Origin of the sequence: Klebsiella planticola ATCC 33531 (assembly GCF_000735435.1) — a bacterium.
GTDB lineage: Bacteria > Pseudomonadota > Gammaproteobacteria > Enterobacterales > Enterobacteriaceae > Klebsiella > Klebsiella planticola.
The window spans coordinates 57,277-113,587 of record NZ_JMPP01000047.1; the positions used below are offsets into that span (position 1 = coordinate 57,277).

At 55.2% G+C, this 56,311-nt stretch carries 59 protein-coding genes (2 of these 59 running past the window's edge); 30 read left to right on the forward strand and 29 right to left on the reverse strand.

The window, feature by feature from the left end:
- Positions 1 to 513: the 5' portion of an alkene reductase gene (locus GRPL_RS07025; protein ID WP_032700141.1), read on the reverse strand. The gene continues 573 nt to the left of window position 1, outside the view; 513 of the gene's 1,086 nt are visible here — the first part of the coding sequence; the start codon lies at positions 511 to 513; its stop codon lies off the left edge, out of view.
- Between the two features lie 133 nt (positions 514 to 646).
- Between GRPL_RS07025 and GRPL_RS07020 the strand changes: the two genes are divergently transcribed.
- Positions 647 to 1,195 carry a TetR/AcrR family transcriptional regulator gene (locus GRPL_RS07020; RefSeq protein WP_032700143.1) on the forward strand — a complete coding sequence of 183 codons (549 nt, stop codon included), beginning with the start codon at positions 647 to 649 and terminating at the stop codon, positions 1,193 to 1,195.
- 299 nt (positions 1,196 to 1,494) lie between these two features.
- Here GRPL_RS07020 and GRPL_RS07015 read toward each other — a convergent pair whose 3' ends face one another.
- Positions 1,495 to 2,244: an SDR family NAD(P)-dependent oxidoreductase gene (locus GRPL_RS07015; protein WP_032700145.1), complete on the reverse strand. Its 750-nt coding sequence runs from the start codon at positions 2,242 to 2,244 to the stop codon at positions 1,495 to 1,497.
- A gap of 147 nt (positions 2,245 to 2,391) precedes the next feature.
- Here GRPL_RS07015 and GRPL_RS07010 point away from each other — a divergent pair, with 147 nt between their 5' ends.
- The gene (locus tag GRPL_RS07010; RefSeq protein WP_032700173.1) at positions 2,392 to 3,303 is read left to right on the forward strand and encodes a LysR family transcriptional regulator; all 912 of its coding nucleotides are present in this window, start codon (positions 2,392 to 2,394) and stop codon (positions 3,301 to 3,303) included.
- 50 nt (positions 3,304 to 3,353) lie between these two features.
- On the opposite strand, the gene GRPL_RS07005 is transcribed toward GRPL_RS07010, so the two are convergent.
- Positions 3,354 to 3,875 (reverse strand): glutathione S-transferase family protein, encoded by a 522-nt coding sequence (locus GRPL_RS07005; protein WP_228134583.1) that lies wholly within the window; start codon positions 3,873 to 3,875, stop codon positions 3,354 to 3,356.
- A 161-nt stretch (positions 3,876 to 4,036) separates the two neighbouring features.
- Positions 4,037 to 4,783: an SDR family oxidoreductase gene (locus GRPL_RS07000; RefSeq protein WP_032700146.1), complete on the reverse strand. Its 747-nt coding sequence runs from the start codon at positions 4,781 to 4,783 to the stop codon at positions 4,037 to 4,039.
- Between the two features lie 137 nt (positions 4,784 to 4,920).
- Here GRPL_RS07000 and GRPL_RS06995 point away from each other — a divergent pair, with 137 nt between their 5' ends.
- On the forward strand, positions 4,921 to 5,823 hold the full coding sequence (locus GRPL_RS06995; RefSeq protein WP_032700147.1) for a LysR family transcriptional regulator: 903 nt from the start codon (positions 4,921 to 4,923) through the stop codon (positions 5,821 to 5,823).
- A 254-nt stretch (positions 5,824 to 6,077) separates the two neighbouring features.
- On the opposite strand, the gene GRPL_RS06990 is transcribed toward GRPL_RS06995, so the two are convergent.
- A complete protein-coding gene (locus GRPL_RS06990; protein ID WP_032700148.1) occupies positions 6,078 to 6,971 on the reverse strand; it encodes a dihydrodipicolinate synthase family protein in 894 nt (297 codons plus the stop codon).
- Positions 6,972 to 6,991: 20 nt separating this feature from the next.
- On the reverse strand, positions 6,992 to 7,687 hold the full coding sequence (locus GRPL_RS06985) for a B3/B4 domain-containing protein (protein WP_032688044.1): 696 nt from the start codon (positions 7,685 to 7,687) through the stop codon (positions 6,992 to 6,994).
- A gap of 43 nt (positions 7,688 to 7,730) precedes the next feature.
- Here GRPL_RS06985 and GRPL_RS06980 point away from each other — a divergent pair, with 43 nt between their 5' ends.
- From GRPL_RS06980 to GRPL_RS06965, 4 genes are all read left to right on the forward strand, one after another.
- Positions 7,731 to 8,333 (forward strand): helix-turn-helix domain-containing protein, encoded by a 603-nt coding sequence (locus tag GRPL_RS06980; protein ID WP_032688045.1) that lies wholly within the window; start codon positions 7,731 to 7,733, stop codon positions 8,331 to 8,333.
- Positions 8,334 to 8,409: 76 nt separating this feature from the next.
- Entirely contained in the window at positions 8,410 to 8,871 is a 462-nt protein-coding gene (locus tag GRPL_RS06975; RefSeq protein ID WP_032700149.1) for a GNAT family N-acetyltransferase, read from the forward strand.
- Between the two features lie 371 nt (positions 8,872 to 9,242).
- On the forward strand, positions 9,243 to 10,094 hold the full coding sequence (locus GRPL_RS06970; RefSeq protein ID WP_032695902.1) for an aldo/keto reductase: 852 nt from the start codon (positions 9,243 to 9,245) through the stop codon (positions 10,092 to 10,094).
- A 27-nt stretch (positions 10,095 to 10,121) separates the two neighbouring features.
- The gene (locus tag GRPL_RS06965) at positions 10,122 to 11,111 is read left to right on the forward strand and encodes an aldo/keto reductase (protein ID WP_032695901.1); all 990 of its coding nucleotides are present in this window, start codon (positions 10,122 to 10,124) and stop codon (positions 11,109 to 11,111) included.
- Positions 11,112 to 11,135: 24 nt separating this feature from the next.
- Here GRPL_RS06965 and GRPL_RS06960 read toward each other — a convergent pair whose 3' ends face one another.
- The gene (locus GRPL_RS06960) at positions 11,136 to 12,029 is read right to left on the reverse strand and encodes a LysR family transcriptional regulator (protein ID WP_032688049.1); all 894 of its coding nucleotides are present in this window, start codon (positions 12,027 to 12,029) and stop codon (positions 11,136 to 11,138) included.
- A gap of 148 nt (positions 12,030 to 12,177) precedes the next feature.
- Between GRPL_RS06960 and GRPL_RS06955 the strand changes: the two genes are divergently transcribed.
- The 3 genes from GRPL_RS06955 (at position 12,178) to GRPL_RS06945 (ending at position 13,739) form a co-directional block, all read left to right on the forward strand.
- Complete coding sequence (locus GRPL_RS06955) at positions 12,178 to 12,957, forward strand: SDR family oxidoreductase (protein ID WP_032700150.1); 780 nt, start codon at positions 12,178 to 12,180, stop codon at positions 12,955 to 12,957.
- 138 nt (positions 12,958 to 13,095) lie between these two features.
- Positions 13,096 to 13,347, forward strand: a complete 252-nt coding sequence (locus GRPL_RS06950) for a YdgH/BhsA/McbA family protein (protein WP_032688052.1) — start codon at positions 13,096 to 13,098, stop codon at positions 13,345 to 13,347.
- A gap of 56 nt (positions 13,348 to 13,403) precedes the next feature.
- Positions 13,404 to 13,739, forward strand: a complete 336-nt coding sequence (locus GRPL_RS06945; RefSeq protein WP_032688054.1) for a helix-turn-helix domain-containing protein — start codon at positions 13,404 to 13,406, stop codon at positions 13,737 to 13,739.
- 342 nt (positions 13,740 to 14,081) lie between these two features.
- On the opposite strand, the gene GRPL_RS06940 is transcribed toward GRPL_RS06945, so the two are convergent.
- Entirely contained in the window at positions 14,082 to 14,990 is a 909-nt protein-coding gene (locus GRPL_RS06940; protein ID WP_032688056.1) for a LysR family transcriptional regulator, read from the reverse strand.
- Positions 14,991 to 15,084: 94 nt separating this feature from the next.
- Between GRPL_RS06940 and GRPL_RS06935 the strand changes: the two genes are divergently transcribed.
- Entirely contained in the window at positions 15,085 to 16,068 is a 984-nt protein-coding gene (locus GRPL_RS06935) for an NAD-dependent epimerase/dehydratase family protein (RefSeq protein WP_032700152.1), read from the forward strand.
- A gap of 217 nt (positions 16,069 to 16,285) precedes the next feature.
- Complete coding sequence (locus GRPL_RS0125860) at positions 16,286 to 16,597, forward strand: hypothetical protein (RefSeq protein WP_032700153.1); 312 nt, start codon at positions 16,286 to 16,288, stop codon at positions 16,595 to 16,597.
- Positions 16,598 to 16,709: 112 nt separating this feature from the next.
- Here GRPL_RS0125860 and GRPL_RS06930 read toward each other — a convergent pair whose 3' ends face one another.
- Both GRPL_RS06930 and GRPL_RS06925 read right to left on the reverse strand, forming a co-directional pair.
- Positions 16,710 to 17,975 carry a Y-family DNA polymerase gene (locus GRPL_RS06930; protein ID WP_032688059.1) on the reverse strand — a complete coding sequence of 422 codons (1,266 nt, stop codon included), beginning with the start codon at positions 17,973 to 17,975 and terminating at the stop codon, positions 16,710 to 16,712.
- 2 nt (positions 17,976 to 17,977) lie between these two features.
- Entirely contained in the window at positions 17,978 to 18,397 is a 420-nt protein-coding gene (locus tag GRPL_RS06925; protein ID WP_032700174.1) for a translesion error-prone DNA polymerase V autoproteolytic subunit, read from the reverse strand.
- 423 nt (positions 18,398 to 18,820) lie between these two features.
- Here GRPL_RS06925 and GRPL_RS06920 point away from each other — a divergent pair, with 423 nt between their 5' ends.
- The 3 genes from GRPL_RS06920 to GRPL_RS06915 all read left to right on the forward strand — a co-directional run bounded on the left by GRPL_RS06920 (position 18,821) and on the right by GRPL_RS06915 (position 21,312).
- Positions 18,821 to 19,015, forward strand: a complete 195-nt coding sequence (locus GRPL_RS06920; protein WP_032700154.1) for a hypothetical protein — start codon at positions 18,821 to 18,823, stop codon at positions 19,013 to 19,015.
- A 522-nt stretch (positions 19,016 to 19,537) separates the two neighbouring features.
- Complete coding sequence (locus tag GRPL_RS27855; protein WP_137056547.1) at positions 19,538 to 19,657, forward strand: small membrane protein; 120 nt, start codon at positions 19,538 to 19,540, stop codon at positions 19,655 to 19,657.
- 1,106 nt (positions 19,658 to 20,763) lie between these two features.
- The gene (locus tag GRPL_RS06915; RefSeq protein WP_128320393.1) at positions 20,764 to 21,312 is read left to right on the forward strand and encodes a helix-turn-helix transcriptional regulator; all 549 of its coding nucleotides are present in this window, start codon (positions 20,764 to 20,766) and stop codon (positions 21,310 to 21,312) included.
- 319 nt (positions 21,313 to 21,631) lie between these two features.
- On the opposite strand, the gene GRPL_RS06910 is transcribed toward GRPL_RS06915, so the two are convergent.
- Positions 21,632 to 23,251 carry a peptide ABC transporter substrate-binding protein gene (locus GRPL_RS06910; RefSeq protein ID WP_032695894.1) on the reverse strand — a complete coding sequence of 540 codons (1,620 nt, stop codon included), beginning with the start codon at positions 23,249 to 23,251 and terminating at the stop codon, positions 21,632 to 21,634.
- 188 nt (positions 23,252 to 23,439) lie between these two features.
- On the opposite strand from GRPL_RS06910, the gene mpaA reads away from it, so the two are divergent.
- On the forward strand, positions 23,440 to 24,153 hold the full coding sequence (gene mpaA / locus GRPL_RS06905; RefSeq protein ID WP_032688064.1) for a murein tripeptide amidase MpaA: 714 nt from the start codon (positions 23,440 to 23,442) through the stop codon (positions 24,151 to 24,153).
- Here mpaA and ycjG read toward each other — a convergent pair.
- Complete coding sequence (gene ycjG, locus GRPL_RS06900; protein ID WP_032700156.1) at positions 24,144 to 25,109, reverse strand: L-Ala-D/L-Glu epimerase; 966 nt, start codon at positions 25,107 to 25,109, stop codon at positions 24,144 to 24,146. The genes mpaA and ycjG overlap by 10 nt on opposite strands.
- Before the next feature lie 103 nt (positions 25,110 to 25,212).
- Between ycjG and tpx the strand changes: the two genes are divergently transcribed.
- The gene (tpx, locus tag GRPL_RS06895) at positions 25,213 to 25,719 is read left to right on the forward strand and encodes a thiol peroxidase (protein WP_032688069.1); all 507 of its coding nucleotides are present in this window, start codon (positions 25,213 to 25,215) and stop codon (positions 25,717 to 25,719) included.
- A gap of 77 nt (positions 25,720 to 25,796) precedes the next feature.
- Here tpx and GRPL_RS06890 read toward each other — a convergent pair whose 3' ends face one another.
- The 8 genes from GRPL_RS06890 to pspA form a co-directional block, all read right to left on the reverse strand.
- Positions 25,797 to 26,852: an AbrB family transcriptional regulator gene (locus tag GRPL_RS06890; RefSeq protein WP_032688070.1), complete on the reverse strand. Its 1,056-nt coding sequence runs from the start codon at positions 26,850 to 26,852 to the stop codon at positions 25,797 to 25,799.
- A gap of 113 nt (positions 26,853 to 26,965) precedes the next feature.
- Entirely contained in the window at positions 26,966 to 28,507 is a 1,542-nt protein-coding gene (tyrR, locus tag GRPL_RS06885; RefSeq protein WP_032688071.1) for a transcriptional regulator TyrR, read from the reverse strand.
- Positions 28,508 to 28,704: 197 nt separating this feature from the next.
- Complete coding sequence (locus GRPL_RS06880; protein ID WP_032688072.1) at positions 28,705 to 29,766, reverse strand: YcjF family protein; 1,062 nt, start codon at positions 29,764 to 29,766, stop codon at positions 28,705 to 28,707.
- Positions 29,763 to 31,160 carry a YcjX family GTP-binding protein gene (locus GRPL_RS06875; protein ID WP_015584552.1) on the reverse strand — a complete coding sequence of 466 codons (1,398 nt, stop codon included), beginning with the start codon at positions 31,158 to 31,160 and terminating at the stop codon, positions 29,763 to 29,765. Before GRPL_RS06875 ends, GRPL_RS06880 begins: the two co-directional genes overlap by 4 nt.
- Before the next feature lie 214 nt (positions 31,161 to 31,374).
- Positions 31,375 to 31,593 carry a phage shock protein PspD gene (gene pspD, locus GRPL_RS06870; RefSeq protein ID WP_004861166.1) on the reverse strand — a complete coding sequence of 73 codons (219 nt, stop codon included), beginning with the start codon at positions 31,591 to 31,593 and terminating at the stop codon, positions 31,375 to 31,377.
- Positions 31,594 to 31,612: 19 nt separating this feature from the next.
- On the reverse strand, positions 31,613 to 31,972 hold the full coding sequence (gene pspC / locus GRPL_RS06865; protein WP_004861164.1) for an envelope stress response membrane protein PspC: 360 nt from the start codon (positions 31,970 to 31,972) through the stop codon (positions 31,613 to 31,615).
- Positions 31,972 to 32,196 (reverse strand): envelope stress response membrane protein PspB, encoded by a 225-nt coding sequence (pspB, locus tag GRPL_RS06860; RefSeq protein WP_004861160.1) that lies wholly within the window; start codon positions 32,194 to 32,196, stop codon positions 31,972 to 31,974. Before pspB ends, pspC begins: the two co-directional genes overlap by 1 nt.
- Before the next feature lie 146 nt (positions 32,197 to 32,342).
- Positions 32,343 to 33,008 carry a phage shock protein PspA gene (gene pspA, locus GRPL_RS06855; protein WP_004861156.1) on the reverse strand — a complete coding sequence of 222 codons (666 nt, stop codon included), beginning with the start codon at positions 33,006 to 33,008 and terminating at the stop codon, positions 32,343 to 32,345.
- A 162-nt stretch (positions 33,009 to 33,170) separates the two neighbouring features.
- On the opposite strand from pspA, the gene pspF reads away from it, so the two are divergent.
- A complete protein-coding gene (gene pspF, locus GRPL_RS06850) occupies positions 33,171 to 34,169 on the forward strand; it encodes a phage shock protein operon transcriptional activator (protein WP_162180101.1) in 999 nt (332 codons plus the stop codon).
- On the opposite strand, the gene GRPL_RS06845 is transcribed toward pspF, so the two are convergent.
- A complete protein-coding gene (locus GRPL_RS06845; protein WP_032695892.1) occupies positions 34,160 to 35,551 on the reverse strand; it encodes an MFS transporter in 1,392 nt (463 codons plus the stop codon). The two genes, pspF and GRPL_RS06845, sit on opposite strands and share 10 nt — an antisense overlap.
- A 26-nt stretch (positions 35,552 to 35,577) precedes the next feature.
- Positions 35,578 to 36,747: a M20 aminoacylase family protein gene (locus tag GRPL_RS06840; RefSeq protein WP_032700157.1), complete on the reverse strand. Its 1,170-nt coding sequence runs from the start codon at positions 36,745 to 36,747 to the stop codon at positions 35,578 to 35,580.
- 172 nt (positions 36,748 to 36,919) lie between these two features.
- Between GRPL_RS06840 and GRPL_RS06835 the strand changes: the two genes are divergently transcribed.
- Positions 36,920 to 39,226 carry a helix-turn-helix domain-containing protein gene (locus GRPL_RS06835; RefSeq protein WP_032700158.1) on the forward strand — a complete coding sequence of 769 codons (2,307 nt, stop codon included), beginning with the start codon at positions 36,920 to 36,922 and terminating at the stop codon, positions 39,224 to 39,226.
- Here GRPL_RS06835 and GRPL_RS06830 read toward each other — a convergent pair.
- Complete coding sequence (locus GRPL_RS06830) at positions 39,207 to 40,070, reverse strand: helix-turn-helix transcriptional regulator (protein WP_032688077.1); 864 nt, start codon at positions 40,068 to 40,070, stop codon at positions 39,207 to 39,209. The two genes, GRPL_RS06835 and GRPL_RS06830, sit on opposite strands and share 20 nt — an antisense overlap.
- A gap of 97 nt (positions 40,071 to 40,167) precedes the next feature.
- Here GRPL_RS06830 and GRPL_RS06825 point away from each other — a divergent pair, with 97 nt between their 5' ends.
- The 8 genes from GRPL_RS06825 (at position 40,168) to sapF (ending at position 47,669) form a co-directional block, all read left to right on the forward strand.
- Complete coding sequence (locus tag GRPL_RS06825; RefSeq protein WP_032695888.1) at positions 40,168 to 41,058, forward strand: SDR family oxidoreductase; 891 nt, start codon at positions 40,168 to 40,170, stop codon at positions 41,056 to 41,058.
- Positions 41,059 to 41,217: 159 nt separating this feature from the next.
- Positions 41,218 to 41,532 (forward strand): PTS sugar transporter subunit IIB, encoded by a 315-nt coding sequence (locus tag GRPL_RS06820; protein ID WP_032695995.1) that lies wholly within the window; start codon positions 41,218 to 41,220, stop codon positions 41,530 to 41,532.
- Positions 41,533 to 41,703: 171 nt separating this feature from the next.
- Entirely contained in the window at positions 41,704 to 41,988 is a 285-nt protein-coding gene (locus tag GRPL_RS06815; protein WP_032688090.1) for a hypothetical protein, read from the forward strand.
- A gap of 398 nt (positions 41,989 to 42,386) precedes the next feature.
- Positions 42,387 to 44,030 carry an ABC transporter substrate-binding protein SapA gene (gene sapA, locus GRPL_RS06810; protein ID WP_032700159.1) on the forward strand — a complete coding sequence of 548 codons (1,644 nt, stop codon included), beginning with the start codon at positions 42,387 to 42,389 and terminating at the stop codon, positions 44,028 to 44,030.
- The gene (sapB, locus tag GRPL_RS06805; protein ID WP_032700160.1) at positions 44,027 to 44,989 is read left to right on the forward strand and encodes a putrescine export ABC transporter permease SapB; all 963 of its coding nucleotides are present in this window, start codon (positions 44,027 to 44,029) and stop codon (positions 44,987 to 44,989) included. Before sapA ends, sapB begins: the two co-directional genes overlap by 4 nt.
- The gene (gene sapC / locus GRPL_RS06800) at positions 44,976 to 45,866 is read left to right on the forward strand and encodes a putrescine export ABC transporter permease SapC (RefSeq protein ID WP_004861118.1); all 891 of its coding nucleotides are present in this window, start codon (positions 44,976 to 44,978) and stop codon (positions 45,864 to 45,866) included. The genes sapB and sapC overlap by 14 nt, the downstream gene beginning before the upstream one ends.
- On the forward strand, positions 45,866 to 46,858 hold the full coding sequence (gene sapD / locus GRPL_RS06795) for a putrescine export ABC transporter ATP-binding protein SapD (protein ID WP_004861115.1): 993 nt from the start codon (positions 45,866 to 45,868) through the stop codon (positions 46,856 to 46,858). Before sapC ends, sapD begins: the two co-directional genes overlap by 1 nt.
- Before the next feature lies 1 nt (position 46,859).
- Entirely contained in the window at positions 46,860 to 47,669 is an 810-nt protein-coding gene (sapF, locus tag GRPL_RS06790; protein ID WP_032688092.1) for a peptide ABC transporter ATP-binding protein SapF, read from the forward strand.
- A 30-nt stretch (positions 47,670 to 47,699) separates the two neighbouring features.
- Here sapF and GRPL_RS06785 read toward each other — a convergent pair whose 3' ends face one another.
- From GRPL_RS06785 to GRPL_RS06760, 6 genes are all read right to left on the reverse strand, one after another.
- A complete protein-coding gene (locus tag GRPL_RS06785; protein WP_032700176.1) occupies positions 47,700 to 49,076 on the reverse strand; it encodes a purine-cytosine permease family protein in 1,377 nt (458 codons plus the stop codon).
- A gap of 124 nt (positions 49,077 to 49,200) precedes the next feature.
- A complete protein-coding gene (locus GRPL_RS06780; protein WP_032700161.1) occupies positions 49,201 to 50,703 on the reverse strand; it encodes an HAL/PAL/TAL family ammonia-lyase in 1,503 nt (500 codons plus the stop codon).
- Positions 50,700 to 51,494, reverse strand: coding sequence for an ABC transporter ATP-binding protein (locus tag GRPL_RS06775; protein ID WP_032688094.1), 795 nt, complete (start codon positions 51,492 to 51,494; stop codon positions 50,700 to 50,702). The genes GRPL_RS06780 and GRPL_RS06775 overlap by 4 nt, the downstream gene beginning before the upstream one ends.
- A gap of 1 nt (position 51,495) precedes the next feature.
- Positions 51,496 to 52,227, reverse strand: coding sequence for an ABC transporter permease (locus GRPL_RS06770; RefSeq protein ID WP_032688096.1), 732 nt, complete (start codon positions 52,225 to 52,227; stop codon positions 51,496 to 51,498).
- A 9-nt stretch (positions 52,228 to 52,236) separates the two neighbouring features.
- The gene (locus GRPL_RS06765) at positions 52,237 to 52,956 is read right to left on the reverse strand and encodes an ABC transporter permease (protein WP_032695885.1); all 720 of its coding nucleotides are present in this window, start codon (positions 52,954 to 52,956) and stop codon (positions 52,237 to 52,239) included.
- Positions 52,957 to 52,968: 12 nt separating this feature from the next.
- Complete coding sequence (locus GRPL_RS06760; RefSeq protein ID WP_032700162.1) at positions 52,969 to 53,826, reverse strand: transporter substrate-binding domain-containing protein; 858 nt, start codon at positions 53,824 to 53,826, stop codon at positions 52,969 to 52,971.
- Positions 53,827 to 54,042: 216 nt separating this feature from the next.
- Here GRPL_RS06760 and GRPL_RS06755 point away from each other — a divergent pair, with 216 nt between their 5' ends.
- From GRPL_RS06755 to GRPL_RS06745, 3 genes are all read left to right on the forward strand, one after another.
- Complete coding sequence (locus GRPL_RS06755) at positions 54,043 to 54,591, forward strand: HutD/Ves family protein (protein WP_032700163.1); 549 nt, start codon at positions 54,043 to 54,045, stop codon at positions 54,589 to 54,591.
- 220 nt (positions 54,592 to 54,811) lie between these two features.
- On the forward strand, positions 54,812 to 55,600 hold the full coding sequence (gene fabI, locus GRPL_RS06750) for an enoyl-ACP reductase FabI (RefSeq protein ID WP_004861084.1): 789 nt from the start codon (positions 54,812 to 54,814) through the stop codon (positions 55,598 to 55,600).
- 231 nt (positions 55,601 to 55,831) lie between these two features.
- A protein-coding gene (locus GRPL_RS06745; RefSeq protein ID WP_032700164.1) for a carboxymuconolactone decarboxylase family protein crosses the window boundary here: on the forward strand, positions 55,832 to 56,311 show its beginning. It continues 678 nt past the right edge of the window; only the first 480 of its 1,158 coding nucleotides appear in the window; its start codon is at positions 55,832 to 55,834; the stop codon falls past the right edge of the window.

Consider the following 56,311-nt stretch of genomic DNA (forward strand, 5'->3'; position numbering starts at 1 on the left):
AACGCCGTCAAACCCGGCGGCAATGGCATTGGCGGCAGCTTTTCTGAAATCGTCGATAATCCCCGGTATTTCCTGCAGCTCGAGCGCACGTGGTTCAGAGACGTCCGTAAAACCGTTGTTCACAAAGGTCTTGCTCCCGGCACGGATGGCGGACGGGGCGACCGGCGCCGCGCCACCCGGCTGTAAATCGACATGCGAAATTCGTCCTACATGCCATAACTGTACAAATATGCGTCCACCTTTGGCATGCACCGCATCAGTCACTTTGCGCCAGCCATCGATTTGAGCCTGTGTATAGATACCCGGCGTATCCTGATAGCCCTGCGCCTGTGCGGAGATCTGCGTGGCTTCAGTAATCAACAAGCCTGCTGTTGCGCGCTGGGCATAGTAGGTCGCCGCCAGTTCGTTGGGAACCAAACCGGCTCCGGCCCGGTTACGCGTCAACGGTGCCATCACGATATGATTGGCAAGTGTTATTGGCCCGAGATCATAAGGTTGAAATAATGTCGTCATGTTTATTCTCTTGCTAAGTGGTGAGTCAAAGGTCAATTTAATGATGATGATCATAATCTATAAAGTCAACTGGTTTGATTATGATCATCATCAATGTATACTTAGACCCTATTTTTGAGTGAGGTAGCAAAGCATGAAAGTGTCAAAAGAGCAGGTTCGGGAAAACCGGACACGCATTGTTGAAACGGCTTCAAAACTTTTTCGTGAACGCGGTTTTGACGGCGTGGGCGTTGCGGAACTGATGTCAGCGGCAGGGTTAACCCACGGCGGTTTCTATAAGCACTTTGGCTCTAAGGCTGATCTGATGGCGGAGGCAATGCACTGCGGTTTTACGCGTTCTGCAGAAAGCACGGCAGGTGTGGACCGGGAAAAATTTATTGAATACTACCTCTCCCGACCCCATCGCGATGATATGGGAAAGGGCTGCGTGATGTCGGCACTTGGTGCTGATACAGCCCGGCAGTCTGAATCAATCAGGGAGACGTTTGCGGCCGGAATTGAACGTCAGTTGGCGGTTTTAGAAAATGAACATGAAACGCGCGCAGACCTGATAGATACCATCGCGCATCTTGTCGGCGCTCTGGTACTGTCTCGTGCATGCCCGGATAATTCCGCTCTGGCTGATGAAATTCTGGATGTGTGCCGCACACGTCTTATCAGCCATGACGCCCGTAAGGATTGAACTTGCTGTTACGGAAAATTATCCTGTGGTGTGAATTTAAATAAATCGCCAACGTCTACTCCTGGCACAGAGCAGCCGTTCTGACCGAACGTGGTCATAAGAACGAAGTTATGCGCAAATTTTGTTGGCGATGGTGAAGTGATTTGCGAACGGTCGCTATGCTTTGCGAAATAATAAAACCCATCAAGAATGGCTGGTGCCGTATTGTGCGCTGTCACACTGTGACGTTAAAACTGCGTGACGCCAGCCGTCCATTGAAAATCCGCCGCCTCGGGGGATTTGACGGTGTGATATCAGCTTTAAATCTGCGCCATACCGCCGTCAACAAACAGTTCTATAGCATTGATAAAACTGGCGGCATCAGACGCCAGAAACGCAACGACTTTGCCGACTTCCGCTGGCTCACCAATCCGGCCTAACGGAACCTGCGCCGCCAGTGCATCAAACAGGCCCTGACGCTGTTCCTCGGCAACCAGCCCCCCTAATCCAGGCGTTTTGACCGGACCCGGACTCACGACATTCACCCGAATACCACGCCCCTGCAAGTCCAGCGCCCATGAGCGAGCAAAGTTTCGCACTGCGGCTTTGCTGGCGCTATACACGCTAAAGTTAGCCGTCCCTTTTACCGAAACGGTGGAAGCGGTGAGGATAATGGATGAACCGGCACCAAGCAGTGGCAGTGCTTTCTGGACGGTGAATAATACTCCGCGAACATTCGTCCCGAAAATCCGGTCAAAATGTTCTTCGGTTATGGCGCCCAGTGCCAGCATATCTCCGCCACCGGCGTTAGCAAACAAAATGTCCAGACGCCCCGACTCTTCTGCAATCTGTGCGTAAACCTTATCCAGGTCCTCAAGACGGGAGACATCGGCCCGAATCCCCTTAGCCGACGTGCCGATCAACGCGATGGCCGCATCAAGTTCCTGCTGACGACGTCCGGTGATGTAGACTTTTGCCCCCTGCGCCGCCAGTTCCTGAGCACTGGCAAGACCGATTCCTGTGCTGCCGCCCGTGACCAGGGCAATTTTGTCTGAAAGTGGTTTACTCATTATTCATATCCTCGGCGTTGTTTCGAATTGGCCGTCATTCAGCCTGTGAACACACTCTAGCCGCAGAGAAATTATTGATAAATTAGCAAAGATGGAAAACACTCTTTCTACAGGTGAATAATCACATACCTCATGGAGAAACAGAATGTGGATCAGTTAATGGCTATGCGTGCGTTTACTCGGGTGGTGGAAACCGGCAACTTTACGCGGGCAGCGGATTCACTGAACCTGCCGAATGCCACATTAAGTAAGCTGGTTAAATCACTGGAGGCCCACCTCGGCGTGCGTCTTTTACATCGTACGACCCGGCGCGTCGTCGCAACGCCAGAGGGTCAGGACTATTATGAAAAAGCCTCGCGGGTACTCATTGATATTGAGGAGATAGACACTTCGTTTAGCACCTCGCAGATCAAACCTAAAGGGTATCTGCGTATTGATGTCGGCGGTTCTACCGCACGTGAAGTCCTGATCCCGGCGTTACCGGATTTTTTGCAGCGCTATCCGGAAATCAAAATCGATTTAGGCGTGTCCGACAGGCCGGTGGATCTTATTAGCGGAAATGTGGACTGTGTAATCCGTGGTGGCTCTCTCGATGACTCATCGTTGATCGCCCGTCATATTGGTGATGCCGCGATGGTGACCTGCGCTACGTCGGGATACCTGAAAGCCGCTGGCGTACCTGCGCATCCGGATGAATTAAGAAATGGACATAAGCTGGTAAGCTATTTGTCTCCGCTGACGGGCAGAGCCTTTCCTTTTCGCTTTATTGTAGAAGGTGAAATGCGGGAGATGAAGACGCAGCATTACATCGGGGTTAACGAAAGTAATGCGCATTTGGCTGCGGCCGTGGCCGGGATGGGAATTATCCAGACCTTTTGCTATGCGGCGAAAGATGAACTGAACAACGGCACACTTGTTGAGATCCTACAGGCATGGCGTCCCGCGAGTTATCCTTTTTATGTCGTCTATCCGCAGAACAGGTACATGACGCACCGGTTACGAGTGTTTATTGACTGGCTAACCGAGGTATTCCCAGCGGCACTGCGCGGTTACCGATAAACATACCTCTGACGATCCAGAGGGGCGCAAAAAATACACCAATTGCTCTTCTATTGATACAGCGGCTTGTACACTTTCCCTTTTCGCAAGTGCAGCTTTCCACGCTGAAGCCCCTCAAAAATCGCCTCAGAGACTGATGCATTGATGATGGAGAAGTAACGGAAAACAGGAGCCTGGACCGCATCAACCATACTGAATTCGGCACCAGAGAAATAAGGTCCGAGGCTCAATTCAGATTCAATACGTTCAAGCTGCTCACGTAACACCGCGCGTTTGCTGTCTGCAATGGCCTGATCCGTCGCATTTAAAAATTGCCACGCATTTCCAGGCATTGATGTAGAGAACTCGATCCATGCGCGCTGTCTGGCTCTTACTAATGCATCGTCAGCATACATCGAATCACCGTCCTGTGTTTCATTAAGGTACTCGCAGATCACCATGCTCTCGAAAATAAGAGCACCGTCACCATTTTCCTGACGCACTTTAAGTAGCGGCACCTTGCCAGTGGGTAACAGAGCAAGAAACCAGTCAGGTTTTGCCGATAAGCCTATTGACGCGTTCAAATAGCACATTTTTCTCGAGAAGAACGATCGCTGAACGCTGCACAAAGGGACACAGTGGGTGGCTAATAAGTGTCAGGTCACAGGTAGACATCTCAGACTCCAGATAAAAAGATAGCCCGCCGCTGTAAAAGGTGACGGGCTTGATGAATTGGAAATTTCATTCTGGTGGCTTAGATTGAAACGCCGCCGTCGATGATGATTTCTGAACCCACAGTCCAGGCAGACGCATCAGATGCAAAATAAAGAACCGCTTGTGCGACTTCCTGAGGCTTTCCAAAACGGCCGGCAGGGATGGTTGCAACGATATTTTTCATCACTTGATCATGATATTCCTCTGGGATCCCCGCCTTATCGTAAAGCGGAGTATTAACAGGGCCAGGGCTCACTGCGTTGATACGGATCCCACGAGAAAGTAACTCGTTGGAAAGCGTTTTCGACATGTTCAGTAATGCTGCTTTGGTGGAGCCATAAACTGATGAGTTCACTGGTCCCGTGTGAGCATTAATAGAGGTATTAAATACCACTGATGCAGAGCTCGTGAACACTGGCAGCAGCGCCTGCATCAGGAAGTAAGGACCTTTAACATTGATAGCATAAATGAGGTCGAACTGCTCTTCTGTCCATACCTCAATTGGCATATACAGTGATATACCCGCATTCAGGAAAGCAATATCCAGTTGTCCAAAGTGTTCCTGAACTGTCTGAGCCAGAGCTTTCTGTGCGTTAACATCAGCGGAATCAGCGCTCACGACTAACACATCATTACCCAGTTCTACTTTAGCCTTTGCGATAGAATCAGGGTTAACACCAGTAACAATTACGCGTGCACCTTCTGCAACAAACAGCTTCGCTGTTTCAAGACCAATACCACTTGTTCCACCCGTAATCAGTGCGCGTTTACCTTGTAATCTGGACATCTGAAAATCTCCTGTTGGCTTTAACAACCGATCGGCGAATGACCGATTTGATAGCCACTATATGCTCATGCTTTTAGAGTGATAAGATTGTATTTTTAAATATGTTTCATGCATTAAATGCATAAGTGGGCCATAGAATGGATAGATTACTTTTGATGACATGCTTTGTCCGTACAGCTGAAACAGGCAGCTTTTCCGCAGCCGGCAGGGATTTAGGCTTAGGGCAACCGAACGTAAGTCGTCATGTTGCAACCCTCGAAGAGCATTTGCAGACCAGATTACTTCACAGATCAACCCGCAAGCTTTCCCTGACTCCTGAAGGAGAACGTTATTATCTGGAAGCAAGGCGTATTCTGGAAGCCGTCGAAGAGTCAGAGTCTTCTTTCAGAGGAAATGTTACACCCACAGGGCTATTACGTGTTGCCTGCCCCACAGCACTGGCTCATACATTCTTAGTCCCGCACATCTCAGATTTTTTAGAACGCTACCCTGAGCTAACACTCGATCTACAGATTAATGACCGCTATATCAATCTTGTTGATGAAGGAGCTGAGCTGGCAATCCGCATTGGACACCTGGAGGACAGTGCTATGCGTGTCCGCAGACTTGGCATGTTTGAGCGAGTCTGTGTTGCCAGTAACAAGTACTTAGCAAAACATGGAACTCCTCATACCCCCGAAGATTTAAAAAAACATGATTGTTTGATCTATACCTTGCTAACAACAGGAGCTACCTGGAGATTTCAGGATATCAATGTTCCTGTTTCTGGTCGGCTCAGGGTCAATTCACCGCAAGCAGTACAGAAATTTGTCAATGCAGGGATTGGGATCGCACAGGGCCCGGAATGGCTGTTCAAGGAGGGACTGGAAAATGGCAACTTACAATTATTACTGACTGATTACACTGCATCGCCCGTTCCCATTCAGGCCGTTTATGTTGCTAGTCGACTTTTACCAAAACGGGCGATTGTGTTCATGGATTTTGTTGCTGAGATTTTTGAAAAAAATCCCGACTTCAAAGTTCAGAATTCAATGAAATGAACCTGAGATAACGAACTGACATGTTCCCCAATAATTAATGCAGTGTAGCGCTAGCAATGTCTGCTTTTGGCACACAGCGGACGAGCTAACTGAGATAAAGGTCCGCTTCGAGCAAGAAACGGACCTTTGTCATCCTGGCGTAAAATTCGCCACGTGGTCAGATGATAGCAATACCTCTTTCTGAGGGTTGTCATGAAAAGTTTTGCACGTTCGGTTTTCTACAGGCCCGGCAGACTGCCGGTCCAATAGAGGGATTATTTCAGTTCCAGTGCTCTTATCACCCCGGCAATATCCGCAATATCCCCCGCCGACAGTGGCTGAAGAGGTCGAGGCAAACAATCCGTGTCAGTCAGCCCAAGCACGCCTGCGGCGGCGGCAATAACCCGGATACTTCCTCTATGTTTACGGAAAAGCGCCCACAAAGGCTCAAGGCGGGTTGTCAGGGCCGTGACGCGCTCATGCTCGTTCGCCGCCGCGGCTTCAGTGATTTGTTTCGCCGTCTCCGGGAACAAACCGCCGCTCACGGAGTACCAGACTTCGCAGCCGGCGTTTAATCCCAGCCCGGCATAAGCATCTCCACTGATACCGATGGTTACGCCAGGGCGCAAATGTTGACGCAACGCCCCTACCCGCTCAGCCGCTGCTGCCGGGCTATCAGGGACGCCCGGGATCTTAAGCGAACGCACACCCTCCAGTGATGAGAGAAGGCCATGCAGTTCATCCGTAAAGGTAAAATGCGTGGTGCCCGGATTATCATAGATGCATACCGGTACAGACACATGCCGGGTAACGGTCTCAAAGAGTGCGAAGACTTCTTCGTCACGGAGCGACTGGTAGCTAACCGCCGGGAGCAGCAAGGCATCTGCGCCTGCCGCTTGCGCATCGTCTGACAGATGCAGGATGGCATCCGTGCTGACAGCCCCCACACAGACCATGACAGGGATGTCCCCGGCATGCTGTTTTGCCAGAGTCGCTACGCGCTGGCGTTGCTCTCGGGTCAGATACGCATAGCTACCGGTTGACCCCAGGATCCCCATAGAATCAACCCGAGCTTCTGTAAGGCGGGAAAGAATATGACTGAAGCCCTTTTCGTCCACGCCGCTGGCGGTGATTGGGGTTAACGGGAACGCAGACAAGCCGGTAAACATAGTGTTTCTCCTGAATGATATTACTGGCGTTGCTCTTCGATGAGAGCAACAGCAAACCACAGACCTGGCATCATTTTTTCAAGACCGTCAGTCAGCATTTTCCCGGCGTCGTAAAGCTTCTCCAGCGGCATCTGCGGCAGATTTTCCAGAATAAACCACATGTGTTGAGCCTCCACGCTTAAGCGGGTTCTTACCCCCTGTCGCCAGTTCCAGCGGCGGCAGGTTACGCCTGAATCATCGCGCCAGATAACTTCATGTTGTGAAGGATATTCAACGGCGGTGTCCCCCTCTTTTACCGTATCAAAAGGCTCAGTGCCTTCTGCCACAACCAGACGTGGCGACCCCTGATAGGCAGCAATGTTTTCGCCACCAACCGGAATGGCGTAGCGGAGACTAACGGCGTTATAAAGATCAACGATGGGATCGAGCGCTGGCATCGTACCGTCACGTAATACGCGCTTACGTAACGCGTCAGCTGAACAAGGGGTGCGTTTGGGTTTAGCACCAAACTTCTGGAAAACCTCGGCCCATGCGGCCAGATGAGATTCCGCCCATTCAGGCTCACCGGCCAGAACCGCTTCACATGCCTCCCGCAGCGCCGTTTCTCCAATATCAGGGTTCAGCACCGGCGCCGCTTTTACGTAGATACTGAGTGCCCGAAAGCCGGGAGCAATACGATAAATTTCAGGGGCAATTGACGGAGAGACTGTTAACACGTGATAATCCTGTAATGACCAATTTAATCCATAATAATGACCGATGACCAAAAAAGTCAATTTAATGACCGACGCAAATGCTATCGTCAGCACCGTGAATGAAGCCGTATCTCAACGGATTAAGCTGTATCGTAAACAAAAGAAAATATCACTCGATGAACTGTCCCGTCGGGCGGGCGTCAGTAAGGGGGCGCTGGTTGAGATTGAGGGATGCCGGGCGAATCCCAGCATTGCCCTGTTATGCCGGCTGGCTGCCGCGATGGGAGTTTCGGTGGCTGACTTTGTGGATGTCAGTGCAAAACCGACTGTTCATCTCATTGCTGAAGATGAGATCCCAGAATTGTGGGAAGGTGAAAAAGGCGGCAGAGCAAGGTTGCTGGCAGGATCTGGTGGCCCTGAGATGACAGAGCTCTGGATGTGGGAAATGCAGGCGGGAGAAAAGTTTGCCTCACCCGGCCACCCGGCAGGGACGCTTGAATTGTTTTATGTCCAGACGGGCACGCTCACCCTTGGCGTACAGGACCACCTGTATCTGGTGAAGACCGGTTGTTCGGCAACGGCCAGAACGGACGTTCCTCATTTCTATGAAAACCGGGGAGAGAGCCCATTGGTTTTCATCATGACAGTACATGAAAAAGCATCCTGAGTGTTGCCCGGTACAGAAGCCAACCCTCGCCAGTAAGGCTTGTCTCATCACAAATAAGTGCAGAAGGATACGTTCAGTGAATAATCAGCATCTGAGTTTTACCAAAGATAAATTTACTGTCACAACCGATCCCGCTTTTTTTCAGCTGGACGCCATTCACGATTACCTCTCACAATCGTCCTGGGCTCCTGGTATTGATGTCGAAACGGTCAGGTTATCCGTCCAGAACAGCCTTTGTTTTGCGCTTCTGGATGGAACAAGACAAATCGGCTTCGCCCGTCTGGTCACCGACTATGCCACTTTTGGTTATTTGTGCGACGTCTACGTGCTGAACGATTATCAGAAAAGTGGTCTTGGTCGTTGGCTGATTGAATGCTGTCACGCCCATCCGGTGATGTCACGTCTGCGGCGGATAATGCTGGTAACCGACAGTGCGCCCTGGCTATACCAGAAGTTGGGGTATAGCCCGTTGAACCGGCAAGATTTTGTCTGGCAGATCAATCGACCAGACATTTATCGTAAACCCGGGCAAAAATAAGCGGCGGTACCCACTCTATTTACCCGATACAGCGGCAGCCATGCATATTATCGTCACATGTTAGCCCTGTTAAAAAATGCTTTTCCGAGAGTAATGACCACTGTTAATCCGTAGGGCAAGTCCCTCTGCCGCAGAAGAACTTGCCATAATCCCTCCCCTGGTAAAGGAGTTGCACAACAACTTATGCGGAAGTGCTTTGCTGAATTTGCGTTAGCTGAACACACATTGCGCCGTCCACTTTTGATAAAAAACCGATTGCTCCCCCTCTAAATTAATGAACAAATCTAATAAACCCTAGCTAATTACCCCATCTAATCGAATAAATCGCATTGCGTTATGCTTTTCCTACACAACAGCTGAAGGATAACGTCATGCAAACTGTAAAACTGAACAACGGGATTGAAATGCCCCTGCTGGGCTTTGGTGTGTTTCAGATGTCTGATGCCGCTGAGTGCGAAAGAGCCGTTATTGACGCCATTGATACGGGATACCGTCTGATCGATACCGCCGCGTCTTACCAGAATGAAACCCAGGTCGGGAACGCACTGAAACAGACCGGTATTGCACGTAACGAACTCTTTGTCACAACCAAACTGTGGTTGCAGGACACCCATTACGAAGGCGCTAAAGCACAGTTCGAACGCTCGCTGAATCGACTGCAACTTGATTACGTTGACCTGTACCTGATTCACCAGCCTTACGGTGATGTTCATGGGGCCTGGCGTGCCATGGAAGAACTGCAGCAGGCAGGCAAAATCCGCGCCATTGGCGTCAGCAATTTCCACCCTGACAGACTGGCCGACCTTATCGCCTTCAACAACGTTGTCCCAGCGGTAAACCAGATTGAAGTTAACCCCTTCAACCAGCAGCTGCATGCGGTTCCATGGAATCAAAGCCGTGGTATCCAGCCGGAAGCCTGGGCACCGTTTGCAGAAGGTAAAAATGGTCTGTTCCAGCATCCGGTGTTAACAGCGATGGGTCAGAAGTACGGCAAGAGCGTAGGCCAGGTTGTGCTGCGGTGGATCTTCCAGCGAGGCGTCGTTTCGCTGGCGAAATCAGTACGCAAAGAGCGCATGGAAGAGAACATCAACATTCTCGATTTTGAACTCAGTTCTGAAGATATGCTGCAAATTGCCGCCCTTGATACCGCAACCAGCGCCTTCTTCTCTCACCGCGATCCGGCGATGGTGGAATGGCTGACCGGTCGCAAGCTGGATGTTTAAGCCGCAATAAAAAGAGGTATTTATTCAATGCAAAAACGTTATCTGGGTAAATCCGGACTCGAAGTCTCCGCCCTTGGACTCGGTTGCATGGGCTTAAGCCACGGCTACGGCCCGGCGACAGATACGCGTCAGGCGATCGAGCTTATTCGCGCAGCGGTTGAACGTGGCGTCACGTTCTTTGATACCGCCGAAGTGTATGGCCCATATCTTAATGAAGAGGTTGTCGGTGAAGCCTTAAAACCGTTTCGTGATCGTCTGGTCATCGCCACCAAATTTGGTTTTACCTTCGGTGCGGACAACAAGCAGCAGATTTTAAACAGCCGCCCGGAGCATATCCGTGAAGCTGTTGAAGGATCATTACGCCGTCTTAAGACTGATGTCATTGATCTGCTGTATCAACACCGTGTCGACCCGGATGTCCCCATTGAAGATGTTGCGGGAACGGTGAAAGACCTGATAGCTGAAGGTAAAGTCAAACATTTCGGTCTCTCCGAAGCGGGGGCGCAGACCATTCGTCGTGCGCATGCTGTACAACCTGTCACTGCCCTGCAAAGTGAGTACTCCATGTGGTGGCGCGAGCCTGAGCAGGAGATCCTGCCGTTGCTGGAGGAGCTGGGCATTGGTTTCGTGCCCTTCAGTCCATTAGGCAAAGGCTTCCTGACGGGATCGATTAAGCCAGGAACCACTTTCGGGAAGGATGATTACCGCAGTACCGTGCCGCGTTTCGCCGAACAAGCGATGGCAGCCAATGAAAAGCTGGTTTCGTTGTTGGGTGAACTGGCAGCCGGGAAAGGCGTAACGTCTGCGCAAATTGCACTGGCATGGTTGCTGGCACAAAAGCCGTGGATTGTCCCCATCCCGGGCACCACTAAACTGCACCGGCTGGAGGAAAACCTCGGCGCTGCCAACATCGTTCTTTCGCAGGATGACTCACGGCAGATAACCCAGGCGCTGGAAACGATTAAAATCGTCGGCGCACGTTACTCCCCTGAGCATCAGGCTCGCGTGGGCCGTTAATACCCGGACGGGTCTACGGACCCGTTATTCCTGGTAGCGAAGGGCATCGATCATCAGCGCAAAAGCGGGCGGATGCTGCTTACGACTGGGGTAGTAAAGATAATATCCGGGGAAAGACGGACACCAGTCCTGCAGAACCTGAATAAGCTCTCCTGACTTTATATAATCCTGCACCCTGTCTTCAGGTATACAGGCGATGCCAAAACCGGATAAAGCCGCATCAATCCTTTCCGCCTGCAGATTAAAGGTTACCTGCCCTTCTACTCTGACCCGCAACGGTTTCCCTTCCTTCTCAAACTCCCAATGATAAAGTCCACCGGCGGTCGGCAGGCGCATATTGATACAGCGATGATTTTGTAGCTCGTGAGGCGTGTCAGGCACGGGATTAGCGGCAAAATATGACGGCGCGCCCACCACAGCCATGCGCATATCCGGCCCAATCCTCACGGCGATCATGTCTTTATCCACGCTTTCGCCCAGACGGATCCCGGCATCAAAACGCCCTTCAACAATATCGACAAAGCCGTTATCAACCACCAGTTCGAGATTAATTTCCGGATATTCCCTGAGGAAGGGTTTTAACTTAGGCCATACCAGACTTCGCGCGGCATGCTCCCCGGCGGATAAACGGATATTACCGGAGGCGGTGCCATTAAGTTGCACAAGCGATTCCAGCTCCTGCTCAAGATCGGCAATACGGGGTTCAAGGCAGGCAATAATTCTCTCACCGGCTTCTGTAGGGGCAACGCTTCGGGTCGTACGGGTCAGAAGACGGATATTTAGCCTTTCCTCCAGCGCTTTCATCGCATGGCTGAGTGCCGACTGAGAAACACCCAGTTTGCCCGCTGCTTTGGTAAAACTCCGCTCTCTTGCGACGACAAGAAAGATTTGCAGTTCATTGAAGTTTTCTTTGAGCATTGGCGATTTCCTTATGGATGCATTCCCTTCGCAGCGCACTCATGAAGGGTGTTCATAGACGCAATTATTTTAGCCCCATTACTGACAATAATGATAATTGATATTCTGGCCGTATCGAAAATAAATCTGAATTATCAGAAGGTTTATCATGAAAATACTCGTTGCCGGAGCGACAGGAAGTATAGGTCTGCATGTCGTAAATACCGCTATTGATATGGGCCATCACCCCGTGGCTCTGGTCAGAAATCGACGCAAAGTAAAACGGCTTCCTCGTGGCACGGATATTTTCTATGGCGACGTTTCCATGCCCGAAACCCTCAGCGATTTGCCGAAAGATATTGATGCCGTCATCTTCACTCTCGGTTCCGATGGCCAGGGGCGTATTGGGGCCAGAGCGATAGATTACGGCGGTGTACGTAACCTTTTGCGAATGTTCAGGGATACCCCTGTTCGCATCAGCTTAATGACCACGATTGGCGTGACTGAACGACTCAGCACCTGGAATCAACGGACTGAGGTTCATGACTGGAAAAGACGCGCCGAACGTCTGGTCAGGGCGAGTGGCCATCCCTACACCATCGTCTGGCCCGGCTGGTTTGACTACAACAATGATGATGAGCACAAAATCGTTATGCTGCAGGGCGATCGACGCCATGCGGGAACGCCGGAAGATGGCGTGATATCCCGAGAGCAAATCGCCCGGGTTCTGGTCAGCGCCCTGAGTAACGATGCGGCAAAAAATAAAACGTTCGAACTGGTGGCTGAACGAGGGGAAGCACAGCAGGATCTCACCCCTCTGTTTGCCAAGCTGCAGACGGATAATCGCCAAAAAAATGATGGGATTTTAGATATGGACAATATGCCTCTTAGTGAAGAACCTGGGTGCATTATTAACGAGCTGAATCAGTATGCACACAAGCTTAACTAAGCTAAAACCCTGACAATTTTGTCATATAGCGGTCAGCCTGATGACAGCTTAGATCTGTATATTTAAATATCAAGACGGAGGACGTTCCTTCTGCCAGAAGTCCAGTTTTAACCATATCGTTTAAAAGAGGTGTTAAATATGAAAGCACGACTGATTACGACATTGTTCATGGTATTTATTTCAGTGAATGCCGCCTCTGCAGCTCAGGAAATTAGTCATGCAGATGGGAAAGAAAAAATAGGTGTAGTCTCGGCCAGCAATGCCTATACGCTTGATGAGTTATCGAGTGCGCTTTCTCGTAAGGCTGACGAGCAAGGTGCAACATCATTCAAAATCCTGTCCGCGACGGGAAATAACAGGCTACACGGAGTTGCCGAAATCTATAAATGAATCATTAGCATCCTGTAAAGGATGTGTCATAAACCTTTTATTATGAGCATCGATTTATGTTCAGAACAGAAGACATCATCGATGAGATAACCCAATGGATTGATTCAAACTTACACAAACCGCTGAGGATTGAGGATGTTGCTGCCCGGGCAGGATATTCCAAATGGCATCTTCAGCGGATTTTTGTACAGGTAAAAGAAGTGAGTCTGGGGAAATATATCAGAGATAAGAAACTTAGACTGGCGGCAAAAGATCTTATCGAGACTAATGAGCCCGTGATCAGCATCGCCTGTAAATATGGATTTGACTCACAGCAGACCTTTACGCGAATTTTTTCTAAAAATTATAAGCTGCCACCATTAAGGTATCGACACGCTAACAGGACAAAATAATAGCACGACGTGAACCATTCCAATTTTCTTCATATCACGCGAATAGAAATTTATTCCAGCTTCTGCGCCTTCAGCCATTGCACATCAGCAGAAAACAGACCAGAAGCCGATCGCTACCGATCCGCACATAACGCCCCGGGGCTGCCAACGTCGCCAGATAATCCCCCTTTTCAGCAGTCGCCTTCAGGCTGCGGATATTGAAATGCAGAATCTGAGTGGGCTCCCCGGCATGTGAGCCCCCTCCTCCCCGGTCTTGTGCTGCTGATTGCAGAATGCGGTTCTGTCGGTAACTCTGCGAAAATAAAAGAGTGCGCTTCTGTGGCCCGGGAGGTATGGGGGATATCACGCTTTCGCCTTTGCGATATAAGCCCGCAACCCCTCGGCAAGAATATCGAATACCGTTTTACAGGCCTTGCTGTGGCGAAGATCCTCATGCATTACCAGCCAGGTATCGAGATGAAAGGCAAAGAAATCAGGCAGCAATCTCTGTAACTGCACAGGAAAATCGGCCAGTTGAACCTGACATATACCGATGCCAGCACCTGCGCGAATCAGGTTCAACTGCGCCACATCGCTGTCAGTGCGCACGGTAAATAGTTCACGATGCAGCTGAGGATAGTGTTTCAGGGCCTGTAAAATAAATGGCGTTGTTTTATCAAAACCCACCAGCGTATGCGTGAACAACGCCTCCATACTTTCCGGTGCGGCATGCCGTGCCAGATAGGAAGGTGCGGCATGCAGACCAATTTCGATACTGCCCATCCGCCGTGCAATCAGTTGCTCCTGCACCGGCGTGGTCATGCGTACTGCAATATCCGCTTCCCGGTTCAATAAATCCTGAATCCGGTTAGATAAAACCAGTTCAATTGTAACCTGCGGGTAAGCCTCTTTAATTTGCGCAATGAGGGGAGGCAGAACTTCTGTGCCGATAATTTCGCTCGCCGAAACACGCACCACGCCACGCAATCCGGCGGTGCGGGTGCTGAAGCTGGCGGCCGATCGCTCAATCATACTGGCCGTGTTTTCCATTGCTTGCGCATGGCCTTGCAGCGCGACGGCTGCATCCGTGGGCTGCAGGCCCGTCTGAGAGCGTGTAAACAATACCAGACCCAGTGCTGATTCCAGCGCCGCCACGTGGCGTCCCGCGGTGGGCTGGGTAATGGCAAGCATACGGGCGGCCCCCGACAGGGAGCCTTCTTTCATCACCGCCAGGAAGGTTCGATACCATTCCCATGGAATGTTTAGCTTCATACAAAAATGCATACCTGCTCTCTGATGTCATGCAATTACATTTAGCTCGCGCAAGCACTACGCTGTCAAGCAGGCATCCGGCAGAGGTAACACGATGAAAAGCAAAAACAAGGTACTCATACTCGGCGCCACAGGCGGGATCGGTGGAGAAATCGCCCGTCAGCTCGTCCGCGATCAATGGGATGTTCATGCATTGCGCCGCCACGCCCCGCAGAATGAAGAGCACGGAAGTATAACGTGGATAAGCGGTGATGCGCTGAATGCAGAGCAGGTCGCGTCTGCCGCGTCAGCGTGTAGTGTGATTGTCCACGCCGTTAATCCGCCGGGTTATCGAAACTGGGAACAACTGGTTTTGCCAATGTTACATAACACCATCCATGCAGCGGAGCGAAATGGTGCATTAATCGTTCTCCCGGGCACCGTTTACAACTACGGTCCGGACGCCTTTCCTCTCTTGCGGGAAGACGCTCCCCAAAATCCCGTCACCCGAAAAGGGGCTATACGGGTGCAAATGGAGAAGGCGCTGTTAGCCTACGCGCAGCGTGGCGGGAAGGTGCTGATTTTGCGGGCAGGTGACTTCTTTGGCCCTGACGCAGGCAATAACTGGTTTTCACAGGGATGGATCAAACCGGGACAACGCCCGCAGATAATTAAAAACCCGGGCAAAGCCGGGACAGGCCATCAGTGGGCCTGGCTGCCGGACGTTGCCAGGACCCTGGCAGCGCTGTTAGCGCGTCGGGATCAACTCGAACCGTTTGCCTGTTTTCATATGCGTGGACACTGGGATCCCGATGGCACGGCGATGGCCGCAGCCATACAGCATGTCGCGCAACTTACCGGGGTTAAAGCGAAGGTAACCTCGTTTCCCTGGTGGCTCATCTTTGCGATGTCCCCTTTCAATACCACGCTGCATGAAATGCTGGAGATGCGATATTTGTGGCAACAGCCAATACGGCTGGACAATACAAAACTGATCGATTTTCTGGGCCACGAACCGCATACCCCACTTATTGAGGCCGTACACCAGACCTTAATTGGTCTGGGCTGCCTTAATCATACGCCAGAAACGCCTTCGTGAACGGGTCAGCGCAGTATTTTGAGTTCTCTCCTGGCCCGAGACAGGCAGCGCCAGAGAACATACCGTTTTCCTGGATCGAGGCGCGGCCCGGCAGGAGAGACGCACGGCTTAATCCGGATAAATATTGTACGGATTGCGCGAACATGCGCCGCAAATTGCCCATCCAGCTCTCTTTAGGTGGTATGGTGATATTCTGTGGTTAAATGAGGGAAAGCTTATGATTGTAAGGACCTGGCACGGTTGTGTTCCGCTTAAACACGCAGAAGGTTTTGCGAATCATCTTCAGAGGACGGGCGTGGAGCACTCAAGGAGTATCGAGGGGAACAGAGGTACATTTGTGCGCAGGGAAACCCAGGGCGATCGGGAGCACTTCTTTCTGGCAACTTACTGGCAGGATTTACCGTCGGTGAAAGCCTTTGCTGGAGAAAACTATCAAGTCGCGGTTACTTATCCAGATGATGAAGAATTTGAGCTACTTTCCGACCCCTACGTCTTTCAGCATGTTGTAGAAGCCATTTCACCGCTTTAGCTCCATTTCCGGGGCAACCTTATCGGTAACCCGGAATGGTCATCATCTTGCAAAAATTCGACTTCTCAGCGTTCACTTTTGGCACAAGCGACAGGTACTGCCCTGAGGATTATCACTTAACCGTGAGCAGATCGGCATATCGCGTGGTGTATCTCGGCGAAAGCATTTCCCGTTTCATCCGCCACTGCGGCTGAATACCCTGCCCGGCGAAATAAAGCGTTTCGCGCCCCTCTTTCGCATTAAGACGATCCAACACCGCCATCAGCTTCTGGCTGTTGTGTCGCGGCGCATTTTCATCGAACAGGTTAAGCTGCGCCACCCCCTGACTATAAAAGTCACCCAGCATAACCCCCCCTTTCTGATAGCGCAGGCCATCTTTCCAGATGGCATCCAGACAGCGTATCGCCGCACCGATAATATCCCGGCTGTCCTGGGTCGGCGTCAGCAGTTTAAAGGATGCGCTGTTGCTGTAATACGGCTCGTTGCGCGCAAATGGCGAGGTTTTAACAAACGCGGAGATAAAGCGGCAATATTGATGCTCGCTACGCAGTTTCTCCGCAGCCCGAGCGGCATAGCTGCAAATCGCCTGCCGCATCTCCTCATATTCCATGATGTAGTGGCTGAAGGAACGGGAGCAGATAATCTCCTGTTTGATCGGAGCGAACTCTTCCAGTTCAAGACATGGCTCGCCGCGTAATTCACGCACGGTTCTCTCCAGCACAACGTTGAAATGCTTTCTGATAAAGCGAATATCGGTGTCTGCCAGCTGCAGGACGGTCTTGATGCCCAGCCCTTCCAGTTTTTTCGCAATCCGCCGGCCTACGCCCCAGACGTCACCGACACATAATGCCGCCATGAGCCTCCTCTGACGCTCAATATTTGACAGATCGACCACCCCTCCGGTCTGCCGTTGCCATTTTTTTGCCGCATGGTTCGCCAGTTTGGCCAGGGTTTTGGTCTGGGCGATACCCACCCCAACCGTCAGATGCGTGCGTTGCAGAACCGTGGCTCTGATTTCGCGGCCAAACTCTGTCAGATCGCGACAGTGGCGCACGCCGGTAAGGTCACAAAAAATCTCATCAATAGAGTATATTTCGCAGCGGGGAGACATCTCCTCGATCGTGGTCATCACCCGATTGGACATGTCCGCGTAGAGTTCATAGTTGCTACTAAAGCAAACCACCCGGTGACGCCTGAAAAGATCCTTCAGTTTGAAGTACGGTTCGCCGGTTTTCACCAGCGATTGCGCTTCGGCAGAACGCGCAATAACGCATCCGTCGTTATTGGATAACACCACCACGGGCCGCCCCTTCAGGTCCGGGCGAAAAACGGTTTCACAAGAGGCATAAAACGAATTCACATCGCACAGCGCAAACATGATCAGCCCACCGACTTCACGATGTAGGTCACTACCCCGAAAATGTCCAGCCGATCTTCGCGGCCAATCACGATCGGGGAATAGGCGCTGTTTTCAGGCTTAAGCATCGCCACGGGATGCAGCTGCAGGCGCTTAACGGTAAATTCGCCATCGACCGCGGCAATAACGATATGGCCATGCTCAGCCTTACGGGAGCTATCCACCACCAGCAAATCCCCTTCGCCAATTCCGGCGTCGATCATTGAATCGCCGGTGGATTTCACAAAATAGGTCGCGCTAGGGTGCTGAATCATCAGTTCATTCAGGTCAATGCGCCGCTCGACATAATCCTGTGCCGGGCTCGGAAAGCCGCATGGCACAAGATCGCTGAACAAAGGCAACGCCACTATCTGGCGTAGGTCGGCAGGTGTGAAAAACGGCATGATAACCACCATTGATAATACTGTATATATATACAGTATTATCAATCGATGAGAGAAATCAAGGGCTGCTGGCGTGATAACGGAGTACTGGCCGCGTATCCCTCTGATTTAATAACGACTCTTTCTGCTTAAGGGAAAGCTCTGGTTTACAGGGCAACCGTGAGAAAAACCGGACGATAAAGCAAAGCGACGGTCACCGGCCAGCGCGCGAAGATATATCACTCGTCAGATGGCCTCTGCCTGCCCACCACAAACAAGAGCACCGGCAGACGAAGTGACCAGAAAATTGGCAAAGAGTAAGTCGCATCTCTGGAAATTTCCGCCGATTGGGAGGAGGATAGTCTTTGTGCAACCGACCGTTATGGGCCATCGCTATCCCCATCATACCGGCGATGTACCCGAGATACTGAACTGGAGATTCTTATGTATTACACGTTAGGAGATACCACCCTCCACTTTTATCGCTATGAGTGCCGCTTCTACGTCGCCCATTGGGACGGCGGCAATGTCATGAGCGATAAGTTCAAGCAGTTCATTGAGTTGATTACCGAAAAAACCGGTATTGATTCTAAGCGCGTCGAAGCCGTTGCGCGGGACTACTTCAATAACGTGGATTGACGCCGGTCGGAATCCGCATACGTCATACGTCTTTATTTCTCATTCGGGCACAGCCCCCCGGTGAGCGTTTACCAATCAACAGCCCGCCATTACCCGCTCGCGGAGGGCTGTCGCGCGCGATCCACGCGCGTATTGTGCTAAACAGTCCACTTCAGCAGGTCTCCCACGAGGCCTGCAGCCGCATTTTTGACTAAAGCTTCCGCCACGCCGCACGATTGCCATTTCCAGTGAGTTATTAATCAGATATCACCTGCTAGCGGCCTCTTTTTCTGCTTATCTGCCTCACAGACCAACCACGGTGTATCCGATGTTTTTGAGCGAAAAATCCATTATCAATGACCATATAATGCTACGCCATCGGGGCGCAATTGGCATAAAATCTCGCACCAACAGAGCAAACAGAATTAAAAAAACTTTTTTCACATTCCATTAAAATATTTAGTTAGGATTTTTCTTAATCCTGGAGTAGATTCGCTTTCATAAAAGCAAGAATATCCATGAACTTCTCGGGGACTAAACCACATGGCAAACTTATTCTTTTTAGTATTAGCTATAGTACTGCTTCTGGTTGCTGTTTTTTCTCTCGTTTCCTATATCAAAGACAGAAAAAAGCAGCAGTTTACGTTCAAAAAAAGGCGTTAATAACAAAGCCACAACAGGAGAGGCACGCATCTGTGAACTTTCTAAAGTGAATTTAACTTAATGATCGAGAGTCTGACATGGCTAGTTTAACGCGATATCGCGTCAAAGATTGACGTCGCTTTAAACGCACAGGTCATGAGTTTTAGCAAAATTACGCATAAGCAAATCCAATTAATAATATTGCATTAATAAGATTTTAATTTCTCTTGGGTTAATCAAGATAGTTATTTAGCGACCTTATCAACACTGACGGTATGATTGGTGCTGACAGGCCGTGCCGCGAAATTAAAATGCTGTTTGTCCTCACGGTGGTCTGCTGCTGGCCACCTGAGTTCACCCGCCGGTGTCATCCCTCCGCCCCCTTCCCGAGACATTAGCAAGACAGAGCCGGCCAAATCCAGTCAGGTCGGTCTGACTTTACCGCAGAGTGGTCAACGCCGTGTCGCCGTTCTTATATGATGTCATTAACGTGCCCATTTCTATCTCCTTTCGTCATGAGAAAGAGCATGGTACTTGCGACACCATTCGCGATGTCATAAGAGAATCCCGGTGTATTCCAGGCACAGGCGCAATCAATTCTCCCCTGTCGCATCGACCAGAGTGAGTTCAGGCATATTTATCACCCATGCTATTTCACACTCCGACACAATTGTTACCCACAGCAATGCCCTTGCACATTATCTTTACCGGTATTGACTAAGCCTGACCGTCGATTCATAAAACAAATCATAAAATCAAGATAACGCTCACTCCCCATTTTTTTATCAACCCCAGAAATATTGTTTTCCTCAACACTGCTCTCTGACTAGCGGCAGACATTTTGTTTAAAATAAACCAAAACAAACTATTACAACGTATTAATTCATTGTTTAATAGGATTTTTCTTATCAAAGCAAGCCTGTATCTCATTTTTGCCACACCTCTTGCAAAGATAATCTTAGTGAAATATCTTAGCTGCAATGCATTAACAAAAGAAAAGTTATAAAAAACACAACATTATCATATCCTGCCCTGACTATTGACTGTGAATACTAATGACTAAAATTTTACTTAATATAAAAAACATTTATTTCAGACTTGCTATGATAAAATTAATTGAAGATATCATGGCCGAGAATGAAAACATCACTTATGACTTCACCTACAATATAAAAAATATCAGCGCCGCCGATATCATCATTACAGAAATGGTCGCGGGAGAGTTTTCCTTATGTCATGACACGCTAAATAACAGAGGCGATGCCGCGAGAATTTTCATCATTCATCCACAAAAGGGACCCATTATAAAAAATCCGCTCCCCAACTGTATTAAAGGTTCTGTTTTTATTTACGAAAAAGATTTGCTTATCAATATCAAAAAGATCATTGCAAAAGCACTGGATGTTAACAGCATAAAAACCACAGATGAATCAGCATCATGTAGCCTCAGAAGGTGTCTTGACTGCCAGTGTAAATCGGTCACCGCGATACAACTAAAAATTCTCTATGCCACCAGTATCGGATTAAATACTTCCGATATTGCCAAAAAATTAAGCATGAACTATAAAACAGTATTTTCACACAAAAGAAATGTAATGAATAAATTTAACCTCGCCAACAAGCAGGAACTGCAAAAATTTGCCAATCTGTTTGCCAGAAAAAGAAGTGAGTCATAATATGGCCTGCGTCCGTGCTAATAAACGATGAATCAGAGACGCATCTGGCTTTTACATCATATTAATAAATATATCGGTTACACTCTAAAAAAGTCATAGTCTTCCGCTCCTGTCCCCTGCGCGACGCTAACATAGCGGTAATGAGCCCCCTATACGTTGATATTTATACTGTTGCTGCGACAAGATCAGCATGGGCCTGCGCAAAAGGGAGATGTCTCCCCCCTCTGACACAACGTCAGCACGTGCCGTCAGTCCATCAATATTGCCAAAAAACAGGGCGCGGATAACCGCGCCCTGTTAAACGGTGCTGAGGTAACAATTACGGGTGCTTTTCGATATACATCGTACGGCTATAGGCAACATCTTCCGGGTTATTAATCGGATACCCTTTCAGCCACGGCTTAATCAACCGCCCGTTGGTATACTGGTAAATCGGGGCGATAGGCGCTTTACTCATGATGATTTTTTCCGCCGCATTGTAATCATCATTGCGCGCTTTCTCCGAGGTTTCCAGCGCCGCCTGGCTCAGAATCTTGTCATAAGCCGGGTCGTTAAAACGGGAGATATTCCCGCTGTGGGTCGAGGTCAGCAGCGACAGGAAAGTGGAAGGCTCATTATAATCCCCTACCCATGAAGCGCGAATCACATCAAAATTGCCGGTATTGCGGCTATCGATATAAGTTTTCCACTCTTGATTCTGCAGCTTCACATCCACGCCGAGATTCTTCTTCCACATCGAAGCAACCGCAATCGCGATTTTCTGGTGGTTTTCCGAAGTGTTATACAGCAGCGTCAGCTGCAGCGGACGACCGGGACCGTAGCCTGCCGCCTGCAATAACGCTTTGGCCTGAGCATTCAGCTCGGCCTGGCTCATGCTTTCCATCTGCGACGGCTGCGGTGTAAACCCGGCGGTCACGTCCGGCGTAAAGTGCCAGGCCGGTTTTTCGCCGGTTCCCAGTACCTTCTCCGCCATCAGACGACGGTCGATAGTCATGCTCAGCGCCAGACGCACGCGCTCATCGGCGGTAGGACCTTTCTGGGTATTAAAGGCGTAGTAATAGGTTCCCAGCTGCGGCGGCGTATACACCTGACCCGGAATATCCTTCAGCAATTTCTGATACAGATTCTTCGGGAAAGACTCGGTGATATCAATATCGCCGGCCAGATAGCGTTTCGTTGCCGAGGATTCCTGATTGATCGGGACAAACGTCACCTGCTGAATGACCGTTTTCGCATTATCCCAATAGTGACTGTTTGGGACGACCACCAGTTTTTCGTTAACCACGCGATCTTTTAAAACGTAAGCACCGTTGCCGATAAGATTGCCCGGACGCGTCCAGTTGGCACCGCTCTCCACGTTGGCTTTCTGTACCGGATAAAACGCGAAGCTGGCCGTCAGGTTACTGAACCACGGCAGCGGTTTATCCAGCTGCACGCGCAGGGTACGCGCATCAACGGCGGTGACGCCCAGCGTCTGCGGCGCAGCTTTACCGTCGATAATATTTTGCGCGTTGCTGATCCCCGCCAGCGCGGCGAACCAGGCGAAAGGCGAGGTGGTTTTCGGGTCGACCAGACGCTGCCAGCTATAAACAAAATCCTCTGCCGTCACCGGTGAGCCATCGGACCAGCGCGCGTTATCGCGCAGCGTAAACGTCCAGACGCGGTTATCATTACTCTGCCAGCGGGTCGCCACGCCTGGGATAATATTGCCTTTCGCATCCTGGTTGACTAAACCTTCAAAAAGATCGCGAATCACCTGAATTTCCGGCAGACCAACGGCTTTGGCGGGATCTAAGGATGCGGGTTCATCTTTAATATGCCGTACCAGCATCTGCTTTTCGGCTAATACGGTTCCCTGGGGGACATCCGCCGCCCAGGCAAGAGAAGAAACGCTGGCTAACCACAGCGCGCCGCATGTCAATGTGACAGGATACTTCATGAGATCCCCTTTAAAATAAAAGAACCAGAGCTGGCAGAGCGATAATTATTTGTTTCATCACCTGAAATTGCAAACGGCTTGTGATAGAAAATTGACCTGTCTACTGATTTAGCCGCCTCAGGAAACTATTTGATTCCGGGAGGCTTTTACACAACACTGCAGAAAATAACCTGCTAACAGGATGCCCTATGCCCGTTTCCCGTCCTCGCCCCCTACGCGGCGCCTTTCCGCCCGGTACGCAGCGCTATGGTCAGTCACATCTTGGCGCGCCGCTGCTCTGGTTCCCCGCCCCGCTGGCGGACAGCCGCAGCGGCCTGATTCTTGCCGGTACCCACGGCGATGAAAACTCATCGATCGTGACGCTCTCCTGCGCGCTGCGTACCCTGAAGCCGGAATTACGCCGCCATCACGTCGTGCTGGCGGTGAATCCCGATGGCTGTCAACTGGGGCTACGGGCCAACGCCCGCGGCGTCGATCTGAACCGCAACTTCCCCGCAGCAAACTGGAAAGAAGGGGAAACGGTGTATCGCTGGAATAGCGCGGCAGAACAGCGCGACGTGGTACTGCTGACCGGCGAAAAGCCCGGTTCAGAACCGGAAACGCAGGCACTGTGCCAGCTGATCCATCAGATCCACCCGGCGTGGGTTGTCTCCTTCCACGATCCGCTGGCCTGCATTGAAGATCCCGGCCACAGCGAGCTGGGACAGTGGCTGGCCGAGGCTTTTGCCCTGCCGCTGGTCGGCAGCGTCGGTTACGAAACCCCCGGCTCTTTTGGCAGCTGGTGCGCCGATATCGGCCTGCCCTGCATCACCGCCGAGTTTCCGCCCGTCTCGGCCGACGAAGCGACGGAAAAGCATCTGTCGGCGATGATGGATCTGCTGCGCTGGCACGCTCAGAGATGAAGCACTCCGGTGCTGAAATGCAGCGCCGGCTCAACATCCATCGCCAGCCAGGTCGGGCCATCCAGATCGGCGAAACGCGCCAGCGGCGCCAGCGGGAGCGCCGCGGAAATGGCCCGCGACGTGCAAAGCATGCAGCCCAGCATACGTTCAAACCCCAGCTCCCCGGCCTCCTGCGCCAGAAACAGCGCTTCGGTCAAGCCGCCGGTTTTATCCAGCTTAATATTCACCATCTCATAGCGCCCGCGCAGCTGCGGCAGGCTATCACGGGTGTGGCAGCTCTCGTCGGCACAGACAGGCAGCGGGTGAATAAAGTTTTCCAGCGCGTCATCGGCGTCCGCCGGAAGCGGCTGTTCGAGCATGGCCACGCCGATATCCGCCAGCAGCTGACAGCGCGCCGCCAGGCCATCGCCGGACCAGGATTCATTGGCATCCACTATCAGCGTCGCCTCTGGCACCACGTTGCGAATGGCAATCAGCCGTTCGCTGATCAGATGATTATCCAGTTTCACCTTCAGTAGCCTGGCCCCCTTCTCCCACAGCGCGGCGGCGCTGGCCGCCATCTGTTCAGGGGTACCGATCACCACCGTCTGCGCCGTCACCACCCGATTGGGGAGCCCGATCCCCAGCAGTTGCGGAATCGTCTTCCCGACGCGACGGGCCTGCAGATCCCACAGTGCGCAATCTACGGCGTTGCGCGCTGCCCCTGCCGGCAGCAGATGCTGGAGCTGTTCGCGGGTTATGCCGCTTTCCAGCTGCTCGCCAATGGTGAGGATCTGCGCCATGACTGACGCAATGCTCTCCCCATAGCGCGGGTACGGCGTGCACTCTCCAACGCCTTTTACGCCGTCCTCTTCAATTTCCACCACCACCACCTTCGCCTCGCTGCGACTGCCGCGGGCAATCACAAAAGGCGTATGTAACGGCCAGGCTTCTTCGTACACTCGCAGGTTTCGCATTCCCAGGTTCCTCCAGGGGAAACATTAAATAGGATTTGCCGTGCCGATAACGGATGTCATACACTATCCGTGACGTTAACTATATGTAAACAGGAAGATAAACATGTCACAAACCGTGCATTTCCAGGGCAACCCCGTTTCTGTTCAGGGCACCATTCCGCAGGCTGGCGCTACCGCGCAGCCGTTTACGCTGGTCGCCAAAGATCTCTCTGACGTCGCGCTGAGCCAGTTCGCCGGCAAACGTAAAGTACTGAATATTTTCCCGAGCATCGATACCGGCGTTTGCGCGGCATCGGTTCGTAAATTTAACCAACTGGCCTCCGAGCTGGATAACACCGTTGTACTGTGCATCTCTGCCGACCTGCCGTTCGCTCAGTCTCGCTTCTGCGGCGCGGAAGGTCTGAACAATGTCGTCACGCTGTCCACGCTGCGCGCACCGCAGTTCCTGGCCGATTACGGTGTCGCCATTGCAGCCGGCCCGCTGGCCGGTCTGGCCGCGCGTGCGGTGGTCGTTGTTGATGAAAATGACCAGGTTGTTTACAGCCAGCTGGTGAACGAAATCACCGAAGAGCCGGACTACGATGCGGCCCTGGCTTCGCTGAAAGGCTAAGACCATAAGCTATCCCGGAAAATGGCGTCACCGCCAGCCTTCCGGCTACGTTAAGCCTCCGCTATGCGGAGGCTTATTTATTTCTGCGGCGCATAACGTGAAATAAAACGCGCCATCATCGGGCCGGTCAGCAAAATGGTAAACAGACGCAGCGTCTGCATCGCCATGATAAACGACATATCCGCCCGCGTACCTGCGGCAATGATCGCCACCGTATCCAGCCCGCCGGGGCTTGTCGCCAGATAAGCGGTCATAAAATCGAGCGGCAGCACCTGGGTCACGCCCAGCGCCAACAGCGCACAAACCACAATCAGGCCGATAATGGAGGCGATAATCTGCGGCAGCGTCTTCAGGGCCAGCAGGAAGATCTCTTTATTAAACTTTAGCCCAACGCTCCAGCCAATGGCAGCATACGCCAGCGCCAGCAGCCATTCAGGCAGTTCCAGCATCCACCAGCCCTCCCCCTGCACCACCGCGCCCGCCAGCATCGGGAATAACATCGCGCCGGACGGGAAACGCATCCTCAGCCCCAGCCATCCCGCAACCATCGTCAGCAGCAGCGTCCACGGCAGCTGCCACGTCAATGGCGGAAACCAGACGATCTGCTGGGTCAGCGCCTGCGCATCGCCGCCCAGGGCAAAACGTACCACCAGCGCCGCCGCACCCGCGACAAACAGTACCCGCAGATACTGCATCAGAGCCACCAGCCGCACGTCGGCGCCGTACTCCTGCGCCATCACCACCATGGCCGACGCTCCGCCAGGCGAACTGCCCCACGCGCCGGTCGCGCCCGGTAGCGCGCTATAACGCACCAGCAGCCATCCCGTCAGCGCGCTGACGGCAAGCGTGGAGAAGAGGATAAGCAGCACCAGCGGCCAGTGCCCGATCAGGACACTAAAAATAGAGGGGGTCAGCGTGCGGGCGATCATGCAGCCGATAATGGCCTGAGCGGCAATAAAAAACGGGCGCGGAACGCGAATGTTCGCCCCGCGCAGACTCAACGTTATCCCGGCGATCATCGGCCCCAGCAGCAATGCCGCAGGCAGGTGCAGACCAAACAGGACCCCAGAGAGTCCGGCAGAGAGTCCCAGCAGTTTCATCCACTGAAGCAGATGACCCGGTGAAGTTGACATCCGTATTCCTGGAAAAAGATGAAGAAAACTGAGTATATACAGAAGCCGGCGACAGGCAGAAGCCTCTATGGCACCCGGTTGTCACCGGCCACCTGAGCCGCCGGTGATTGCGCCTACTCTTCGCCTTTCTTCTGGCTCAGACCGTATTCACGCAGCTTGTTGGCGATCGCGGTATGCGATACGCCGAGGCGCTTCGCCAGCTTACGCGTGCTCGGGAAGCTGCGATAAAGCTGGGTAAGTACCGAGCGTTCAAAGCGACGCGTTATATCATCCAGCGACCCTTCCATCGCCTCTTCGCCAACCGGTAGTGAAGCCACATCGTGATCCGGCAACAAAATATCCTGCGGGCGCATCTCATAGCCTTCGAGCTGGGTCAGCGCGCGATAAACCGCATTCTTCAGCTGGCGAACGTTGCCGGGCCAGCTATAGCGGGTCAACACCGTGCTGAGGTCGGCGGAAAGCTTCGGTCGCGGGATCCCCTGCTCGTCGGCAAACCGTGAAACAAACAGCTCCGTCAGCGGAATGATATCCTGCGGACAGTCGCGCAGCGGCGGCAGGTAGAGGGTGAGCACGTTGAGGCGGTAGTAGAGATCCTCGCGGAATAATCCCTTCTGCACCAGCTCCAGCAGATTTTTCTGCGTCGCGCAGATGACCCGCACGTCGACGTGAACTTCATGATCCTCCCCGACGCGCCGGAAGGTGCCGTCATTGAGAAAACGCAGTAGCTTGGTCTGCATCCGCGGCGACATTTCGCCGATTTCATCCAGCAGGACCGAACCGCCGTTCGCCTGCTCAAAGAAGCCTTTTTTACCCTGAATGGCGTCGCCAAACAGCTCGCTTTCCACCGCATCTTCCGGGATGGAGCCACAGTTCAGCGCCAGATAGGGTTTGTTCGCCCGCGGACTGGCCAGATGGCAGGCGTGGGCGAATAAATCTTTGCCGGTTCCGGTATCGCCGACGATCAGCAGCGGCGCGCTGAGCATCGCCAGCTTACGGGCCTGCTCGACGACATGGCGCATTTTCGGGCCGACGGCGAGGATTTGACTGAAGGCACTGGTGTCCTGCGTCGTCATGGTTTGCAGCTGACGCCCCATACGGACGGTGGAACGCAACATCGCCACCGCGCCGGTCAGGACCCGTTCGCCGTGTTCGCCTTCAAGGTAGACCGGGGTGATTTCCAGCACAAAATTCTGGCCGTTAACCACCACATGCTCGCTATGCGACTCCTGCGGGCTGCTCTCCAGCCAGCGCTGGACGTTAAAATCGGTAATTAACTGAGCGACCGGATGATTGCGCAGCCGCTCCTGGCTCTGCGCAAACAGCTGGCAGCTGGCGGGGTTCGCCAGTTCAACCTTGCCTTTGGTGTCCAGCGACAGCACCGGTTCCGGCATCGCCACCAGCAGCGCGCTAAGCGCCAGGTGTTCACGTTCCGACGGCATCCACGGCACGGTACGCACGTCGGTCACGCCGGCGATCCGACGGATTTCCGCCATCAGGCTGCTGAAGCTGGCGAACTCCAGCTCGGCAAAATTAAGATAAATTCGGCCAATGGGATCAATGTCGATGCCGCGCAGATCGATACCGCGGAGCACCAGCAAATCAAGCAATTCACGAGTCAGACCAAGACGGTCTTCACAAAAGACTTCAAGACGCATGGGAGTATTCACCCTAAAAAGGCCAATGACGGATGAATAATAGGACAGTTATTTGCTGGCGTGAAGATAGCTGTCAACAATTATTGACAGCATGGCGGAAAAACGGCCGTTATGGCGTAAAGATATCCGTTCAAAGCCCCGGCAGTCGGGGGAGCGACGTTAAAACCGCCGGTCGCCCGGCGGTTATCAGAAGGCGATCAGGGCTGCGGGCCGCTTTTACTTTTTTGCAGCGTCTCTTTCAGCTGACCAATCAGTTCACGACGGAAATCGCCCAGCCGCGGTTTGTCGTCAGCGATCCACGGTAGCGGGCGGCACAGCTCCATTGCCTTAATCCCCAGACGCGCCGTGAGCAGTCCGGCGCCAATCCCCTGCGCCGCACGTGCCGAAAGTCTGGCCGCCAGGTCCTGCGACATCCAGTCCATGCCCACTTCCCGCACCAGTTCGCTGGCGCCGGCAAAGGCAATATTCAGCAGCACCAGGCGGAACAGACGCAGGCGGCTGTAATAACCCAGCTCAATGCCATACAGCGTGGCGATGCGGTTGATCAGGCGTAAATTACGCCAGGCGATAAAGGCCATATCCACCAGCGCCAGCGGGCTGACGGCAATCATCAGCGTGGACTCCGCCGCCGAACGACTGATTTCCCGCCGCGCCTGGGCATCCAGCACCGGCTGCACCAGCTGCGCATACAGGCTGACCACTTCCCGGTCGTTTTGCGTTTCATGAATCGCCGCATACCAGCGCTGCAGCGCGGGATGCGCCTGATCCAGCCCGGCCTGCTGCGCCAGTTTCTCGCAAAACGCGCGCCCTTTTCCGACCGCGTGACTGTGCATCAAATCCCGCGCCTCATCGCGCTCGTGGGCCCGCTGGCGCAGACGCCACAGCCGCCGCCATTCGGTGGCGACCGACCCGACACCGGCGCCGACAATCAGCGCTCCCGCCGCACAGCCGCCCAGCGCAATCCAGTCCTGGGTTTGCCAGGCGGTCATTGTCCACTGTACGCCCTGCGCCACGACGCTGACGCCAAAAATAGCCAGACCGGCGCTGACCATGCGTCGCCATAAACTCCGTTTCGGCCGCAGAACCGATTCGACTACCGCTTCTGCCGCCCCCTCGTCTTCCTCCAGCGCGTCGACTCGCGCCGGGGCAAATTTCGCCGCCTCTGCGCCGTCAAAGGCGCGGGCCGATTTCAGCGCTTCCATTTTCTCCGCTTCCAGCGGACCGTCGAAATCGATACGCGGTTTTAAGGGTTCGCTCATCGCAATTTATCTCCGATCAAAAATTCAAGCGCGGCATCCAGGCGAATATGCGGCAGCGGCTTATCGACGTCCATCACCTGCGGACGGAAATTCTCAAACTGAAACCCCTGCTGTTGCCAGAACGCCTGACCCGGCAGGCGCGCCGGAACCTCTCCGGGGTAGACGGTCAGCGGCTGACCGTCGCTCAGGCGATTTCCGCGCAGCGCGGGAATCTTCTCGCCGTTAACCTCAATCAACCCGCTCTGCGTCGCCTGGATCGATGCCAGCCCCAGACAATCCATACTGATGCCTTCGAACGCGGCGTTCTGCCAGGCGTCCTGAATCAGCTGCTGCAGCAGAGAAACCATATTGCCGTGCTGATCGACGGTGACGTGATCGGCTTTGGTGGCGGCAAACAGCAGCTTGTCGATCACCGGGGAAAACAGACGGCGGAACAGGGTTCGCTGGCCGTAATGGAAGCTCTGCATCAGCTGAGTCAGCGCCAGGCGCATATCGTTGAAAGCCTGCGGGCCGCTGTTCAGCGGCTGCAGGCAGTCCACCAGCACGATCTGGCGGTCAAAGCGCAGGAAGTGGTCTTTGTAAAAGCCCTTCACCACTTTTTCGCAGTAATATTTAAAGCGTTCACGCAGCATTCCGGCGTTGCTGTGTTTATCCGCCTGGGCCAGCTTCGCTTCGCCGATGGCGTCGACATCCGGCCAGGGGAAAAACTGCAGGGCCGGCGCCCCGGCCATATCTCCCGGCAGCACAAAGCGCCCCGGCTGAATAAAGTGCAGTCCTTCTCGTTTGCAGGCATGCAGATACTCCGTCCACGCGGCGGCAATCTCCGCCAGACGGTTTTCATCCGCCGGCGCCAGCGGATCCAGCCCGTCGCAGAGCTGACGCCAGCGAGCGGACCACGCCTCACGCTGCCCTTGCAGCAGGCCGGTCATCTGCCGCGACCAGCTGAGGTAATCCTGCGCCAGCATCGGTAAATCAAGCAGCCACTCGCCCGGATAATCGACGATCTCCAGGTACAGCGTGGAGGTCTCTTTAAAATGGCGGAGCAGCGATTCGCTGGAGCGGTAGCGCAGCGCCAGGCGAATTTCGCTTACCCCGCGGGTCGGCGTCGGCCAGACCGGCGGCGAACCGTACAGCTGCGCCAGCCCTTCGTCATAGGTAAAACGCGGAATGCCGAAATCACGCTGCGGAACCCGTTTGACGCCAAGCAGGCGCTCTTCTCTCACCGCGCTAAGCAGCGGCAGGCGTGCCCCGGAGTGAATATTCAGCAGTTGATTGACCAGCGCGGTGATAAAGGCGGTTTTACCGCTGCGGCTCAGGCCGGTGACCGCCAGACGCAAATGGCGGTCAACGCCACGGTTCACCAGCGCATTGAATTCAGTTTTGAATCGCTTCATTGCCATCCTGTTATGCTCTGAAGGAAAGTGCTTTGATTATAAGCTATTAGGTGAGGATAAGTAGAAAGATTCCCGCCAGCGCTGCGGGAGATTGACGGCTGATGGCATTCACCTCAGTCGCTGCGCGCCAGGCGCGCGCAGGAGTGCCTGCGCGACCTCACCCGTCCACCCCGTGGACGTCGCAACGATACGCCTGGCGCATCGCCTCGATAAATCATTTCATCCCGCGGGCAAAACGGTTGGCCAGACGGCTGAGCAACGGTTCCAGCGCCACCGCCAGCAACATTTTTAACGGCCGACGCGCCACCGATTTCACCGCCCAGCCGGCAACCCCCGCCGGGCCATAACGTAACGCGGTCAGCAGAACCAGCTTACCCGCGATTTTCAGGCCGGGTTTCACTTTTTGCCCTGCCTGCTGCCATTTTATATTCATGCGTGACCTCAGATTTCAGTTAGAGCTGGCGAAAACGGCTGCGTAACGTAAAGGTATCCGACGTGACATAGCGTTCCATTTCGCGCAGGCGGCGTTCGCTGGCCGCCAGTTCTTGATCCGCCGCGGCCAGCAGCTCACCGCTGGTCGGCATTTTCTCGCCGTACAATTCACTTTCCGGCATCGGGTCAAGAGCGAACGTCAGGATGATGTACGCCACCACCACAAAGAAAAACAGGCCAAAGATCATCGCCAGTACGGTAATCAGTCGTACCAGCTTGACCGGCACATCCAGATACTGCGCGATACCGGCGCAGACGCCTTTTACCATGCCGTGCTGCGGCACGCGCCACAGTTTTTTATTCAGATCCAGTCCGCCCATTATTTGTCTCTCCAGTTCGGATGTTCGGCATCAAGAATGTCCTCCAGCGTCTGAATACGTTCGCGCATGCGCTTTGCATCGTCGGTCAGCTGCAGCAAACGCTGCTGTTCATTCTGCGATAAGCTGCCGCTCGCGGTGCGGTTGTTGTAGTGCAGCCAAAGCCAGACCGGTAAAACGAACAGCACAAACAGCGTCAGAGGTATGGCAATAAAAAGCGTACTCATGTGTACTCCTTACGGTGAGTGAACGGCGGCGCATAGCAGCGCCGCAACGCATTATCCTTCAGAACGTCGGGGCATCGGCTCACGACCGGCTTTAGCTGCGCCCGCCCTATCCGGCCCACCAGTTCTGAAGGCGCTGGCCTCTGCCATTAGTTGTTTTGGTTCATTTTGCTTTTCAACGCCGCCAGCTGGGCGCTGATTTCATCATCCGCTTTCAGGTCGGCAAACTGCTGATCCAGCGTTTTCTGTTTACCAAAACCATGGCTTTCCGCTTCGGCTTCCATATGATCGATGCGGCGTTCAAAGGATTCAAAACGCGCCATCGCTTCATCAATTTTACCGCTATCCAGCTGACGACGTACATCGCGGGAAGAGCTGGCCGCCTGATGACGCAGTGTCAGCGCCTGCTGGCGAGCGCGGGTTTCGCTCAGTTTATTCTCCAGCTCGCCAATCTCTTTTTTCATCCGCGTCAGCGTTTCGTCAACCATCTGCGCTTCATTTTCCAGACTGCCGATAAGGTCGGTCAGCTTTTGTTTTTCGATAAGCGCGGCACGCGCCAGATCTTCTTTATCTTTACGCAGCGCCAGTTCAGCTTTTTCCTGCCACTCGGCCTGCTGGGCAAGCGCTTGTTCAATTCGGCGGCTCAGCTGTTTCTTTTCCGCCAGCGCACGCGCCGAAGTTGAACGGACTTCGACCAGCGTATCCTCCATCTCCTGGATCATCAGACGCACCAGCTTCTGCGGATCTTCCGCTTTCTCCAGCAGGGAGTTGATGTTGGCGTTCACGATGTCGGCAAAACGAGAAAAAATACCCATAACGTTGATCCTCATAGTTCTGATTTCAGGCCGTGGCCTGCGATGATACTTACGCTGATTAATACAAATCCTGTGCCAACTTTTTATCTTATTGATTTTAAAAGGAGTGGTTGTTATCTGCACAACGGGTTGCTACAGTAGCCTGGTGAATCACACGAATAAATGGCGAATTTCATCATGGCGGAATACAAGGACAACCTGCTCGGCGAAGCGAACAGCTTTCTCGAGGTGCTGGAACAAGTGTCGCGGCTGGCGCCACTGGACAAACCGGTGCTGGTTATTGGTGAACGCGGTACTGGTAAAGAGCTTATCGCCAACCGCCTGCACTTTCTCTCTTCGCGCTGGCAGGGACCGTTCATCTCCCTCAACTGCGCGGCGCTGAATGAAAATCTGCTGGATAGCGAACTGTTTGGCCATGAAGCCGGCGCCTTTACCGGCGCCAGCAAGCGTCATCCGGGGCGCTTTGAGCGCGCCGACGGTGGAACCCTGTTTCTGGATGAACTGGCGACAGCACCGATGCTGGTCCAGGAAAAGCTGCTGCGGGTGATTGAATATGGCGAACTGGAGCGCGTGGGCGGCAGTCAGCCGCTGCAGGTTAACGTGCGTCTGGTTTGCGCGACCAACGCCGATCTGCCGCAGAGGGTTGAGGACGGCCATTTCCGCGCCGACCTCCTCGACCGCCTCGCCTTCGATGTGGTGCAACTGCCGCCGCTACGCGACAGACAGAGCGACATTATGCTGCTGGCGAATCAGTTCGCTATCCAGATGTGTCGCGAACTGGGGCTGCCGCTGTTTCCCGGCTTCAGCGACCGCGCCCGCGAAACGCTGCTCGGCTACCGCTGGCCGGGGAATATTCGCGAGCTGAAAAACGTGGTGGAGCGCTCGGTGTATCGCCACGGGACCAGCGACAGCGAACTGGATAACATCATCATTAATCCTTTCCATCAACATCAGCCGCTTCAGTCGCCCGCCGCAGACGTTGCCGCGCATCCCGCCGGGCCAACGCTGCCTGTGGATCTGCGGGCCTTTCAGCAGGAACAAGAAAAAAACCTGCTGCAGACGAGTCTGCAGCAGGCGAAGTACAATCAGAAACAGGCGGCGGCGCTGCTCGGGTTAACCTACCACCAGCTGCGGGCGCTGCTCAAAAAACATCAGCTGTGAGAGCTATGCGGCAGCATCAGGGCGCTGACCACCGTTGCTCCCAGGCACATCGCCGCGTTAAACCACAGCGCATACTGCGCGGCGCTGGCCATACCGAGCGGTAAAAACAGCGCAAAAAGTGACGCCGTCACCGCAATGCCCATCGCCCCGCCCAGCGAGCTGCCCATTTTGTAAATCCCCGAGGCGACGCCCACTTTGTTTTCCGGCGCGTTCACTACCGCCGTATCGGTAGACGGTGTCGCATAGCACCCCAGCCCGAGGCCAAACAGCACGTTGCTGAGAAAGACGGTGACGATATAGAGCGACTTATCGAGAAAGGTGCAGGAGATAAGTACAATCGCCACCGCGGTTAACAGCGGCCCGGTCATCATAGGCAGCCTGGCGCCGTAGCGCTGCAGCAGCTTTTCCCCCACGCGGATCATCGCCAGAACGGTCACCAGATAGCCCAGGGTCATGCCGCCGGTCTCCAGCGGGGTCATATTGTGCCCTTTTTGCAGCCAGATACTGGTGATCATCATCGTGCCAATCGCGCCGTTAAGCAGAAAGTTTGACAGCACGGCGGCGCTGTAGGCCCGGTTGCGAAACAGCGCAAAATCAATCAGCGCGGCATCCCCTTTACGTAGGCCGCTGCGGATGAAAAACCCTGCCGCCAGCAGCGAACCGGCAAACATCGTTAGCGACAGGCCGCTGCTCCAGCCCCAGCCGTGCCCTTTGCTGATAAACAGATTCAACAGTACCAGCGAGGCGATCAGGCTCAACAGACCGCTGATATCCAGTTTTTGCTGCTGCGCGCCGGCGCTACGGCTTTCCGGCGTGCCGCGCAGCAGCATCAGCGCCACCAGCGCGACGGCAATGGAAAAGACGAAGATCCAGCGCCAGCCGAGACCGGTAGCGATGGCGCCGCCGACGAATGAACACAGCCCGCTACCGCCCCATGAACCGATAACCCAGAAGCTTACTGCGCGCTGACGGGCCTTGCCTTCATACCAGGTTTTGATCAATGCCAGGGTCGCGGGCATGATGCAGGCCGCCGACAGCCCCTGTAAAACCCGCCCGGCGAGAAACAGCCATGGTCCCTGGGCCACGATCAGCAGCGCACTACCGGCAATACTCAATCCTAAGCCGATATGGGTCATGCGCATCCGGCCAAATTTATCCGCCAGCCCGCCGCTGGCGACAACAAAGCAACCGCTGAAAAGTGCGCTGAGGCTGACGGCGAGCGTCAGCGTCTCAAGGGAAATATCCAGACTGCTTTTCATGGCCGGCACGACGTTGATGACCGACTGGGCAAACAGCCAGAAGGTCAGCACGCTCAGCACGATGCCCGCCAGCAGACGATCGGTGCCGACAAACGGGGTGTCGGTCAGAGATACGGAGCTCATAATAGGGTCCTCCCGGTCGCGGGTCGTTAGCGCAGATAATGTTCCGTCAGGCCGCACCACAGCGCCGCGCCCTTGAGCAGGATCTCGTCGTTAAAATCATATCCGGGATTATGCACCATGCAGCGATCGGCTTCGTCTCCGGCGCCGATAGTGAAATAACACCCGTTCGGATTATGTTCGAGCATAAAGGCAAAATCTTCGCTGCCCATAAACGGTTTCACCTCCCCGACCTGCGCTGCGCCAAACAGCGATGTCGCCACCTCGCGCACCATCTGATTCGCGGCAGGATCGTTTTTCAGCACCGGGCTGCCGTTGACATGGGTTAAGGTGGCCGTGGCGTTAAAGCTTTCCGCCTGGGCAACGGCAATATCGTGGATGCGCTGCAGGACCGTTTCACGTACCTGCTCGTTCAGAGTACGGACCGTCAGCTTCATCAGTACCTTATCGTTGATAATGTTTGGCGCATGTCCCGCCTGAATACTGCCGACGGTCACCACCGCCGGTTCAAATGGCGTGATATTACGCGAAACGATGGATTGCAGCGCCAGCGTGATGTGACAGGCAACCAGCGTGGCGTCAACGGTATGCTCCGGTACCGCCCCGTGCCCGCCCACCCCCTTGACCTCAATATGCAGGGTATCGGAGGAGGCCATCATCGCGCCGTCGCGCAGACCAATTTTACCCACCGCCTGCCCCGGCATATTGTGCAGACCAAAGATCCGGTCGCAGGGGAATTTGTCGAACAGGCCGTCTTCTACCATGACCCGCCCACCGTACAGCAGCTCTTCGGCGGGCTGAAAAATCAGCTGTAGCGTGCCATTAAACTGCCGGGTGCGCGCCAGATACTCGGCGGCGTAGAGAAGCGTGGTGGTGTGCCCGTCATGGCCGCAGCCGTGAAAACGGCCATCGACCTGACTGGCCCAGGCTTTACCGCTCGCCTCCTGCATCGGCAGCGCGTCCATGTCGGCGCGCAGACCAAGGCGACGCTGTCCGCTGCCGACGGTTAATGTCCCGACCACGCCGGTTCCCGCCAGACCACGATGCACCTCATAGCCCCATTCGGCCAGCAGGCGTGCGACTTCATCGCTGGTTTGATGTTCTTCGAAGCCGAGCTCCGGCTGTTGATGGAAACGGCGACGCAGGGCGATAAACTGCGCTTCATTAACCTGTAATGCCTCAATAAGTGGATGTGTCATTTTTGTTATTCCTTCATTGGGTTTGCGCGACACTTTCGAGTTTATGCGGTTAAAAAGCCCACGATGCGCTGTTTTTTGTTTTATATTGACGGATTATTCATGAGTGCTTTTCATACAAATCGGTTATGACAAAAAATAACCTGTTATTTTTTGTCTTTGCGGGGGCGTTACGGTGGAACACCATTCAGGCGATTTTAGCGTCGTGGTTCGCGATGTTCGTCAGTACAGTCAACAGGATAGCGATGCCTTAACGTTGCTGTGGGTGCTGGAAGGCCGCGTCGGGCTGCATGACGGCGAACTCCGCCAGCAGTTGGATACTGACGACCTGGCGATAGTGAACCGTCATCAGCGCTGGAGCCTGACCGCATCCGCCGCCAATGCGGTGATGCTGCTGACCCTGCCTTACGGCTGGCTGACGCGTCTTGACGGTGATTTTTTCGCCGTCGACTACCAGGTCGCGGACGCAACCCGCGATGCCGATGATAACCTGCGCCATCTGATGCGCCAGCTGTTGGTCATTGAACTGGTAAATCACCAGTCCCGCTACCGCCTGGAAGCCAATCGCTGGCTCAGTGAAATTGCCCTGCTGCTGGCCACTCGCTATACCCGGCCCGTCATCGCCAGGACACAGCGCGGGGCGGAGAAGTGGAGCCGCCGCATTGCCCGGGTGGTGGCGCGGATCGAGGCCAACTATCAGCAGCGGCTTTCGCTACACGATGTCGCCGCAGCGGAATTTGTCTCCGAAGCCTGGCTATCAAGGCTGTTTCGCAAGGAGGTCGGCGTAAGCTTTGTGCAGTACATTACCGCACTGCGTCTCAACAAGGCGGCCGAACAGCTCCTCACCACCCGCAAGTCGGTGCAGCAGATTGCCCAGGAGCAAGGGTTCGCCAGCACCCGCATCATGAGCGACCTGTTTAAACGACTGCATGAACTGACGCCGCGTCAGTTTCGCCAGCAGCATCCGCAGAGCCACCCGGAATCCACCCGCTCACGCATCGGTCAGGCCGATATCTGGCAGCCGGTCGCCGTGGAGCGCCTCTATGCCCGGCTGAGTGAGCCGGAGAAAAACGGCTGGGATAATCCTCCGCCGCGGCTGAATCCGCAGCAGACCCGCCAGATTGATCTGCGTCAGCTGCCGGGCCGGGCCGCGCCATTACGCCATACCCGAATCGTGGTCACCGTACGCGAGCTGGATGATTTATTACGTGAAGATGTCCGCCGCGAGCTGGAGCGGCTGCACGATACCCTGCCAGTCTATGCGATTGATATTAATGACCCGTTTCTCAGCAGCAGACTGTTCGCCACCGGTTGGGATGACCCGCAGATGGCAGGCTATGCCTGCTGGTACCAGCTGCAGCAAATTTTCAGCTGGCTGGCCAATATGGGCTGGGGGTTGATTTTGCATACCGGGCTGACCACCCGCTGCGATCTGCTACAGCGTTTTTTACGCCTCGCGGCGAATCATTTCCCCCCGGCGACGCTCGCCAGCTGGCGATTTGTCTGGCACTGGTCACCCCAGGCCAGCGAAGAGGCGCGCCAGCACGCCTGGCAGCAGCAGCGCGATACGCTGCGGGCGATACTGCCGCAGCCGCAGCTGGGGATCTGGCATCGCTTCCCGGAGAGCGCCATTGGCGAAGACGCACTGCTCCGTTCGCCGCTGTTGAGCGAAGCCAGCTTTCTCGCCTGTCAGGCTGATGCAAACGAACTGCTGGATCTGGCCCAGCTCGATAGCAGCAGACTGGCCGCCAGCGAAAACTACCCGGTACATAAACTGCGCCAGATCCACAGCGCCCTGCGCCAGCGCCAGCTGTCGCTTCCCGTCTGGCTACTCTCCTGGAATACATTGACCGGCAACACCCGCGACACCAACGGCCGTTTCTTTCGCGGCGCGCTGTTGATGGATAATCTGCTGGGGCTGGCGGATCAAGTATGGCTGGCCGGGTTCTGGCTCAACTCAGGCCTGCAGGGCGAAGCGCGGGCGAACGGTAAGCTGGATACCTCGAGCCTGGCGCTGCACTATCTGCACGGCCTCCCGCGCCCGGTTTACTGGGTGCTGTGGCTCTGGCGACGGCTGCGTGGTGAGGTGCTGGTGAATGACAAAAACCTGCTGCTGTTACGCCACGGGGAACACTATCAGCTGCTGTTACGTAATACGGTGGTGTTCAACCCCTGGCTCTCCAGCGAAGAGGCTTTTATCCAACGCTTCAGTCAGCCCTATAGCGTGCAGCTATCGGGGCTGGAGGGCCGCTGGCGGGTTAAACAACATCTTTTCGATCGCCATCACGGGGCGTTATTCCCGCTTTTTGACGCCTTTCGTAGCCAGAGCGGGCCGGACGAAGAGGATTATCACTGGATAATGCACAAAGCCCGCCCGGCGCTGAGCGTCTCAGAGGAGCGGCCGGAAAACGGCTGGCATGTCGTAGACTCGCTGGAGAGCAACGCCCTGGTTCTCTACGAATTTACCCCGATAAGTGACTAACCTCGCCACCATCAGATGACGGCTTGCCCTGTTTGACCCAGGCATCGATTTTCACCCGGCTCGCCTCGCTAGCCGGGTTAAACACCATCATGTTGAGGTCCGGGCGACCGTCAACGGTAAAGGTGGAAAACTCCAGCTCAATCATACCAAGCTGCGGATGATGCATGCGCTTAAAGCCTTCGCCCTGCCCGGCCACATCATTGCTACGCCAGAAGGCGTCAAATTCCGGGCTCTGACGACTGAGCTCGGCAATGAGTCGTTCGTTTTCCGTCGATGCTCCTGCCCGGGCAACATCAGCACGAAAGGCGCTGACGATAAGGCGGGCTACGGATGACCAGTCTTCCAGCGCGCTGCGCGCAGTGTGATTGGTAAACAGACGCCGGAGAATATTGCGTTCGGCGGGCGGTAGCCGACCGTAGTCGGTCAGGACGCGGGCGGCGGCATCATTCCACGCAATCACGTCCCAGGCGACGGTTTTAACGATTGCCGGAACGGGGAGCGCATCCAGCACCCGCTGTAAACGCGGGGTAATGTCGTCGGAGACAATCAGCCGGGTTTCCGGCGGATGACCAAATGCCAGAATAAACAGGTGTTCACGCTCCGGCGTAGTCAGTCTCAGGCCACCGGCAATACGGCCCAGCACTTCGCGGGATGGCGCTCCGCCGCGCCCCTGCTCCAGCCAGGTGTACCAGGTGGGGCTGATATTGGCCAACTGAGCAACCTCTTCGCGCCGGAGCCCAGGCGTGCGCCGACGGCCTGGCGTAAAGCCAAATGTTGCCGGATCGAGCCGTAAACGCCGCGCCCGCAGAAATTCACCCAATGCATACGTTGAAGAGTCGCTCATGCTCAGCCTGTTAGTCTTTATACCCTGATAATGTCTCTACTTTTATCGTATCGCGTTAAGACTACCATAGCCTGGATACTCATTCTGGAGGCAGGTTATGCGAATTTTTCTCACCGGCGCGACCGGATTTATCGGCTCGCGTATTCTCAACGAACTGCTGGCCGCCGGACACCAGGTCACCGGCCTGGCGCGTTCAGAGGCCAGCGCCCTCGCGCTGCAGACGGCAGGCGCAGACGTGCAGTACGGAACACTGGAAGAGCCGCGCTCGCTGCTGGAAGCGGTCACCCGCTGCGATGCGGTGATCCACACCGCTTTCGATCATGATTTCAGCCGCTTTGTGGAAAACTGCGAAAAAGACCAGCGCATTATTCTCGCCATCGGCGCGGCGTTGCAGGGGAGCCGGCGGCCGCTCATCATCACTTCCGGTACCGCCATGGGTGACATCGGTAACGGACTACCCGCCAGTGAAATGCACTTCAATCCCGCGCACCCGAACCCTCGCGCCGCCTCAGAGCGTGCGGGAAACCGGCTGCTGGATGCCGGGGTGGATGTCCGGGTGGTGCGACTGCCGCAGGTGCATGACACCACCCGCCAGGGCTTATTGACCTATTACATCGCGCATGCGGCAGAAAAAGGGGTCGTGGCCGTAGTCGGCGACGGGAATAACTGCTGGTCGGCCGCACACATCAGCGATGTTACCGCGCTGTACCTGCGGGTGCTGGAGCAAGGTCTGGCCGGCAGGCGCTATCATGCCGTTGCTGAAGAGGCCATCCCCTCTCTGCGCATCGCCGAGGTGGTGGCGGAGAAATTGCACCTGCCGCTGCAGTCCCTGAGCGCCGATCGCGCGGCGGCCCACTTTGGCTGGTTTGCCGCCTTTGCCGGAATGGATTTACGCGCCACGTCCGTCTGGACCCGCCAGCAGCTGAACTGGCAGCCCACCGGTCCGGGCCTGCTGGACGATCTGCGTCACCTGAATCACGACAAGTGACAACGTCACTAAAACGATGACCATATGCTCAGCGCGCCTGGCCCGGCCGCCCTTTTATCTCGCGCCCGGATATATTTGTCAGACAAAATTGATGGGCCACGCATTTTCTCCGCCGGGAGCGGAATAAGGTAGTTGCGGTACTCCATCGAGGATAAAACCGTGAAAAAATTACTGATATGTTGCCTGTCTGGCGAGACAGCGAACATCTTAGCGAAGAAAATGCAAAAAATAGCGGATGCGCAGGGTCTGAATCTGTTAATTAGCGCCGTAGGCCTGGAGAATGTATTTAGCGTTGCCCCGGCCTATGACGCCGTTTTAGTGGCGCCGCATGTTCAATATAAACGGGATGAAATCGCTAACGTGCTGCAAGACAAGCAGGAGATTGCGGTTATTGAAAGCCTGCCCTACGCCGCATTCAACGGCGACAGCGTGCTTAAATTTGCGCTGGTCAATCTGTCCCAATCGCTCACCTGACTGAGCATGAAACTATGCGGGCAGGTCGCAGACGCCGGCCCGCATTATCCCGCCTCGCCGGCATTGCATGACAACCGGCGCGCCCGCCCCGAGTTAATTATTTGTAACTGGTAAGATGTGCCAATGTGAATTATAGTCTGCGCATCATCGTTCAATGGACTGAAAACGCACATGATTCCGGTTAATATTCATACTCTTAGTCGCTATGCGGCCCATGTCAGCTTGACCCACACGATGAAAAACCATCGGTCGCCCGCCCTCTCCGTAATGATGATCTTCTCCGATTTATGTATCCGTTCAACCCTGGACTCCTACAGTGAACAGGGCTGGGAAATTAGCGAGAAGCGCAGCGGGCTGGTTCTGCGCAGCTTTGTCGCCACCCATCGCGGTGGGACGGCGATCGAAATCACGCCGAAGGATTATATCGGTCGATATAACCGCTTGCTTCCGCTGTAAGCGCCGGTGAATTAACAGCTAACTGGAGAAAGTGGCAATAAAAAGATACCATGTTTCATTATCCGCCATACACCGCATGAATATGCTGAGAAGCGCCTAAAAGAGCACCATACCCTCAGGTTTTTGATGAATATCAATCCATAGTCCCTTTGCAGCATCACGATCGGCGCGACCCGTGCTCTCGTACGCTTTGTCCGTTTATTCAGGGAGATGGAGGATAAAAACGCCTGGTGGTTTTACGAGGTATACTCGAAGTAGCGGTGTGGTATGCATTCGAACCTGCGGAACAGCACAACGGCGCAGCCGTCGTGATATTGTCCCTGTGAGCGTTGAAGGTGATGGAATATGTCATTCAATATTAATAAGATAGAGCACCGCTCTATCATCATAAAAACATTATGCGCCTGAAAATATCTTCTCTCCTGGCGGTAGCGTCGCTGCTGTGCGGGCAGGCTCTTGCCGCGCCCACGTTGCCCGCGAATGCCGATATTCGCGATAGCGGCTTTGTTTACTGCGTCAGCGGGCAGGTTAATACCTTTAACCCGCAAAAAGTCAGCAGCGGTCTGATTGTCGACACCTTAGCCGCCCAGCTGTACGATCGCCTGCTGGATGTCGATCCTTATACCTACCGTCTGGTCCCTGAGCTGGCCGAAAGCTGGGAAGTATTGGATAACGGCGCGACGTACCGCTTCCATCTGCGTAGCCACGTCCCTTTCCAGTCGACATCGTGGTTTAAACCCACCCGCGCCTTTAACGCCGACGATGTGATTTTCACCTTCAGTCGTATTTTTAACCGCGACGATCCGTGGCACAGCGTTAACGGCAGCAGCTTCCCTTATTTCGACAGCTTACAGTTTGCCGACAGCGTTGAAAGCGTGCGCAAGCTGGACAACCAAACCGTCGAATTTCGCCTGAAGCGCCCGGATGCCTCATTCCTCTGGCACCTGGCGACCCACTATGCGTCGGTCATGTCTGCAGAATACGGCGCGCAGTTGATCAAAGCCGATCGTCCGGAACAGCTTGACCGTCAACCGGTTGGTACCGGTCCGTTCCAGCTTGAAGAGTACCGCGCCGGGCAGTACGTGCGCCTGCAGCGCCATCCGGACTACTGGCGTGGCAAACCGCTGATGCCGCAGGTGGTCGTCGACCTCGGTTCCGGCGGCACCGGCCGCTTGTCGAAACTGCTCACCGGGGAGTGCGACGTTCTGGCCTGGCCTGCCGCCAGCCAGTTGACCATTTTACGCGACGATCCCCGTCTGCGTCTGACCCTACGCCCGGGAATGAATATCGCCTGGCTGGCGTTCAATACCGCCCGACCGCCGCTGGATAAACCGGAAGTTCGCCATGCGCTGGCGCTGGCTATCAACAACCAACGCCTGATGCAGTCTATTTATTACGGTACGGCGGAAACCGCCGCGTCAATGTTGCCGCGCGCCTCGTGGGCCTACGATAACGACGCTAAAATTACCGAATACAACCCGAAAGAAGCTCGCGAGCGGCTCAAAGCGCTGGGGCTGGAAAAGCTGACGCTCAAGCTCTGGGTGCCCACCAGCTCGCAGGCCTGGAACCCCAGCCCGCTGAAAACCGCCGAGCTGATTCAGGCGGACATGGCGCAAATTGGCGTGAAGGTCATTATTGTGCCGGTCGAAGGCCGTTTCCAGGAGGCCAGACTGATGGACATGAACCACGATCTGACGCTCTCCGGCTGGGCCACGGACAGCAACGACCCGGATAGTTTTTTCCGACCGCTGCTGAGCTGTGCGGCCATTGCCTCACAGACCAACTTCGCCCACTGGTGCAATCGCGAATTTGACGAGGTGTTGCAAAAGGCCCTGCGCTCGCAGCAGCTGGCGTCGCGCATTGAAGCCTATAAAGAGGCACAGCATATCCTGGCCCGCGACCTGCCGGTGCTGCCGCTGGCTTCATCGCTGCGTCTGCAGGCCTACCGCTATGATATGAAAGGTCTGATACTGAGTCCGTTTGGCAACGCCTCCTTTGCGGGCGTCTCGCGGGAGAAAAAAGAGGAGGTGAAAAAACCATGATTATTTTTACCCTGCGCCGCCTGCTGCTGCTGGTCACCCTCTTTTTCCTGACCTTCGTCGGCTTCAGCCTGAGCTACTTTACGCCCCACGCCCCGCTGCAGGGCGCCTCGCTGTGGAACGCCTGGCAGTTCTGGTTCAGCGGACTGTTGCACTGGGACTTCGGTGTCTCCAGCATTAACGGCCAGCTGATTTCTGAACAGCTGAAAGAGGTTTTTCCGGCCACCATGGAGCTGTGTATCCTCGCATTTGGCTTCGCGCTGCTGGTGGGTATCCCCGTCGGTATGCTGGCGGGGATAATGCGCAACAAGTGGCCCGATACGCTGATCAGCGCCCTCGCGCTGCTCGGCTTCTCGATTCCCGTGTTCTGGCTGGCGCTGCTGCTGACGCTCTTTTTCTCTCTGACCCTCGGCTGGTTCCCGGTCTCCGGGCGCTTCGACCTGCTGTACGAGGTGAAAACGGTGACCGGTTTTGCGCTGATTGACGCCTGGCTGTCTGACTCGCCGTGGCGCCATGAGATGATCGTCAGCGCCGTACGCCATATGGTGCTGCCGGTGCTGACGCTGGCGGTCGCCCCCACCACCGAAGTGATCCGTCTGATGCGCATCAGCACCAGCGAAGTGTATGACACCAACTACGTGAAGGCGGCGGCCACCCGCGGCGTGTCGCGGCGGACGATTTTACACCGCCACGTTCTGCACAACGCTCTGCCGCCGGTGATCCCACGTCTTGGGCTTCAGTTTTCCACCATGCTGACCCTGGCGATGATCACTGAAATGGTCTTCAGTTGGCCGGGGCTCGGTCGCTGGTTGATAAATGCGATTCGCCAGCAGGATTACGCCGCCATTTCGGCCGGCGTCATGGTCATTGGCGCCCTGGTGATTACCGTCAACGTGATATCAGATATTCTGGGTGCGATGGCTAACCCGCTGAAACATAAGGAATGGTATGCCCTACGATAGCGTGTATCTGGAAAAGCGTCCGCCTGGGGCGCTGCGTACCGTCTGGCGAAAATTCTACGGCGACACGACTGCGATGATCGGCCTGTACGGCTGCGCCGGTCTGGTGCTGCTGTGCGTCTTCGGCGGCTGGTTTGCCCCTTATGGTATCGATCAGCAGTTTCTTGGCTACCAGCTGTTGCCGCCGTCATGGTCGCGCTATGGCGAAGTCTCGTTCTTCCTCGGGACCGACGATCTCGGTCGCGATGTGTTGAGCCGTCTGCTGAGCGGTGCGGCGCCGACCGTCGGCGGCGCTTTTGTCGTCACCTTCGCGGCGACGCTGTTCGGCCTGGTGCTCGGCGTCGTTGCCGGCTCAACCCATGGCCTGCTGTCGGCGATGTTGAACCATATCCTCGATACCCTGCTGTCGATTCCGTCGCTGCTGCTGGCCATTATTGTCGTGGCTTTCGCCGGGCCGCATCTGAGCCACGCGATGTTCGCCGTCTGGCTGGCGCTGCTGCCGCGCATCGTACGCTCGGTCTACAGCATGGTGCATGATGAGCTGGAAAAAGAGTACGTCATTGCCGCCCGTCTCGACGGCGCATCGACCTTAAATATTCTCTGGTTTGCGGTGCTGCCGAATATCGCCTCCGGGCTGGTCACGGAGATCACCCGCGCATTATCGATGGCGATTCTCGATATCGCTGCCCTGGGCTTTCTCGACCTCGGCGCCCAGCTTCCTTCCCCGGAATGGGGCGCGATGCTGGGCGACGCGCTGGAGCTGATTTACGTCGCGCCATGGACGGTGATGCTGCCCGGCGCGGCGATTATGATTAGCGTCCTGTTGGTCAACCTGCTGGGCGACGGGATCCGCCGCGCCATTATCGCCGGGGTGGAATAATGCCGTTACTTGATATTCGCAACCTGACCATTGAGTTCAAAACCAACGAGGGCTGGGTCAAAGCCGTCGACCGCGTCAGCCTGACCCTTGCGGAAGGTGAGATTCGCGGCCTGGTGGGCGAATCCGGATCCGGTAAAAGCTTGATTGCCAAAGCGATCTGCGGCGTCACCAAAGACAACTGGCGGGTGACCGCCGACCGCATGCGTTTCGATGATATCGATCTCTTACGCCTTTCCAGCCGCGAACGCCGCAAGCTGATTGGCCACAACGTGTCGATGATTTTTCAGGAGCCGCAGTCCTGTCTCGATCCGTCGGAGCGTATCGGCCTGCAGTTAATGCAGAATATCCCCGGCTGGACCTTTAAAGGCCGCTGGTGGCAGCGCATCGGCTGGCGAAAACGCCGGGCCATCGAACTGCTGCACCGCGTCGGGATTAAAGATCACAAAGACGCCATGCGCAGTTTCCCCTACGAATTAACCGACGGGGAGTGTCAGAAGGTGATGATTGCCATCGCCCTCGCCAACCAGCCGCGTCTGCTGATCGCCGATGAGCCGACCAACGCCATGGAGCCGACGACCCAGGCGCAAATTATCCGCCTGCTTACGCGTCTGAACCAGAACAATAACACCACCATTTTGCTGATCAGCCACGATATGCAGATGCTCAGCAAGTGGGCGGATAAAATCAATGTGATGTACTGCGGACAAACGGTAGAAACGGCGCCCAGCGAAGAGCTGGTGACAACGCCTCATCATCCGTATACCCAGGCATTGATCCGCGCGATCCCGGATTTTGGCAGCGCGCTCCCGCATAAAAGCCGCCTGAATACGCTGCCGGGAGCCATCCCCCTGCTCGAGCAGCTGCCGATCGGCTGTCGTCTCGGGCCGCGCTGCCCCTACGCGCAGCGTGAATGCATTGAAACGCCGCGCCTGACCGGAGCCAGAACGCATCTGTACGCCTGTCATTTCCCGCTAAACATGGAGAAAGAGTGAAATGGTCGAAACATTGCTCGAAGTCCGTAATCTGAGTAAGACCTTTCGCTACCGTACCGGCTGGTTTCGTCGTCAGATGGTGGAAGCGGTGAAACCGCTCAGTTTTACGCTGCGCGAGCGCCAGACGCTGGCGATTATCGGCGAGAACGGCTCAGGAAAATCGACGCTGGCGAAAATGCTGGCGGGCATGATCGAGCCAACATCCGGCGAGCTGTTGATTGACGATCATCCGCTGACGTTTGGCGACTACTCTTTCCGCAGTCAGCGTATCCGCATGATCTTTCAGGACCCTTCGACCTCGCTGAACCCGCGGCAGCGTATTTCGCAAATCCTCGACTTCCCGCTGCGCCTGAATACCGACCTCGAACCGGAGGCGCGAGAGAAGCAGATTATTGAGACGCTGCGAATGGTCGGCCTGCTGCCGGACCACGTGAGCTACTATCCGCATATGCTGGCTCCCGGCCAGAAGCAGCGTCTGGGCCTCGCGCGCGCGCTGATTCTGCGTCCGAAAGTGATCGTCTGTGATGAAGCCCTGGCGTCGCTGGACATGTCGATGCGTTCGCAGCTGATCAACCTGATGCTGGAGCTACAGGAGAAACAGGGGATTTCGTATATCTACGTGACCCAGCATCTGGGGATGATGAAGCATATCAGCGATCAGGTCCTGGTGATGCATCAGGGCGAGGTCGTCGAGCGCGGCAGCACCGCCGATGTGCTGGCGTCACCGCTGCACGACCTCACCCGACGCCTGATTGCCGGCCACTTTGGCGAGGCGCTGACCGCCGATGCCTGGCGCAAAGACGGTAAATAATCGTCGGCGCCGGCAGCGGCTCAGTCGGCTCTAGTCCGGGAACACGCTCTGCGTCGGCAGCACGCGACGATCAAAACGACGCAGCGCGTAGTAAAGAACCCCGGTCCCGAACCAGCCGATAATCCAGGAGACATCGTTGCCGGCAAACAGCCACGTCAGCGAGCCGTGATACAGCGGGTTCTCAATAAACGGCAGCTGGATAAGCACGCCGACGATATAGACCGCGATCGCGTAGAGATTCCAGTATCCGTAACGCTGTTGCGGATCGGACAGTGCGGGAATATCCACGGCGCCCGCGGAGATCAGATAGTAGTCGGTCAGACCGATCGCGCTCCACGGGACAAAAAACGCCAGCAGGAAGAGCAGGAAATGGGTGAAGTTCTTTAAGAACGCGGGCTCGCTCAACAACGCAATCACGCATGAGATGGCCACCATCAGCACCACGAAGAGAATGCGCGCCCTCTTCGACAGCGCAGCCTGACGACGAAATCCGGAAACGATGGTGCTCAGCGACATAAAGCTGCCGTAGGCATTCAGGGTGGTGAAGGTGATTTTGCCAAAGCAGATCGCAAAGTAGATCACCATCGCCATCAGCTGGCTTTTGCCTAACCCGACGATAAAGCTCACTTCATGACCGGAAAACGCGCTGCCGGCGATGGCCGCTGTCAGAACGCCTAGCGTCATCGATGCCTGCGTGCCCAGCACCGTCCCGCTAAAGACGCACAAAAACGTTTTCGCGCCCGAGACATTACGCGGCAGATAGCGAGAGTAATCCGAAACGTAGGGGCAGAATGCAATCTGCCACGACGACGATAACGACACGGCCAGTAAAAACATCGGCAGTGAGAAATGGTTATTCTGCGCGATCGCCGGCAGATTGGCAGACAGCAGCAGCGTCACAAACAGATAGACAAACGCCAGCACCCCGACCACGCTCGCCACTTTGCCCAGTTGATGAATGACGCGATAGCCCAGCACGGCAATCACAATAATGATCGTGCTGAACAGCAGCATACCGGCCACGTCAGAGATCGACAGCAACCTTGCCATCGCCTGACCGGCCAGCACGGTACCGCTGGCCGAAAAGCCGACATACATCACGCACACCAGTACCAGCGGCACCACGGCGCCAAACACGCCAAACTGCGCCCGGCTGATGATCATCTGCGGCAACCCCAGGCGCGGCCCCTGCAGCGCATGCAGCGACATCACCGCCGCGCCGAGCACCTGCCCCACCAACAGCCCAATCAGCGACCAGACAACATCGCCTCCCAGCACCACCGCCAGCGCACCGGTGACGATGGCGGTAATCTGCAGATTACCGCCAAACCACAGCGTAAACTGGCTAAAGGGATGTCCATGGCGTTCATGATCGGGAATATAATCGATCGACCGCGATTCCGTTATCCCCTGCTCGCGATGGGCTGACTGGCGGTCGGCTGGTGAAAAAGAAGACATCGTTCCCCCGCTATAGCTTATTGTTATTGATGTATTTTATTTTTATATTCTGCTGTTATTGACCGTTCAGCCGCTATGCCAGCCAGTCTGCCCGGTGGCGCTTGATGGTCGCGACCGCTTTGCCTATTTCTGGCGCCAGCCAGCGATCGTCTTCCCATGTCGCCACGCTCTGTCGCAGCAGCGCCAGCGCGTGACGCGTGCCGGCTGCCAGCATGTCCTGAGCATGAAACTCCAGCCCTTGAGCGGCCAGCAAATACTCGATCGCCATAATTTGATACAGGTTGGCCAGCAGACGCTGTAGCTTGAGCGAAGCGCCGGTTCCCAGGCTCAGGTGATCTTCCTGCAGCGCCGAGGTCACAAAATTATCGAGCACCGCCGGCTGCGCCAGCTGCTTGTTCTCCGCACAAAGCGAGGCCGCTACGTACTGGGCGATCATCATGCCGGAGTTCACCCCGGGTTTGGCCACCAGGAATGCCGGCAGGCCGCTGATTAGCGGGTTAACCAGACGATCCAGACGCCGTTCGGCGATAGCGCCCAGTTCAGCCATCGCAATCGCCAGCACATCACAGGCCATGGCGACTGATTCCCCATGCGGATGCGCCTGCGACACCACTCGCCAGTTCTCGAGGGTGCCGAGAATCAAGGGATTATCCGTGCAGGCGTTCAGCTCGGTGTTAATTTGCCGCTCGGCATGAGCGAACTGATCGCGGCAGGCGCCGTGCACCTGCGGCATAGAACGCAGACTGAGCGCATCCTGGGTGCGTATCCCCTGGCTGGCGCTCAACAGCGGGCTGTCGGCCAGCAGTTGACGTAATCGGGCTCCGCTCTGCTGCATTCCAGGACTGGCCTTCAATGCCAGGATCTCGGCGTCAAACGCCACGATTTGTCCACGCAGAGCTTCAAAACTCATTGCGCCGGTGACATCGGCCCAGTCCAGCAGTTGGCTGGCATCGTCGAGAGCCAGACAGGCCATCCCGGTCATACACGGCGTCCCGTTGACCAGGCTTAATCCCTCTTTCGCCCCTGGCGAAATGGGGGCAAGCCCCGCCTGTGCCAACGCGTCGGCAGCCGGTACCACCCGCCCCTGCCAGCTCACCTCGCCGATCCCCATCAGCGCCAGACCGATATGCGCCATATGCGTCAGATAGCCCACCGAACCTTGCGAGGGCACCTGCGGCGTGATTTGCTGATTCAGAAAGGCGAGCAGCTGGTGCACGATGGCGCAGGAAATCCCGGATTTGCCATGGCTGTAGTTGGCGACGGCGGCGCACATAATGGCCCGCGTCTGCGCGTCGTCCAGCAGAGGACCGACGCCGCAGGCGTGGCTCAGCAGCGTATTGCGCGATAGCTGGCTCAGCTGCTCTTCGGGCAGAGTGATATTGCACAAGGCCCCGAGGCCGGTATTAATCCCGTAGGCTATCTGCCCCGCGTCGATAATATGCTGAACAATCGCCCGCCCCTGTGCGATGCGCTCCCAGGCGCCGGCGCTGAGCGCCAGTTGCGCCTGGCCTCTGGCGACCTGCACGACATCCTGCCAGCATAACGGGGCGTCGCCCCACAGCACCTGTTGATTCATACGGATTGTCCTGGTTGATGATGGCTGGAAATAAACTGTTGAAAACGCGGCGACCCATGCGCGCCGAAAAGCGCCTCCGGCGGACCGTCGCAGTCAATGGTGCCTTGATGCATAAACACCACGCGGTTGGAGACATGACGGGCAAACCCCAGCTCATGCGTGACCACCAGCATCGTGCGCCCCTCTTCCGCCAGGCTACGCATCACTTTCAATACTTCCCCCACCAGTTCCGGATCTAACGCCGAAGTCGGCTCATCAAAGAGCATGACCTCCGGATCCATCGCCAGCGCCCGGGCTATCGCTACGCGCTGTTGCTGACCGCCAGAAAGCTGGGCCGGGTAAAAATCCTTGCGGTTCAGCATGCCGACGCGGTCAAGCAGCTGTTCCGCCTGTTCAATACACTCCTGCTTGCTGCGCTTCAGGACATAATGCGGCCCTTCAATCACGTTTTGCAGCACCGTCATATGCGACCACAGGTTAAAGCTTTGAAACACCATCCCCAGCCGCGAACGCAGACGTTCTATCTGCTTAGGATTGGCCGCTAACCGGTGGCCGCGCGCATGGTGCTTCATCTCAATGGTTTCACCCCCCACGCTGACCACGCCCGCATCGGGTGTTTCCAGCAGGTTGATGCAGCGCAAAAGCGTACTCTTACCTGAACCGCTGGCGCCCAGAATCGAGATCACATCGCCTTTTTGCGCCTGGATAGAAATCCCCTTCAGCACATCAAGTGAACCAAAGGATTTATGGATATCGCTGACGGACAGCGTCACGGGACGGGGATCGTGCATACTATTCTCCTTTGGTGGCCGGTTTGAGTGCTACGGTGGCAGGGGTTTGCCGGGTATGCGGCGTCAGACGACGCTCAAGCAACGCATAAAGCTGCACGATGATAAAGTTGAGCAGCAAATAGATAACCGCGGCGCAGAGAAAAACCTCCATCGTCCGGTAGGTTCTCTGGATAATTTGCTGCGCCACGCCGGTCACATCCCACACCGTCACCAGACTGGCCAGCGCGGTGGATTTCACCAGCAGAATCGCCTCGGTCGAATAGGCCGGCAGCGCATAGCGCAGCATCACCGGGGCGATAATGCGTCGCAGCAGCAGAAAGCGGGACATCCCGCAGGCCTGTCCGGCTTCAATCTGACCAGAGGGCACCGCCAGCAGCGCGCCGCGCAGGATTTCAGCGGTGTAGGCGGCGGTGCACAGCGCCAGCGCCAGCACCGCGCAGATAAACGGCTCGCGCAGCAGCGGCCACAGAAAACTGTGGCGAATCACGCCAAACTGTCCCAGTCCGTAATAGATAAGAAACAGCTGGATCAGCAGCGGCGAACCGCGAAACAGCAGAATATAGCCTTTAGCAAAACTGCTGAGCAGCGGCCAGCGGCTCATGCGCAGCGCCAGAACCCCCACCGCCAGTACACCGCCGCAGAGAAAAGAACAGATAAACAGCCCCAGCGTAACCGGCAGCGCGGCGCAGAGCTTCAGGAACGTATCGCTGAGAAAGGCAACGTCGATAAACATAAACTCTCCTTAAGCCTGAGCCGCGGCGCGACGCAGCCAGGCGCGATTCAGGCGAAGTTCCGCCCGAATAAACGCCCGGTTCGACACCAGGGTGAGTATCAGGTAGCAGCCGCCGCCAATCACATAGAACAGGAAGTATTCGCGGGTGGAGCCGGCGGCAATCTGGCTGGCGCGCATTAACTCCGCAATCCCCGTCACCGAGACCAGCGCCGAATCTTTGAGGCTCATCTGCCAGACATTTGACAGCCCAGGCAGCGAATAGCGGGCAATCTGCGGTAGCATGATGCGCTGAAAAATCCGCCAGCGCGGCATGCCGATTGCCGACGCCGCCTCGACTTCACCGGGCATCAGCGCCAGGCGCGCCGCGCGGTAAACTTCAGCCTGATAAGAGGCGGAAATTAAGCCGATAGCCAGCGAGCCAATCAGAAACGGCGGCACCTCAATAAAGCCATCGGCGCCAAACAGCTGACCAATCGCCGAAACCAGTCCAGAACCGCCAAAATAGAACAGGTAAATGACCAGCAGTTCAGGAATGCCGCGGAAGACAACCGAATAGGCGGAGCCGAACCAACGCACGGGGGCGTGTGGCGACAGCTTTGCTGCGGCAATCATGCCGCCGACCACCGCGCCGACCGCTAACGCGGCGAGAGACAACAGCAGCGTGGTCAGCGTCGCGCTCAGGATGAGCGTGCCCCAACCGTTCTCACCAAAACTCAGCAGACTAAGCATCTTCAACCTCACTTATGGCGTGACATCGCTTTTAAACCATTTTTCGCTCAGCTTTTTCACCGTTCCGTCCGCCAGCGCGGCCTGAATCGCGGTATCCAGCTTCGCTTTTAAATCGGCATCGGCGTGACGAACGCCCATCGCTTCGCCCTCGCCCCAGATGGGGCCACTCAGCTGCGGGCCGCTGAAGTTAAGGTTGCTGTTTTCCGGACGCGCAAGCGTGGTGTTGGCGAAGGTAATATCGTCGAAGACGGCATCAATACGTTCGGCCTGGAGATCCAAAATAGCGTCCGCTGAATTGCTGTATTCCCGAATATCGGCCACATCTTTGAAGTATTTGTCGATGAACGGGGTATACACGGTGCCGGAAGCGATACCGATCGTTTTCCCTTTCAGGGCCGCTTTTAATGGCGCAATCGCCGCCTGAATCTCTTTTTCATCATCGTTAAGCTTGATGGTGTGGTTGGCCCCGCTCGCCGGCGGCAGCAACGTGCCTTTTACCGCGATAAATGACGCCGGTGTTGCGGCGTAGGGGATCGTGAAGGAGACCACCTGTTTTCTTTCCGGCGTAATGACGATGGCATCCATAATCACATCGTATTTTCCGGCGTTGAGTCCGGCGATCATGCCGTCCCAGTTTTGCACGACCAGCTTGCACTCCATGCCCATGCGCTGGCAGAGATTGGCCATCAGTTCTGGTTCGAAGCCGCTGAGCTTGCCGCCCGGCAGCGTCAGGTTCCAGGGTTCATAACCCCCTTCCGTTGCGATGGTGATGGACTTCCACTCTTTGGCATTGGCCGAACTGCCGCAGAGCAAGAGTCCTGAAAACAGGGTTGTCAGACAGACCTGGCGAAAAGTGATGCTCTGCTTCATGATAATTCTCCTGATTTCATTTAAGTCATGCCGCTCTGGCGGTGCCAGCCGGGCGTAAAATTCAGATGACAGAGCATGTATATACAAGCATTGACAAATCAGCACACCCTCCTGATGATGGATTTGTGAGCTGCACTGTAAATAATTTGTGATCGAATTGAAAACCATGTGTAGCCAAAACTTTACACAAAGCGACAAGGCGATGGTGAAACTGCGATGATAACTCCCTTTAACTTCTCTTCCCTGCCGAGGACTCCATGGAAAAACGGCGGCGGCGAAACGCGTGAAATTGTCAGCGTGCCCTCGCCTGACTCCGATGCCCCGTTTCTTTGGCGAGCCAGCGTGGCCACGCTGGAGAACGACGGACCGTTTTCCCGGTTCAGCGGTATTGACCGGGTCATTACCTTAATTGAGGGGCAGCCGCTCTGGCTGCGCGGTGACGGGATTCATCATCATCTGAGACGCTGGGAGCCGTGGGCATTTTCCGGCGAATGGGCGCTGGGCAGCGAAGGCATTGCCGCGCCGGGGCTGGATTTTAACATTATGACGCAACGTACCCGCGCGGCGGCGCAGGTCAGCGTAGTCTCCGGCGAACAGCATCCCGGCAGCGAAGGCATTGCCTGGGTACTTCAGGGATGCTGGCAGCTTGCCGGCGAACGCTATGACGCGCGCTCAGGGCTCTGGTGGCAGAGTCAGTCGCCCGGCGCCCTGATTCCGCTCTCGCCTGATGCCCGGCTTCTGCTGGCCGACATAACCCGTCGTTAGCCGACTAAACGCCGGGCAAGAGGCGTAAAACGAGCCTGATATCCGGTGATATACTGGAGTGTGTCCGGCCGTCATTACGCGTTAAGGCACGAAAATATCGTGACACAAGGGGTCGTCAGTGGGATATAATTCTCGGCTAAATTTGAGTTATTTTGAAATAACAACCTTAACCCCATGATTGTTAAAGTAAAAATAAGCAATAACGATAAGGATTAAAGCTATGGGTTTTCTTTCCGGTAAGCGCATTCTGGTCACTGGCGTTGCCAGCAAACTGTCCATCGCCTACGGTATTGCGCAAGCAATGCACCGTGAAGGGGCTGAACTGGCGTTCACCTATCAGAACGAAAAACTGAAAGGTCGTGTGGAAGAATTTGCAGCGGCACTGGGTTCTGACATCGTACTGCCGTGCGACGTGGCTGAAGATGAGAGCATCGACTCTCTGTTCGCTGAACTGACTAAAGTCTGGCCGAAATTTGACGGCTTTGTTCACTCAATCGGCTTCGCGCCGGCTGATCAGCTGGACGGCGACTACGTCAACGCGGTCACCCGCGAAGGTTTCAAAATCGCTCACGATATCAGCGCCTACAGCTTTGTGGCGATGGCGAAAGCCTGCCGCGGTATGCTGAACCCGGGTTCCGCCCTGCTGACGCTCTCCTACCTGGGCGCAGAGCGTGCGATTCCTAACTACAACGTTATGGGTCTGGCAAAAGCCTCTCTGGAAGCGAACGTGCGCTACATGGCGAACGCGATGGGTCCGGAAGGCGTGCGCGTCAACGCCATCTCTGCGGGTCCAATCCGTACGCTGGCAGCTTCCGGCATTAAAGATTTCCGTAAAATGCTGGCGCATTGCGAAGCGGTTACCCCGATTCGCCGTACCGTGACTATCGAAGACGTGGGTAACAGCGCAGCCTTCCTGTGCTCCGACCTGTCTGCCGGTATCTCCGGTGAAGTCGTTCACGTCGATGGCGGTTTCAGCATCGCGGCAATGAACGAGCTGGAACTGAAATAAGTTCCGTTCCCTCCTCACCCCGTGAGGAGGGATTGCCTTCGCGGCATCCCGCTCTTCCCTGCATTCCCTGCACTCCCTGCATTCCAGAGACCTACATTCACCCCTGTTATTCCAAACAGCTATTTGTTAGCACGTATCAATATTTTCTCCCGCTTCAGGGTTACGCCAGGATAGTTATGCATATATGGCCCACGGAAGTGCGGCTCGCCACATACCGATCAAGGAACGCCCATGGAGCAACGCCGCGTTTATGGCAAAAACCACTGGTATCATGAAACCCAGTCAACAATCTGCCCGGTGGATGTGCTGCCGCTCGTCCCTGAAGCCGCCCATGTCGAAGATCGCTTTTTACTCGATCTGACGTTACCGGAAGAGTGGCTGCGCGCGCATGCGGGCTGGCTGGCCCCAGCGCGATGTCTGGCCGATGCGCTCTTCCCTGCCTCCGTCGTCGTCAATCGCCTACAAACCGTTAGCGCTTATGACCGTCTGAGCACGGCGCTGACCGTTGCTCAGGTGTATGGCGTGCAGCGGCTGTGTAATCACTATGCCGCCCGACTGGCGCCGCTGCCGGGACCGGACTCTTCACGTGAGAGCAACCGCCGGCTGGCGCAAATGACCCAATATGCCCGCCAGCTGGCCGGTTCGCCTTCGGTCATTAACACCCTTTCCCGCAGCCAGCTGGATGAGGTCGGATTAACCAGCCGCGATATG

Coding starts and splice junctions, on each gene's coding strand:
- GRPL_RS07020 (WP_032700143.1), top strand. CDS start 647: ATGAAAGTGTCAAAAGAGCAGGTTCGGGAAAACCGGACACGCATTGTT.
- GRPL_RS07015 (WP_032700145.1), bottom strand. CDS start 2,244: ATGAGTAAACCACTTTCAGACAAAATTGCCCTGGTCACGGGCGGCAGC.
- GRPL_RS07005 (WP_228134583.1), bottom strand. CDS start 3,875: ATGTGCTATTTGAACGCGTCAATAGGCTTATCGGCAAAACCTGACTGG.
- GRPL_RS07000 (WP_032700146.1), bottom strand. CDS start 4,783: ATGTCCAGATTACAAGGTAAACGCGCACTGATTACGGGTGGAACAAGT.
- GRPL_RS06995 (WP_032700147.1), top strand. CDS start 4,921: ATGGATAGATTACTTTTGATGACATGCTTTGTCCGTACAGCTGAAACA.
- GRPL_RS06990 (WP_032700148.1), bottom strand. CDS start 6,971: ATGTTTACCGGCTTGTCTGCGTTCCCGTTAACCCCAATCACCGCCAGC.
- GRPL_RS06980 (WP_032688045.1), top strand. CDS start 7,731: ATGACCAAAAAAGTCAATTTAATGACCGACGCAAATGCTATCGTCAGC.
- GRPL_RS06970 (WP_032695902.1), top strand. CDS start 9,243: ATGCAAACTGTAAAACTGAACAACGGGATTGAAATGCCCCTGCTGGGC.
- GRPL_RS06965 (WP_032695901.1), top strand. CDS start 10,122: ATGCAAAAACGTTATCTGGGTAAATCCGGACTCGAAGTCTCCGCCCTT.
- GRPL_RS06960 (WP_032688049.1), bottom strand. CDS start 12,029: ATGCTCAAAGAAAACTTCAATGAACTGCAAATCTTTCTTGTCGTCGCA.
- GRPL_RS06955 (WP_032700150.1), top strand. CDS start 12,178: ATGAAAATACTCGTTGCCGGAGCGACAGGAAGTATAGGTCTGCATGTC.
- GRPL_RS06950 (WP_032688052.1), top strand. CDS start 13,096: ATGAAAGCACGACTGATTACGACATTGTTCATGGTATTTATTTCAGTG.
- GRPL_RS06945 (WP_032688054.1), top strand. CDS start 13,404: ATGTTCAGAACAGAAGACATCATCGATGAGATAACCCAATGGATTGAT.
- GRPL_RS06940 (WP_032688056.1), bottom strand. CDS start 14,990: ATGAAGCTAAACATTCCATGGGAATGGTATCGAACCTTCCTGGCGGTG.
- GRPL_RS06935 (WP_032700152.1), top strand. CDS start 15,085: ATGAAAAGCAAAAACAAGGTACTCATACTCGGCGCCACAGGCGGGATC.
- GRPL_RS0125860 (WP_032700153.1), top strand. CDS start 16,286: ATGATTGTAAGGACCTGGCACGGTTGTGTTCCGCTTAAACACGCAGAA.
- GRPL_RS06930 (WP_032688059.1), bottom strand. CDS start 17,975: ATGTTTGCGCTGTGCGATGTGAATTCGTTTTATGCCTCTTGTGAAACC.
- GRPL_RS06925 (WP_032700174.1), bottom strand. CDS start 18,397: ATGCCGTTTTTCACACCTGCCGACCTACGCCAGATAGTGGCGTTGCCT.
- GRPL_RS06920 (WP_032700154.1), top strand. CDS start 18,821: ATGTATTACACGTTAGGAGATACCACCCTCCACTTTTATCGCTATGAG.
- GRPL_RS27855 (WP_137056547.1), top strand. CDS start 19,538: ATGGCAAACTTATTCTTTTTAGTATTAGCTATAGTACTGCTTCTGGTT.
- GRPL_RS06915 (WP_128320393.1), top strand. CDS start 20,764: ATGGCCGAGAATGAAAACATCACTTATGACTTCACCTACAATATAAAA.
- GRPL_RS06910 (WP_032695894.1), bottom strand. CDS start 23,251: ATGAAGTATCCTGTCACATTGACATGCGGCGCGCTGTGGTTAGCCAGC.
- mpaA (WP_032688064.1), top strand. CDS start 23,440: ATGCCCGTTTCCCGTCCTCGCCCCCTACGCGGCGCCTTTCCGCCCGGT.
- ycjG (WP_032700156.1), bottom strand. CDS start 25,109: ATGCGAAACCTGCGAGTGTACGAAGAAGCCTGGCCGTTACATACGCCT.
- tpx (WP_032688069.1), top strand. CDS start 25,213: ATGTCACAAACCGTGCATTTCCAGGGCAACCCCGTTTCTGTTCAGGGC.
- GRPL_RS06890 (WP_032688070.1), bottom strand. CDS start 26,852: ATGTCAACTTCACCGGGTCATCTGCTTCAGTGGATGAAACTGCTGGGA.
- tyrR (WP_032688071.1), bottom strand. CDS start 28,507: ATGCGTCTTGAAGTCTTTTGTGAAGACCGTCTTGGTCTGACTCGTGAA.
- GRPL_RS06880 (WP_032688072.1), bottom strand. CDS start 29,766: ATGAGCGAACCCTTAAAACCGCGTATCGATTTCGACGGTCCGCTGGAA.
- GRPL_RS06875 (WP_015584552.1), bottom strand. CDS start 31,160: ATGAAGCGATTCAAAACTGAATTCAATGCGCTGGTGAACCGTGGCGTT.
- pspD (WP_004861166.1), bottom strand. CDS start 31,593: ATGAATATAAAATGGCAGCAGGCAGGGCAAAAAGTGAAACCCGGCCTG.
- pspC (WP_004861164.1), bottom strand. CDS start 31,972: ATGGGCGGACTGGATCTGAATAAAAAACTGTGGCGCGTGCCGCAGCAC.
- pspB (WP_004861160.1), bottom strand. CDS start 32,196: ATGAGTACGCTTTTTATTGCCATACCTCTGACGCTGTTTGTGCTGTTC.
- pspA (WP_004861156.1), bottom strand. CDS start 33,008: ATGGGTATTTTTTCTCGTTTTGCCGACATCGTGAACGCCAACATCAAC.
- pspF (WP_162180101.1), top strand. CDS start 33,171: ATGGCGAATTTCATCATGGCGGAATACAAGGACAACCTGCTCGGCGAA.
- GRPL_RS06845 (WP_032695892.1), bottom strand. CDS start 35,551: ATGAGCTCCGTATCTCTGACCGACACCCCGTTTGTCGGCACCGATCGT.
- GRPL_RS06840 (WP_032700157.1), bottom strand. CDS start 36,747: ATGACACATCCACTTATTGAGGCATTACAGGTTAATGAAGCGCAGTTT.
- GRPL_RS06830 (WP_032688077.1), bottom strand. CDS start 40,070: ATGAGCGACTCTTCAACGTATGCATTGGGTGAATTTCTGCGGGCGCGG.
- GRPL_RS06825 (WP_032695888.1), top strand. CDS start 40,168: ATGCGAATTTTTCTCACCGGCGCGACCGGATTTATCGGCTCGCGTATT.
- GRPL_RS06815 (WP_032688090.1), top strand. CDS start 41,704: ATGATTCCGGTTAATATTCATACTCTTAGTCGCTATGCGGCCCATGTC.
- sapA (WP_032700159.1), top strand. CDS start 42,387: ATGCGCCTGAAAATATCTTCTCTCCTGGCGGTAGCGTCGCTGCTGTGC.
- sapB (WP_032700160.1), top strand. CDS start 44,027: ATGATTATTTTTACCCTGCGCCGCCTGCTGCTGCTGGTCACCCTCTTT.
- sapC (WP_004861118.1), top strand. CDS start 44,976: ATGCCCTACGATAGCGTGTATCTGGAAAAGCGTCCGCCTGGGGCGCTG.
- sapD (WP_004861115.1), top strand. CDS start 45,866: ATGCCGTTACTTGATATTCGCAACCTGACCATTGAGTTCAAAACCAAC.
- sapF (WP_032688092.1), top strand. CDS start 46,860: ATGGTCGAAACATTGCTCGAAGTCCGTAATCTGAGTAAGACCTTTCGC.
- GRPL_RS06780 (WP_032700161.1), bottom strand. CDS start 50,703: ATGAATCAACAGGTGCTGTGGGGCGACGCCCCGTTATGCTGGCAGGAT.
- GRPL_RS06775 (WP_032688094.1), bottom strand. CDS start 51,494: ATGCACGATCCCCGTCCCGTGACGCTGTCCGTCAGCGATATCCATAAA.
- GRPL_RS06770 (WP_032688096.1), bottom strand. CDS start 52,227: ATGTTTATCGACGTTGCCTTTCTCAGCGATACGTTCCTGAAGCTCTGC.
- GRPL_RS06765 (WP_032695885.1), bottom strand. CDS start 52,956: ATGCTTAGTCTGCTGAGTTTTGGTGAGAACGGTTGGGGCACGCTCATC.
- GRPL_RS06760 (WP_032700162.1), bottom strand. CDS start 53,826: ATGAAGCAGAGCATCACTTTTCGCCAGGTCTGTCTGACAACCCTGTTT.
- GRPL_RS06755 (WP_032700163.1), top strand. CDS start 54,043: ATGATAACTCCCTTTAACTTCTCTTCCCTGCCGAGGACTCCATGGAAA.
- fabI (WP_004861084.1), top strand. CDS start 54,812: ATGGGTTTTCTTTCCGGTAAGCGCATTCTGGTCACTGGCGTTGCCAGC.